Consider the following 57671-nt stretch of genomic DNA (forward strand, 5'->3'; position numbering starts at 1 on the left):
TATTTTTTAATTCCATCTCGATAGTATAAATACTGTTTTCCCCATGACCAAGTAAGACTACTTGGTTTGGTTTAAACTTGCTAACCTGACGACATATTTCAGAGCCAATAGATCCACCAGCACCTGTTACAAGAACAGTTTTTCCAGTGATAGTTTCTGCAATATTATCAGTATCTAACTGAACAGGCTCTCTGCCCAACAAATCCTCTACCTTTACATCTCTAAAATTACTAATTGAAACATTGCCAACCATAAGGTCTTCAATCATAGGGATAATTTGTGTTTTAGCTTTAGTTTTAGAACATTCTACATATATACGGTTTAACTCTTTTTTAGATAGGGAAGGGATAGCAATGACGATATTGTCAGCTTCCATTTCTCTTACATATTTTGTGATTTCATTTGTTGAACCTAATACTGGAACGCCCATTATTTCTAATTGATGCTTCTTAATATCATCATCTATGAATCCGACTGGATTAAGGTCAGAGTCAGCACTCTGCTTTAATTGGCGGACAACCATCATACCAGCTGAGCCAGCCCCAACTACTAACACACGTTTTTTCTTACTCTTTGGATTTATATAATTGTCACGTAAGATACGCCATGAAAAACGAGATCCCCCAATAAATAACATATGAAGCATCCAAGAGATAAATAGAGCTTTAAAGTATACGTCCTGCAGAAGAATAAATTGAACTATTGCAGCTGTAACTACAGAAAATGTAACAATTTTGAAAATAACAACCAATTCACCAATACTAGCATACTGCCAGACACGTTTATATAATTTGTAATAATAAGAAAAAAAATGATGACCAAGAAGTAAGACAATTGAACTTGCAACTAAGGGAAGTGAAGTAAGTAATATATTGTAATTCAACAAAAAGCTACTTAAGAAAATAGCGAAAGCGACTATCAGTGAATCTACCACAATTAAGTAAGACAATCGTTTGCGATACGTCATTCACTCACTCTCCGTTCTGTTATTAAAGTTTTCAATATAAATCTTATTTTGGAGCTAAATGAAGGAAATTCACTACTGCTGTGCATAGTAATAATAGTAACTACCTTCTTTGATCTTCTTTCGATTTAAAACGACTCCCAGTAATTTACTACTTGTACTTTCTAACCGTTCTTTAGCCTTAATTGCTGCTTCTTTCTCTGTTGTTTCACTACTAACTACCAAGACCGTTCCCTGAACCTTATTAGCTATAATTTGAGAATCTGCAACTGCGAGAATTGGCGGACAATCGAAAAGAATAATATCATAATAATTTTGGGCTTCTTCAATTAATTCATCCATAGCTTTGGATCCTAGTAACTCAGAAGGATTTGGAGGAATGGGTCCGCTCGTTAAAACATGAAGGTTCGGCACTTCAGTTTCATATGTAACTTCTTTTAATTTTGCCTGCCTCGTTAGTACATTTGTAATCCCTCTAGTATTCATTGTGCGAAACGTATAATGAACAGTTGGCTTTCTTAAATCTGCATCTACAATAAGGACACGTTTACCCTGTTGAGCCATAACTACTCCCAAATTGGCGATTGTAGTCGATTTACCTTCCATTGGCCCAGAGGATGATATCATTATTGTAACCATCTCTTTATCTAAAGAAGCGAATTGAATATTAGTTCGAATCGTTTTGAACTGCTCTGCAATTGGTGATTTAGGATTTTGATGAGTTAATAAACTTCTTTCTTTTGCAACAGTGATTGATTTTCTATTTTTACGACTCAACTGCTTCCCTCCTCATGGATTTTTTCATTTTTTTTGTTCGAGAGCCAACCTCTTTGTCACTAATGACTGCAATTGTGCCAAGGACTGGTAACCCAAGTACTTTCTCAATATCATCTTCATCTTTAATAGTGTTATCAAGGAATTCAAGTAAAAACGCTAGTCCTACACCCACCATTAATCCCACAACTAAGGCAATTGCCATATTTAAAATTGGATTTGGATTGACTGGAGAAGGTGTTCCTTCAAAATTCGCCTTTGAAAGTATACTAACGTTATCCACATTCATTATTGAAGTAATTTCCTTTTCAAAAACACTCGCTGTTGTATTAGCTATTTTGACAGCAAGTGCAGGGTCTGCATCATTAACTTCAACTGATACTACTTGTGAGTTCTGTGCATTGTTAACAGAAATCTTTTCATTTAATTCACTTGTAGACATATCTAAATTTAGGTCTTCCACTACCTGATCTAGAATGGTGGGACTCTTTATAATTACACTGTAAGTGTTAATCAGTTCAACATTAGTTCTAACCTGATTATAGTCAAAACCGTTTTCTGAATTGGCTTTTTGATTTACAAGAATTTGAGTGGATGTTTGGTAAATTGGGGTTAATAGGAAATAAGAGACGATTCCGCTAGTTGCTGTAGCAACTAACGTGATAAGTAGAATAAGGGAGAGTCGTTTTTTTAGTACTTCGAATATTTCCTTCAAGCTGATTGTTTCTTCCATTAGATGCCTCCAGCAAAATATAAAAATTTTAGTTTTAAGAGTAACATTTTCCAGTACAGATTCCACTATAACACAGAAAACCCTCGAATTTTAGGTGGATTTTCGATATCCACCCCCACGAAAATAGTATTAGTACGAATTACCCGTTCTTTTTTGTCGAATATTAGCGAAGAAAAGGCTTGCATTGCTGTTTTCTTAATTTTCGTGTCGAAAGTTTTTTTCTGTTACTTTTTCTGTCATATTTTCTTAAAATATTCCTAAGAATTTCTTACGCTTGATTTCTTGTGGTAGTTCTTTCGATACCATTTTTCCTTGGATCATCTCTTGCGCATTTTCTTGCAGCATATACCTTGTCGACATGTCGAATTCTCGTTCGACTGACTCCATTGCATTTCTTAAGTCAAAAGGCCTATTTGTGATGTTATGAGCGTCAGATGCAACAAAGTGCGCAAGGTTATGATGAATTAAATCCATAGAGAACTTTTGAATTTTCTTACCCATCTTTCCAGTAACGCTTGAGCCGGTCAGTTGACTCAGTGCTCCTTCTTTTATTAACTTAAACAGCCGGTCAGGATTCTCCATAATTTCACGATTTCGCTCAGGGTGGACAATAACCGGGATAATTCCATTTACTTGGAGATCAAACAGGAGCTTATTTGCATAGCGCGGAAGATGACTCGATGGAAATTCGATCAACATATACATTCCAGTATCATTCACTGTCAACAGGTCTTCACCATTAATATCCTCTATGAGTTCTCCATAGATCCGGTTTTCTTGACCTGGTAGAATCTCTATATCGATTCCCTCTTGCTGTAACTTTGTGTTTAACAAACCAACCTCATTTAATATAGTAGTTTTGTCATTTTCAAAAGAACCATTTCTGTGGTGTGGACTAGCTACGATTTTTGTAATCCCCTGCTCATAGGCTTGCCTAGCCATAGCCAAACTATCTTCTATCGTTTTCGCTCCATCATCTATTCCTGGTAGAATATGTGAGTGAATATCGATCATATGATGCTCCCCTTTCAAATTTTGCACTATCCTATTAGAGTAGCATATTCTGCTATCGTTTTTTGAAATTTCTCACCAAAACAACTGTTTAACTTTACCATATTTCCCGGTTTTGTCTATTCCTTTTTGTTTTTGGAAGGTATTTACTTTGCGTTTTACTTGGACGTATAATAAAGATTAGGACTTTGCACTTATTTGAATTTATTACGTTATAGAAAGCTGGAATGTATTTATGAGAAAGTTCTTACTAATTACCGGTATTATCATGGGAGTACTTTTGATTTCGGCTGGGGGATATGCTTTCTACCTATATTCTTCAGTGAAAGATACGGCTAGTACGATGCATGAGCCAATCGATCGTGAAACGTCAGCTAAACGAACTGAAAACGTAAATATGGCTGAAAAAGATCCGATTTCCATTCTTCTCGTAGGCGTCGATGAACGCTCGAACGATCAGGGGCGATCTGATACGATGATTATGATCACCCTTAACCCTAACGATGAGTCGATGTATATGTTTAACTTACCACGTGACACCAGAACAGAGATTGTAGGCCGCGGGACGATCGAAAAAATGAACCATGCCTATGCATATGGCGGCGTTGAAATGACGATGGATACGGTTGAAAACTTTTTGGATGTCCCAATCGACTATTATTTCAAAGTAAACATGGAAGCATTCAAGGATGTTGTGTCAGCACTCGGAGGCGTAACTGTCGACAATCCTCTCTCTTTTGACTATGAAGGATACACCTTTCCCAAGGGTGAAATTGAGTTAAATGCACAAGAAGCTCTTGCGTTTTCACGAATGCGATACGAAGATCCAAAAGGCGACCTTGGTCGAAATGATCGTCAGCGCGAAGTGATTAAAGCCATTATTAATGAAGGCGCAAGTGTTGGAAGTATCAATAAAGTAGGCACGCTACTTGACGCTGTTGGCAGCAACGTAAAGACGAACATGACGTTTGAAGAAATGAATAATATTTTCCAGAATTATAGAAGCGCACGTAAGAATATGAATACGTTTGAAATCAACGGTCATGGCGAAATGATCGATAACCTTTGGTACTACATCGTACCTGAGCAAGAGAAACAAATGATTACACAAAAATTAAAAGATCATCTAGGAATCAGCTAATTAAAAAGAAGGTGCTTTTGACATTCATCAAAAGCACCTTCTTTTTGTTGTTCAATCCGTATACAGTTTTGCTTCGTCAGCAGACATATACTTCGTAAGGATTTTTCTAATCTTTTCTATGTACGGTCCTGCAGATTCTGGCTGCTTTTGCTCTTTTTCTACTTCTTGAACAAACGCTTGAAGTTCCGTCCACATTAAATTCCCTTCCTCTTTTGTATCCATTAACACCTTACCTCCGTAATCTCGTAAACTATTTTTTTGATTATAGCACCGACTTCAAGTAATTTCCACTTAATTGAGAGAATTTACACTTGTTTACAATTGAAGGATTCGATAAATAGTTCTTTTTACCTGCTTTTTGTACGTTATAACGACCTTTTGGTAACTAGCGATTAGTGTTGACTAGGAGATATCTACCCGGAGCTTTTAAATTTCAAACTTTTATTATGGTACAACTTAAAAAATATGCTCTTTCATTTATTTCGTCGAATCGTAGCGATCTTTATGGATAGGTTGCTAATAGTTGAGTATAAGTTATTGAATCGTAGTAATAAGTTCCATAAGCATGAGAATGAAAATACAATATGAACGAAATCTTGGTCTGGGTACGTTTTGGGAGATTCTTTATGTATTGTAGTTTGGAAGTATTAGGAGGAATCAATTTATGTAAACCTAATAAAAGACCATCTGAGTATAATCAGATGGTCTTTTAACTAGCTAGCAAACTAATGACAGCGCCTACAAGTATTGAAAATAAAGGTATTAGAGCATAACCTATTTGCTTATTACGTTTCTTTTTCCATGCAATCTCTTCAGGAGTCATCCATGTTCCGTTCATTCAATCCCTCTTTTTCGATAATTTTTGTGATTATGAAGTGGGTTTTTTACAAGGTCGGCTTATTTACAAGTTATATTTTAGCATAATATGTCTAACGATGTAGGTATAATTAAGAAAAATTTACCTATAAGTCTAAAATATTCCTAAAACCGAGTTTGAATTCGATCTTACTAAATTCCTACTTATAAATTCACCTCTAACTAACTACATCATTATCTATCGGAAGAATTGACTAAATTTATACCCATACGATGAAAAATAGGTAAATATAATTATGCAAAGATAATGATATGTATTCCAAAATTTTCTTCGGTATTTTAAAGAATAATGATTAATCCTGCTCTTCAATCTCTAAAAAAGCTTTTCACAGCAAGGATAAAGTACTAAAATCGTTCTGGCTTTCGGAGATAGATAACAAATTGGAAGATCGTCACCTTCATTCACCTCCTACTATCAACCTATTATGATCAAGGTATAAAGATATACGTAATTCCCTTTTACTTCCTATAGAAACTCACTTCCTAGTCCTTCCTTCCTCTTTCACTCAATATTCCTCCAGTTATATTTTCAAACAAATACCGTAGAAAACGTAAGATAAGCTCCTTATCCCCGTTTATAGTAACCCTCTATCACCCACAACATCTCCTCTATCAATCTTTTACAATCATACCTAAGCAAGCCAAAACATTCTCGAAGGAGATTCAAGCGTGATTCTTTTACCGACGGTTTGGTTGACCCTATTAATTCTTTTTTATTTTTATCAAAAACAATATAAAGAAGAACTACAGTTACTGCCAGCGTTGGATGAGGTCAGCGTCGCTACTACGACTCATCCGATCGTTGGGAAGAGTGTTAAGCACCAGCTGATCGAGTCATTCTCTTCACCATATTCTATTATTCTGGTTGCAAGTGAACGTTGTAACTACTGTGAGCCGGAACTTGAGGAACTTTTGTTAGAAAATAGAACGGCTCAGCTGCCGGTCTTTGTTGCCGTTTTAGATGAAGAAGGAAAAAGCGATTCAAAATATACGAAGTACGATAACGAGGTCGCACTCTCAAAAGTTGAAGAAGACACGTTAAAGAAGTACTCGATTTATGAATTCCCAACACTGCTGTTAGTCGATGAGAAAGGAGTCGTACTGGAGGCATCGGGTTGGAATCGAGCGTTATTCGTACACTATGACATGTTATTGAAAGGAGGTGGAAGAGATGTTGAATAAGCTTTTAGGTGTGAAGCCGAATGCGTATCCTTGTGACTCAAAAATAAAGCGCAGTTACTGCGGTGCTACTTGTAACACAGTAGGAGACCGTTCTTGGCAGACGTCTTATTATGATAGCGTTACAGGGAAAACGTGTAAGACGATCTATCATTCTTGCTCTTGCTAATCTAGTCATTACATAGACCAGGGATTCGTTCCTGGTCTAAAAACTTATTTGGCGGTAATGCGATGGATATGACTTACTTAAAGAAAAGTTTCGCTTTCATTTGGAAAATCAGTCCCTTATGGTTTTTAGCTTCGATCCTCATTCGAGTAATCACAGGATTACTACCATTAGCTGCTTTATGGGTGACGAAGGAACTCGTCAATGCTGTTGCTGCGATCATCACATCAGCGGACCCTGATTACGAACATGCTTTTATCTTTCTAAGTCTTGAACTTCTCATCGTCGGTCTAGGATCCACCCTTCGGCATGTTTCCGAGATATTCGATGAGCAAATCGAAATCAAACTAGACTACAGAGTGGGGAAGCTTGTTTCAGATAAAGCAGCATCCGTACCACTCAGCTATTATGAAATACCTGAATTTTATAATCACCAGGAACGCATAAGCGGCAACTATGGAAACAAGCTTATGTCACCGGTGAAAAACGTGCTTGATCTTGGTCAGTACTCGATCAGCTTAATTTCTTATCTCTCTTTCTTATTGTCATTCCACTGGGGTCTCATGATATTAAGCTCCATCGCAGCAATTCCGATTTTACTCATGCAAACTCGTTTCGGGAACGAGAAGTTTTTCTTATTAAAGTTTCAAACTCGAAAAGCGCGAGAAGCCAATTTCTTAAATAACCTGCTGCATGATCGGCAATCGGCTAAGGAGATCCGACTCTTTAACCTCGGTCAGCGCTTTATTTCGAATTGGGGACGCTTGTTTTTAGAGAACAATCACGAGATCCTCGCGTTGTTAAAAAAGGAAAAAAAGGTGCAGATCATATTAGATTTCTTTACTGCCGTCTTGTACAGCCTCTCTGCTGCCGTTGTCATCTGGCTGTTAAGAAGTCGCTCGTTAGGAATCGGAGAGTTTGTGTCGATCGGGCAAGCGATCAAAGGCTCTCAATCTTCCTTAAACATGATTGCATCCAACCTTGCAAGAATATATGAAGAAAATTTATACATAGAAGATTTATTCGAGTTTCTCGATTTTCGCGATGAACGGTACACGTTGTCTCATCTCGACCGGTCCACTCCGTTTCCAGAGAAGCTTCAAAACGGTATCTCAATCAGAAATGTGAGCTTTTGGTACCCGGATAGTGACAAAATGGTGCTCGATAATGTTAGTTTTACGATTTCACCTGGAGAGAAGGTCGCGATCGTCGGGGATAACGGGTCTGGGAAGACAACCCTTGTGAAATGTTTATTGGGCATGTACCCAGTCAGCACCGGTGAGATCGTTGTTGATGGCATGAACATCAATGAATACGATCCTTCTACGCTGAAGAATAGTATGACAGGCATTTTTCAAGACTTTATGCAGCTGCCTTTCACTGTTCGAGAAAACATAACGCTAGGCGACATCGATCGTGATGATGATCTTTTGATGCGCAAAGTAGTCAAGCAGTCTGGTATTTTCGATACGATTCAGAAGTTTCCCGATCAGTTTGAGACGAGGTTAGGCAAGCTTCTCGGTGACGGAGAAGATTTATCAGGTGGACAATGGCAGAAGCTTGCGTTAGCACGTGCGTTATTCAGTAAGGCGAACATCATTATACTCGATGAACCGACAGCGTCACTTGATCCGTTAACCGAGCTGAAGATATTCGATCAGTTCAAACAGATCACAGAAGATAAAACGACGATCTATATTTCACATCGCATGGCAGCAGCACGGCTTGCCGACCGCATTCTCGTGATGAAAGCAGGCAAAGTAGTCGAGGTAGGAAGTCACGAAGAATTGATCGCTCGTGGCAATGACTATTACGACATGTTCACGAGCCAGGCTCAATGGTATGCATGATCGGAGGTGTCATGATGGAACTACTCGTTCTTTTCTTACGGATAGGGCTCGCCTCTATCCTCTTAACATCTGCCTATACAAAGATTAAAGAGATGGCAGGGCATATCGAAAGTATAAGAAACTATCGAATCCTGCCTTCAAAGCTCGTTAAAACCGCTGGATACGTGGATGTAACGGTAGAACTACTGCTCGGCACGTGTATTCTAGTCGGACTGCTTTTTAATGGCAGCGTTGCTATTTCTATTTTGTTGATCGGAACCTATACACTAGCCATCGTCATCAACCTTAAAAGAGGGAGAACTGACCTATCGTGTGGATGTGGCGGGATCGTTGGGGAAAACCTCCTTTCATGGAGGCTTGTTTTGCGGAACGTCGGCATCATGATTGGCGCTTCTCTTCTCTTCTTCAGTCAAGTTGATCTAGGTATGCTTGATGCGGTATTGAGCGGAAAGTCGATTCGCGACGTTTATCCTGAATCTTTCTTTATTGCGTTTTGCGGGGGATGGGTAACGCTGATCTGCATCATCATCGTGCGTGAAGTCACAACGCTAAGGAAGCATTTTAAAAGATTGCTAGCGTAAAGGAGGATACAAGAATGAACTGGCAGCTACTGTCTCATATTGGTTTATGGCTCTTTCTATTCTTTCAATTTGCTATATTACTATATTTTCTGAAGCAGGTTACCCACTTTCTTAATCGGTTTAGAAGCAGTGGTGGAACAGTTGAGGAGAAAGCGTTACGAATCGGTGATCCAGCACCGCTTTTTCGCTCGAAGGATCAAAACAATCGTCTTCTTTCTATGAGTGAGTTAAATGGAAAACACACGATCATGATCTTCAGGAGTGCAACATGCCCCACTTGCTCAACACTACTGAGCAATGTGCCACACCTTGCAGAACAATTCGAGGCGAACATGCTTATTGTTTCACAGGAAAAATTAGGGAAGGAATTTTGTCCTTCTATCGCTAATACTTCTTATATAGTCGCTCCAGAATTATTTGAAACGTATTATATTAAAAAAGTGCCGACCATCTTTATCATCGACCCGAGTGGTAACGTCGCAGCTACTGGCGATATGAATGAACTCGACAATCTATTACGCTTCGTTCCGTTGGCCGCCAATATCGCACAGTAGAGACAAGGGGGATCTACATGGTACGTTCTTTCTTCACAAGAACCGCTATCCAATTCTTACTCACATCGATAGGGATCTTTCTCATCGGCTCCCTTCCCTATCTTCTTTTCAATATGGAGTCGCAGCTTGAAGTCCTCAAGATGATCGAACGGAAAGAACTCAATAATACGCTCTTTCTATCAGATAACATCGTGATGAATGTAGGTGCTTATGTTACGAACATCATCGATACCATCGCGGTGATCTTCTCAGGAAATGCCGATCAGTACTATGCGCGTGGTGGCGTGTGGCCGCTGTTCCCTGAGTTTTGGGAGGCCTATCTTCAGTCGATGCAATATTTGATCGCATCTCTATTCATAGCGCTCGTGGCAGCAATTCTCCTGACGATCTTAACGATGTTATTACCCACTCACAGAAGGAGATTACCGAAAGCGTTCCTTTTTGTAATGGAATCATTGCCTGATATTTTTATTATTCTCATTACACAGATCACGATCATTTGGATTTATAAAAAGACGGAGATTCTGTTATTTAACATTACGAGTGGATTCGGAGAACAAGCGATTCTTCTCCCGATCCTCGTTCTCTCATTTCTCCCTGCCCTCTACATCTATAAATACTTGCTGCTATCGTTTGAAGATGAAGAGAAACTTCTCTACGTGGAGCTTGCGCGAGGCAAAGGATTGAATCGTAGTCGCATCTTACTCATACATATTTTTAGAAATTCGATTTTCACTCTCTTCAACCATTTCAAAGGCATCTTCCTTTTTGCATTAGCGAACCTTCTGATGCTTGAAGTGATCTTTGAAATAAAAGGATTTATGACCTTTATTTTTCAAAACGGGGTTCTCAATAACGAGATCGTTACGATGGGATTATTTATGGTGTTCCTTCCATCTTTTCTCTTTTTTACGGTTACACAATGGTTCTTAGAAAAATCCTTTAATGTGATGGGTGATCCTTAATGAAGAAGCTGATTAAACAACCGATGGTCACTGGAGGCACCTTGTTCATCGTCCTCCTTCTCGTTGGAAGTTTTTTGTATAGTGCGCTGGTTGAACCTCCGAAACCGGAGAAGATGCTATACGACAGTAACGGCGATATCATTGCGTTAGCCCCTTTCCCGCCGTCAGCACAGTTCCCTCTAGGTAGTGACATCGACGGAAATAACTTTATGCTGAAACTTCTGGAAGGAGCGAAGTTTACGATTGGCCTGTCGATTCTCGTGGCGTTAGGAAGGATCGTTCTTTCTGCGATCGGGGGCTATTTACTGTTCTTACTCCCCGGGTCTTTTCGTAAATTTCTCGCTGGTCTCGCAGATACGTTTCACTATGCTCCTGTTACGATCTTTACATATGTACTGATCGCACCTGTCGTGATGACGTTCAGCTGGAGCTACAGTACGCCGACGAAGATCATATTCCCTATGCTCGTTCTCGTGCTTATCAGTGTCCCAGTGTTGTCGCTATACGTACAGAAAGAACTCGACCTCATCGCGCAGAAAGAGTTCATCGATAGTGCCAAAGTGATGGGTGGAAGTCACTTTCATATTTTCAAAGCCCACATGGCGCCGTTCTTAAATCCGAAACTGTTGATCATTTTCATTCAGCAAGTCGGACAAGTACTGATTATCTTTGCCCACCTCGGGTTATTGAAAGTATTCATTGGGGGAACAGACGTGAGAGTCCTTGAATATGACTTCGAAACTGGAGATGCAACGACTGCTTCATTTTCTATGTCAAACGAATGGGCAGGCTTGATCGCGCAGAACTTTCAGTACGTGAATTCCTTCCCGTGGATGATCCTTGCACCAGTGACGGCATTTGCGCTGACGATTCTTGCAATAAACGGCATCGTGTATGGATTGAAAGCGAGTCCGACTTATAGAAGAAAGAAGAAGAAGGCTAAAGCATCTAGTCCGAGCTATACCGTTAGTGCGGAGAGCTTTGAGTTGCGGAATTGATGATGAAGGGGATCAGGCATGTGCCTGGTCCCCTCTTTTTAATTCAACTCTTACTTTTTATGTAATTAAATGAAATAATTAGATTATTAAACTAAGGATACGGATCGCTATGTAAGAACATCCAACCTATAGAGGGGGAGAGTTTTAAAGGTGTTAACGATTAAAAATGTTGAAAAGCAGATTAGCGATAAACTAGTTCTCCCAGCGTTTGATTTGGTTATCGAAAAAGGCGAGACCGTTGCACTTCATTCCAACATGAGTGTCATTAGCGAATTGCTTAAAGGTTTCACTGGTCGTGACCGAAGTTTTCAGAGATCTATTCAACTAGACGGCAAGAACATTTCAAAACACAATTCTGATATTGGCGTGTCCTTCTTAAAAGGTGGCGTTTATGAACGATTAAGCGTTCTCGATAACTTTAAATTTTATAGAGGATTATACAAGTCGAATTTACGTATTGAAGATGTTCTTCACCTTGTACAGCTTGAAGATAAGAAGAATGTAAAAGTTAAAAAACTTACCTATTCAGAAGAAAGAAGGATCCAATTCGCTCGCTCCCTCTTTCAGAATCCGCTGCTGTTTGTTTTTGAAGAGCCCGATCAGAATGTCGATATGGAAACGAAAAGGGTGTTTCTCAAACTTGTCACCTATTTAAAGCAACAGCAAAAATGTGTATTGATCCTCACAGGAAACATAGAAAGTGCGATTACACTTGCGGACATTCCATATCGTTTGAATGAAAATGGATTACACGGTTTAGAAAGTGAAGACGACACATCCTCTGAGGAGTCAGAGGACGAAGAAGCTGAGCCGAACGTTTCACCCTCTATTCACTTTAGGAAGATTCCTGCCAAAGTTGAAAAGAAGATTTTATTGTTTGATCCTACGGAAATCAATTATCTCGAGAGTTCTGGAGGGGACGTTACCATCCATGTGAACGGTGAGGAGTTCCAGGGGTTTTTCAGTTTAACGGAATACGAAGAAAAGTTAGCTTCATATGGTTACTTTCGCTGCCACCGCTCATATCTCGTAAACTTAGAAAAAGTAACCGAAGTCATCACTTGGACAAGGAATGCGTATGGCCTCATCCTTGAAGATTCATCAGAGCTTCCACTGTCTAAGAATAAAATGGCGACATTAAGAGAGATACTCGGCATTTAACATGCTCCATTCGGATAAAAATAGACACCATTCATCCCTGCCAATGCTCCATTTAACTTTTTCAGCCTCCGTTTGACGGGATTTTAATGCCTCCTTATCGGTCGTTCTGTAATCTTAGGTTACAAACAACGAGGAGGTATGATGTTGGAGAATATCATAGAGGTACGTTCATTGATGAAAGCATTTGGTAATCAGGTGGCATTAAATGAAGTGGATTTCTCAGTAAAGAAAAAAGAAATCTTTGCGTTTCTAGGACCAAGCGGTTCTGGAAAAACGACGACGATTAAAATTTTGACGGATCAACTTTCACCTACTGATGGTGAAGCTACTGTATTCGGTATAAGCTCCCATCGATTAACAAAGGAAGGTGCGCATCGCAGAATCGGCATTTTAACCGATAATAGCGGACTGTATAATCGACTATCAATCTACGATAACCTTAAGTTGTACTGCGAGCTTTATGGGGTTACACATGCTCGTATCACAGACGTGTTAGAAATCGTAAATTTACAAGATGAGCAGCAGAAGGTTGTTTCTCTGCTATCTAAAGGGATGCTGCAACGCGTTCTTCTTGCGAGAGCCCTTTTGCATAAACCAGACCTTCTTTTTTTAGATGAGCCGACCTCAGCCCTGGATCCTGCTAACTCGAGACATATTTACCGTGGCTTGCGTGAGCTGAATAACGAAGGAACAACGATCTTTTTGACGACGCACGACATGAGCGAAGCAGAGTTACTTTGCGATCGAGTTGCGTTTCTTCATGAAGGGAAGATTCAGTTACTCGATGAACCGAAGAAGATAAAAAGACAGTTCTCAGATTCAACGATTACGGTGGAGTTAAACGATGGAAGGAAAGTTGTTATGAAGAATGGACCAGAAGATGCTGAACGAATGCATCAGTATATGTCGAGCAGCCAGGTCGCCTCGATCTATTCAAACGAGCCGACGTTAGGAGACATCTTCATCAACGTGACAGGGAGGGAATTGGTATGACTTTTTCGATGAGGCGCGCGTATGCGATCTTCCAAAAAGATGTAAAAGATTTAACGAAAAATTTATTCGTCATCACGACTGCACTCTTACCGCTCATATTAGCCGTTTTCTACGGTACATCTGATCTTATATCGATCGAAACTCACTACACTGTTATCAACCTTACGTTCGCTGCAGTAGCCGTCTTTATTCAGAGTGCCTTGATAGCTGAAGAGAAGGAGAAAAATACGTTAAGAGGACTCATGCTTTCCCCTGCCACGCTATCAGAGATTCTCGGTGGCAAAAGCGCGCTAACGTTCCTTTTTACAATCGCGACGATCGTTGTTTGTTCCTTCATTACTGGGTATGAGCCTTCGAATCTAGTTGTAGTAGGATTTGCTATTCTTCTTTCCACGGTGTTTTATATCGCGCTGGGTACGCTTGTGGGATTGCTATCGAAGTCCGTCATGGAAGCCTCGGTCATGGTGCTGCCGGTGATGTTTATTTTCGGATTCGGGTCGGTCCTGCAATCCTTCGCGGACAAATATGCGATTCTAGCATTTATCGAATATATGCCGAACGTGCAGCTTATCGAGTTAGCGAACAAAGTGGAGAATAGTGTAGGTATGACTGAATTCTTGCTACCTTTATTCGTCATCGCAGGATGGGCGGTTGTTACCGGCATATGCGTAGTCATAATGTATAAGAAAAGAGCTTTGGATGATTAGAAATTATGAAGAGCGAGGGTCAAGCACTGACCCCCGCTCTTTTTCATTTATTCATAAACCATTCGATAAAAAGAATATATCCTGCAAAAACAGCAAGTGCAAACCATAGGAACCAATCTGGTACGTACTCCCATCCAAACATTGTTTACCTCCAAAAGAAAGCTTTTGTGGAAGATTGCCGTCATTTTAATCCTCATAAGAGGCTACATAGCCGCTACCACAGTTATTCTAACTCGTATGCGCTAGCTGAGAATAACTCCGTTCCGCTTTTAATAGGACAAGAGTCAATAGGACACCTATGAGCGCTAACCCTCCAAAGAATAAGTACACAACGAAAATATTAAAGAAATCATATAGGTATCCGCCAACAAACGTACAGAACCAGTTTCCGATACCATTTCCCACTGCAGCATATAACGTTACCGCCGTTGCATCCATATTGATTGGAGCGATTTCCTTAACATACTGAAGACCAGCTGGAATAAATAAGCCTAGGGAGAACCCTTGGATAACTGTCGTTGCATAGATAACCGTTAAGCTTGGTTCAAAGAAATAAAGCACCCACCTTAGCATGGAAGCTATACCGGCGAATAATACTACCATAAGTAACCCATACCGCTGAATCCATTTTCCTGAGATTCGCATGAATGGAATCTCTAATAGGACGGCAAGCATAAACGCAAGTCCAATCCCCGCATACGTTCCTCCGCTATCTTCTACAAACAATCCAAAGTACGTATTATTTGATAAGTTCGGTCCGAAGATCATGAACGTCACGATGAGAAACAGAAGAAACTTTCGGTAGACTAGTAGCTTTCTCATCCCATTCTTCAGGTCCACTTTCTTTGTCTGACGCTCACTCGGTGAACGCCACGCGAGGATAGAAGCTAGCGTAAGAGAAATCAAGAATGCGTAAAAGATAACCCCTGGTCCTAAGACTGACTCTGATAGTTTTCCCATAATGAAAACGGCTAGACCGAATCCTAACGAGCCAAACAGTCGTATATTTCCATAGTTATAGTTCACCTTACCTGTGTACTTTAAGGTAATACTGTCTGAAACGGGAATGATCGCACTCTGAAAGATTGCGACGACGATAGCGATCACGAGAAACCAGTAAAAGCCATCAAAAACAAGGTATCCCATTCCGGCGATACCCGTTAAGAGTGCTGTTAAGGTGAGGACTCGAGTCGGTGACTGCGTGGCGTCACACACCATCCCCCATATTGGTTGAAAGAAAATCATGATGATCGGTCCGAGCGACATGATCATACCGATCTGCGAACCGTTCAGATTTTCTACTTGTTTTAAATAGACGCTCAACAACGGAAATAAGCTTCCCACCCCGAAAAAGGCGAGTAAGTAGAATCCTTGTAGCGTAAGTATGTTTTTCTTTGCCTCCTGCATCGTGCACCTCCGTAATGAGCTACCTTATATTGTAAGCCCATCTTGGAAATAGTCAATAGCGGGGGCAGGAAGGTGCCTAGCTCCTCGTTAAAAAATATAAAAACCACACAGCATGGTTCTGTTCATCCGCCGCTGCTCGCTTAAAGACCTCCTTGATATAGGAATCCTGCGTTTGATCCGCGATGTCGAGGTAAAAGTCGACAGCTTTTTGCTCATCTTCAATCGAGTACTTAAGTCCAGAAATGTAAGAGGTGGGACACTCTTCGATTAATTGCGGTGAATGCTGTTGACCCGTTAACTGTGTATAGATAGTTGTGAACGCTTGATAATGATTGACTTCATCTTGTCGAATCTCTAGAATTTGATCCTTCGTCTTCTCATTCGGTGCCAGTTGAGCGAGTATGTCATAACACTGAATCGCGCTATACTCCCCATTGATGGCAGTCGCGATATCCTCAACAAGTGTGCGGTATACATGATGCATGCTGTTCTCTCCCTTATTTAGACCCAAGATAGAACAGTATATGTGGGAAGCCTATTAAATAGTGAAAAAAGCAGGCAGAGGAAAAACGTTTTCCCTGCCTTCCCCACTATTAAACAATTTACTCATCCACCGTCTTTAAGAAGACTTTGTTAGAAAAACCGCCTCGTTCTTTCTCTTTTTCCTCTCTTGCAACTTCTATATCCTCATACCCTTTTCCATGAACACCTGCTAAAGCACAAATCACTTCCACCACATCCCCAAGTTCTGAGATCGCCTCTTCATTTGAACTCACTTCAAGATATTCGTTCACTTCCTCAAGAAGCTTTCTTCTAAGCTCTATCTTGAATGCTTCGTCAGATAGCGTGATAGCTTCATAGGTTTTTCCATTCTCTGAAATGATTTCAGGAATTCGATCTCTGACTAGCTTATTGTATTCCGGCATGTTTCTTCTCCTGAACGACCTTATGAAACAGATCTGTTAATGTACCAGAACAAATCGTCACCCCGCTCGTATGGTAAAACGAACTTGAAGTGACAGGATCCGTTATCTCCTCTCCAGAGTAAAGATAGACAGGAATACCGAGGCCAAGCGCGATGCCAATCTCGATGTGCGTCCCTTTCCCACCAGGGAGAAGTGCGATAAGAAAATCGGACTCTTTCACTGCGTCGAGTTCTGAAGTGCCTATTCTCCCAAGTTCCTCAAACGTTGTCGCTCTCTCATTCTTCGTCCAATCATATGTATGTGTGTACCCTTCATTCTTTAATAAATCACGAAGCTCTTGTACCTGTGCTTTGTTTTGAAAACTTGATGCGATATAGAATTTCATTGTCCTTCTCCTCACCTTTCCTTCATATCTATCCTGATTTTACAGCAAACTGCTTGTTCATTTCCTTTTTTAGCTTCCTTTCCATCCTCTCTTCATACATCGGTGACTTCTTCATCTTCTTCACCCGCATCTTCCCAATTACATATCGAACAGACTCATTTTTCGTGATGAGCGGCTTCGCTTCAGGCATTTTTGTAAGGTCTACAAACCACGCGAATGCCATGAGTGCGATGATGTTTTCTTCAATCTTCTCTTCATCAGGCGCTTCTCCTCCGCCAAAACCAAATATTCCACCTAAATTTGCGAGAATCTCAAGGAATAGTTCCACGTGCCGTTTCCTCCCTCTCTTCTACTCTTATTTTTATATACGGACCATCTAGGTCATTTGTTTCATAAAGGGAGAAAGAGTGTTGAAGCTTTGTTTAAACAATTCATTTCCGAGGTATACTCATGTGAATTGTTTTCCTTTCCAACCATTTCTTTTATTGAGATGGTTGGCATTCTACAGCTTAAAAAGGAGTGACGTGATGAGTATTCAAAAGAGTGCAGAGAGTTCGAGTCTTGCAGAAGTGATCGACCGCATCCTTGATAAAGGCATTGTCATCGATGCATTCGCGCGTGTTTCGCTCGTTGGGATCGAGATTCTTACGGTTGAGGCAAGGGTAGTTATCGCAAGTGTCGATACGTGGTTACGTTACGCGGAAGCCGTCGGACTACTTCGAGATGACGTTCAGGAAGAAGGTCTTCTTCAGCAATCAAACGAGCGCGCACAGTTTAGCATGTAGTACGTTGGATTCATTTTTCGGAAAATTGAGTAATTCGTACCACGGAGGGGGTATCTCATGAGTAAACCCTTTGGGAAAGCGCTCGATAAAGTCACGGAAAAAGTTGTTGAACATACGCCTGAGCATATTAAAGAAAAGGTAAAGGACACGGTTCAAGATCATGCGCATGAAACGTTTAAGGAAAACGTACAGGAAGGTGTTCAATCAAAGGTAAATCAGGCGTCTGAACAGCTTCAAAACACAAAAGAAGAGAATGCTTCCAAGGTTCACAGCACGGCAGAGAAAGCGAAAGAAAAAGTGCAGGACGCTCTTCTATCTGTAAAAGAAAAGGTGTCGACGGCAAAGGAAGCTGGTGATGCATTTCAAGAGGAAGTCTCCTCTTCTCGCGAAAGTAAAACGATTAAAGGCGTGCATGACATCAAGAGTTCAACAAACATCAAAAGCTCTACGAATATCAAGAGTTACCAGAACATTAAAACATCCAAAGACATCAAAACGATCAGTTCGTAACTACTGAAAGGAGAGAACATCATGGCTATTCAAAAAAGCGCAGAAAGTTCAAGTCTTGCAGAGGTAATCGATCGCATCCTCGATAAAGGAATCGTAATCGATGCGTTCGCAAGAGTTTCAGTTGTAGGTATTGAAATTTTAACAGTTGAAGCACGTGTCGTCATCGCAAGTGTAGATACATGGTTACGTTACGCGGAGGCGGTTGGGTTACTTCGTGATGACGTACAAGAGAATGGACTAGCGAATCAGCAGAACGAACGCAGCCCTCAATTTAGTATTTAATTCAAACGGGGATTGGTGTCTTAAGAAGGCACCTTTCCCTTCCATTACGTTTGCAGGAGGCCACTATGGAAATTAAACAGATCATGGGTAATGTTGCCGAGTTTCTTAATGAAAACGTTGCTCCCGTTCATAAGATTACCTCAGTTGAGGCGAATGAAAACGAAGGCTGGAGAGTTACGGCTGAAGTCATTGAAGAAAAAGAATATATGAAGCGATATGCAAAGGATGAATTGGTCGGCTCATACGATGTCCTTTTAAATGAAAACAAAGAAGTCACGTCGTTTAAACGCCGAGACGTTCGTTATCGCAGTGCGATTGGCGAGGAAGCATAGCGAGATCAGGAGGTCGACACGATGTCAGTTTTAACCCAAAAGATGAAAAAAGATAAACATGCATTACTTGAAGACGACGCAACTAAGAAGCTTATCGACCGCTCGCTAACCTACATTGAAGCAGGGTACCCTGTTCATTTCACCGGTCCATCAGGGGTTGGGAAAACAACGGTTGCACTTGCACTAGCTAAAATGCGAAAGCGACCCGTCATGTTGATGCACGGTAATCATGAGTTAAACAATCGGGACTTGATAGGGAATTTTACGGGTTACTCAAGTAAGACCGTGATCGACCAGTACGTTCGCTCAGTCTACAAAAAGGATGAAAACGTTTCTGAACAGTGGCGGAACGGGCGGTTACTTGAAGCGGTGAAGAACGGGTATACGCTCGTATACGATGAGTTCACTCGGTCAAAGCCGTCGACGAACAATCTTTTTCTATCCATTTTGGAAGAAGGCGTGCTCCCTCTATACGGCACAAAAGCAACCGAACCGTTCGTTCGTGTTCACCCAAAGTTTGCGGTTATTTTCACGAGCAACCCTGCAGAATATGCAGGCGTTTATGAGACGCAGGATGCGCTGCGCGATCGCTTGATTACGATCAACATGACGTTAAATGATACTGACAAAGAGGCTCGCATTCTTGAGAATAAATTCGATCTTTCTTCAGATGAAGCGAAAGCGATCACGTCTCTTGTGCACCAAATCCGGAGCCACTACTCAAATGAGAACCACGGGCCAAGCATACGCGCCTCTCTCATGATCGCCCGTCTTACAGAGGAAGCAGACATTCCAATTCAAGGGAATCACCAAGACTTTCAGCGCTTATGCATCGACATTTTAGGCGATGGGTTGAGCCGGGAATTGGATTCTGAGAATCCGATCGCCGATGCGGAAGAACGCATCATAGAGGCATGCAGCAATATGAGACACCAGTCGTAAAGGAGCGGTTTAAGAATGAGCCAAGACACAGGCATTTATATTTTTTGTGCGATTCAAACAGAGAAGAAACAGCAATTCGGCGCAGTGACGATCGAAGGCGTCGATCATGAAACGTTTACGATTCACTATCAAGACGCTGCGATGGTTGCAGCGGAAGTACCGATGAAAATTTATCATCCGAAGAAAGATAATCTGATGATGCATCAGAGCACCGTTTCTCGTGTGATGGAAAAAAGTGATACGGTCCTTCCGATCAGCTTTGGGAACGTCTTTCATTCAGAGGAAGATGTAAAAGTTCTTCTCGAAAACCTTTACCCTCAATTCGAAAAGCTTTTTCCTGCCATCAAAGGGAAGATTGAAGTTGGGCTAAAAGTAATCGGCAAGAGCGAATGGCTCGAATCAAGAGTGAACGAAAATCCAGAGGTTGAAAAGATGGCTTCTAATGTAAAAGGAAAATCTGAAGCGGCTGGCTACTACGAACGAATTCAGCTCGGTGGAATGGCGCAGAAGCTTTTCGCTTCCCTTCAACAAGAAATCAAAGAAGACATTTTTAACCCATTAGATGAAACGGCTGAAGCTTCAAAAGCAAATGATCCGATTGGAGAAAAGATGTTATTGAACGCTTCGTTCCTCGTTGACCGGGAAAAAGAGGAAGCATTCGATGCAGTGGTCAATGAGGCGCATGATAAGTGGAAAGACAAAGTTGAGTTTCGTTATACCGGGCCTTGGCCTGCCTACAACTTCGTTAATATTCGCTTGAAGGTTGAAGAAGGTGCATGATCCATAAACTGGTGACCTCACCCATCAACCTTGTGATCAAAGTCGGTGAGAAAATAAAAGAAGAAGCAGACAAAGAACTATACGACCTGCCTACGATTCAGCAAAAGTTAATTCAGCTGCAGATGATGTACGAGCTAGGCGAAATTCCTGAAGAAGCGTATAAAGAAAAAGAAGAAGAGCTGCTCCTGCGTTACGAGACAGCGAAGCGTTTAGAAATGGAACAGTGGGAAGAATTAACGAAAAAGAAATGAGGGTAACCGATGAGTCTTCTCTATTTATATAGCTTTATTCCAACAAGTGAATCTAACCAGCCGCTCCCCTCTTTAAAAGGATTCGATGGTGATCGCGAACTATACATGATTTCGATCGGTGATGTGACCGCAATCGTGTGCGATGTCGCGGCGTCTGAAGAAACGATAAAAGAAAAGATGGATCAAGATGTAGAGTGGCTTCAGGAAAAAGCATTTCACCACCATGAAACGGTGCTGCAGCTTACCAAAATCTATACGTTAATTCCGTTAAAATTTTGTACTCTGTATAAATCAGAAGACAGTTTGCGAAACACCGTCGAAAGCAACCAGGAAAAGCTGCGGGAAACTTTCTCCCTATTAGAAGGCAATGAAGAATGGAACGTGAAGATCTACTGCGATGATGAAGCGCTGCGAAAGCAAATTAGCGAACAAAGTCCTTCTATACAAGCAAAACGGGAAGAAATCGAGGCGCTTTCGCCAGGGAAAAAGTTTTTCGAGCGTAAGAAAATGGATCAGTACATCGACCAGGAGCTTGAGAATGAAAAGACCTCATTCTGTGAAGGAATTCATGAAGCGTTAAAAACACATTCGATCTTAGGGAACATCAAGAAAAACTGGAACAAAGACGTGACGGGACGACAAGAAAAAATGGCTTGGAACAGTGTGTTTCTCCTTCCCCAAGATGAGGTGGAAGCCTTCATTAAAACGTTTAAGGGATATGAAGAGAAATTCACCGCCTCAGGGTGGCAATTCGAGGCCTCAGGTCCTTGGCCTGCCTATCATTTCTCTAGTTTCACTTCATAAAAAAGGGAGGATGCGCCATGCCTGTGAAAGAGTCCCTCGAAAACAAAGACATTGCACTGATCGATATTCTAGATGTGATTCTCGACAAGGGCGTTGCCATTAAGGGCGATTTACTTATATCCATTGCGGGCGTTGATCTCGTGTACTTAGATTTACGAGTGTTGATTTCATCTGTTGAAACGCTTGTCGAGCAGCAGGTGGGGGCACTTAGTTCGGAACAATTTGATGAAGAAAGGGAGGATTTGATTCATGCAACTGGCCAAGTCGACAGATGGAAGGATTAATATCGATCAAGAAAATGCTGAAAAAGGATTAGCGCAGCTTGTTCTCACGGTAATTGAATTACTAAGGCAAATCGTTGAACGAAATGCGATGAGGCGCGTCGAAGGCGGTTCCCTTACCGATGAGCAAGTTGAAAATCTTGGCGTTGCTCTTATGACGTTAGAAGAAAAAATGGAAGAGTTACGTGATGTATTCGGTCTTGAAGCGGAAGACCTGAACATCGATCTCGGTCCACTAGGAAGCTTGCTTTGATATTCATGGAGATGTGGAGGTGTCACGATGGGAGTTGAACACCCGGTACAATCGAATACGATTGTCGACGTATTAGAAAAAGTGTTGGACAAAGGCGTCGTTGTTGCTGGTGATATTCGCGTTGGAATTGCGGATGTCGAGCTTTTAACAATTAAAATTCGTTTGATCGTTTCCTCGGTTGATAAAGCGAAGGAAATCGGAATGGATTGGTGGGAAAACGATCCTTACTTAAGTTCGAAGGCAGCCGACCAGAACACAAAGGCGCTTGAGGAGGAAAATAAAAAGCTGCATGAAAGACTTGAACAGCTTGAAAGAAGACTTGAAACGAGCGAGGCGAAACCACGGTACTAACCGTTAATTTGAAGGGAGAATAACATTATGAGCGTTGAAACAGCTGCTATCACTGAAAAAGACAGTGTTCTTGAATTTTTCGTACAAGCATCGAACAAGCACGACTTCTCTTTAGACATCACGTTGAATCTAAAAGGCGCGATGGTGACAGGCACCCTCGTTTCTGCAGGTGAATACTTTTCAACACTAAGCGAATCGTTTGAAGATGAAGGTGACGTTTCTCAGAAACTAAGTGAAGAATTAACGAAGGCTGGGGAAGCTGTTGAAGGCAGTAGTGTTAAGGATGCACAGTTCATTCATTTGAAAAATGCGAGGGTGTATTGCGGAGATACGAAACCTACTCCATCGAAAGGAAGCATCCTATGGAGAGGCAAACTCACGGAAGTCGATGGCTTCTTTCTTGGAAGGATTTCAGAATCGAAGTCAAAGGATCAGCAGAATGGGTGAATTGTCAGCGGTGCCGGAATGGGAGCTAGCCCCACTCCGGCACCACTGCTTTACAATTTCCCTTTTTCATAATCTTCTTTCCACACCGCATCTGGTACTAACCTTCCACCAGTCGCCCACACAACATGTGTCCCTTTCCCGCTACCTTGTTTCGCTACATGGACAGGACCTATCATTCCTGCTAGTGCGGATGGCTCGAGCTTGATTCCTTCTGCGTTATAGAGCATATGCAGGAGGCGGTACAGCCTCTCATCCTCAATCGTATACACACCATCAATATATGTCTTCACCCGCTGACCTACATACTTCGATGGGCGACCCACTGCAAGGCCGTCTGCAGCTGTCAGGTTGTCGATGCCAAAGTCTTGCACACATACCTTGTCGTGCTGGTTCGTCATTAACCCGATCAGCATTGACGGTGAATGCGTAGGCTCTGAGAAATAACAATGTACGTGATCACCGAAGACTTGATTGAGTCCAAAGGCGATGCCGCCCGGTCCTCCACCTACACCGCATGGGAGATAAACCGTTAAAGGGTTATTTTCATTAACCTGTATGTTCCGTTCATCTAACTGCTTCTTCAAGCGTAATGCAGCTACTGCATACCCCATGAAGAGATCTTTCGAATTTTCATCATCGACATAGTAACAGGTGAGCTTTTCTTCACACTGCGCCCTACCTGCATCGACCGCTACACTAAAATCTCCTTCATGCTCGATTACGGTTGCACCCTTTTCTCGCAGTAAATCTTTCTTCCACTGCTTGGCGTCACTCGACATATGTACCGTAACGTTGAATCCAAGTTTTGCAGGTAAAATTCCAATACTAAGGCCAAGGTTTCCCGTCGAACCTACCATAATCGAAAATGCTGAAAAGAACTCTTCAAACTTTTTGTCAGCTAGCACACTATAGTCATCGTCTTTCGATAAGATGTTATGACCGAGTGCGAGCTTCTCTGCATGTTTGATCACTTCATGAAAGCCGCCTCTCGCTTTAATGCTTCCTGCGACCGGAAGACGGTCATCTTGTTTGAGTAGGAGCTTCCCTTTTATTGTTGTGCTGTACTCCTTTTCAAGTGCCGTTTTCATTTCGTCGATCTCGGTTAAAGGCGATTCGATCACGCCATCCGTTTCAGGGAATACCTTTTTAAAATAAGGTTCGAATCGTTCGAAGCGCGCCTCTGCTTCCTTAATGTCTTCGAGTGTTAAATCAAGTCCTGAGGGTGAGAAACCCTTGCTTGGATTTTGCCAAAATACTTCTTTGTATTGAATGAGGTTGTCTAGTAGAGGATATTTGATTTTCCAATCTTGAAGGGATTTTCCTGCTATTAACATATGTAGAATTGCCTCCTTTTCAAAAATTGTTTTAAGGTGAGATAGGCTCGTGCCTGACCCCACCTCTTACCTATTCAAACAATTTCATTATATCTTCTTCTACACTTTTCTCTACAGCTCCTGTTCCACCTAATATTGTGAAGTTGTATTTATGATTCTTTACAATGTACGCCTCTATTGTTGGATCAAGCTCTGCCTTTGGTGTTAAAAGCATCGGCTCACTGAACTTGGCTGAGAGAACTGAGCCTGTGAGAGCGTCAGCGTAGGATGATCCTGTTGCGAGGGTAAGAGATTGCGAGTCTCGTCCGAAGTAGTCTGCAATCGCAACTGACGTTTCATAGCGGTCGCTTCCTGCTAACCGCTCAGGGTCTGGTAGACTACCAAATACGCCTTTTCCAATCACTCCCGTTCCTCCTACTGCAAATGTACTTTTATAATCAGAAAGTACATCACTTGTTGCCGCTGGAATGGTATCAGTTTCAGTCAGCAGGATCGGCATCCCTAGCTGCGCAGCCACTGGCGCAATGGAGAGTGCATCAGGAAAGTCCTTACCGTATGCTACGATAGCCTCATTTGAAGTCGGAAGCTTTTCTGCTATCGCCGCTGCCGTTTCATAGCGATCGCTCCCTGAAATACGATTTACAGCAATACCTAAATCAGTTTCAATATACCTCGCGACATCTTCTGATATCGCACCTTTTCCTCCAACGATCGTTACCTTCTCAGTCTTCAGCAGTTCCAACGCTTTCTCTGTTACTTTCGTAAGCGTATCTCTCTCCGTTAATAGAATCGGAGCATCGAGGTGATGTGCAAGTGGTGCTCCTGCAAGAGCATCAGGAAAATTGTCTCCAGTTGCGAGAACGACATTCTCAGCTTTTCCTTCAATCCGTTCATGCATAGCGATTTTCACCGCAGTATCATAGCGATCCTCTCCTGCAATTCGATCGATATAAGGTTCAACTTGTTCATATTCTAGGACATTTAGTTCATATTCTTTGCCATTAGCCAGATTGGCACGATCCATCGTTTCTATGTAATAAGTTCCTGGAGCTAGAGCGTAGACTGCACTGAAACTAATCTCGGTCGACTCATGATGCGGCTTGATTTCATTCTTATTAATATCGTACAGATTGACATGGAGGTCCATGTCAGAAATTTGTCCATCCGTCTGGTAAATTGAAAGTTCAACGTCTTTGAATTCACTAACCTTCAATTTGAAGACGTCTTTATCACCCTCTGAAAAAGTTCCACGCATATTTTCAGAGGGTGTAATGGTTTGATTCACTTCATCAATGGAATCATTTGGCTCATTTTCATTGAGAATCTTGTATTCAACGGCTCCCTGATTTGTAACAGATGACGTTTGTTTCTCATCTCCTGAACCGTTCGTTGCTAAAGTAGAGGTACCTATCACGAGACTTCCAGCTAAAAATACCGCGGATACACCAATCATTTTCTTCAAATCGTTCATTCCTCTCGAGTAATAATGTATGCCTTCTACTAATACCCTTACATTCCATTAATTAACATAAAAAAAGAGAGAACCAGACAATAGTCTGATTCTCTCTAGCACGATTAGTAGAATTTAGTTCTCTACATCATAGTCTTGCTTGAAATTCAAAGCTTGCTTCTCAAAATAAGGATCACCGGTGATCTGATGTAGATACTCCAGTTGTTCGATATGAATCATATGATAGCGAACACTCTGGACATGATGATCGCGGCAGTAATAACTAACTTCACCTTCGACTCGATAGACAGGAAGATAGTGTTTTACTGTCGTAATCGCACCCTGCAGATAACGTTCTGTCTCCTCATCTTGCTGCAGCAAATAATAATCATACACACCAAAAATCGCGAATAAGAAACCATTAAGGGCATACGTTGGTTCTTCTCGTGGAAACTCTTCTAGCCATAGGTAACCCTCATCATCGATCATCGAAACCCATACATCATTCTCACTTCTAAGATTCTTTAGGCTTTGAAACGTCTTATGCGCTGCATCAAGATATTTTTCCTCACCAGTGACCTGATATAATCTTGTGAATGATGAAAGGATTTGGCCCTGCGCCATTGCTGAATACCACGTTCCTTCCATAATATCCTCACCAAACCCATGCAGATCAAAATCATTTTCGTAAGGAAAATAGAGCCCACCGTTATATTCATCAGCTACTTCTAGTAGTTTATCTCCATGCAAGATTGCTTTTTCTAAAAATGCTTCATCATTCGTTTGTTCATAGCTAATGAGAAAGGATTTTGCATAGCGTCCAATTTTTAAAGGATGGTAATACAATTCACCATTTTGATTGTACTGTACGATCCCATTCTCATCTGTCGGCTCATCGGGATTTAATGGCACAACTCCTCCTATATATGGAACTTCATCTGATGGCACTTCTATGATTTCAGTCGACCCGATACGGAAGCCATAGTCTTCGTTTATTTCGCTAGTATGTTTGATTTGATCTGATGCAAGTTCTTCATATAAACCTTCAGATAATACTCCCTTGCCGCCAAGAAGTGTGTACTTGTGCATTCTATTATTCTGGTAATAGTCTTTCGTGGCTGCATGAAGCTCATCTTTTGGCGTTAGCAGCAATGGTGCTGATTGTTTTGCTGAATAAACTGAACCTGCGAGAGCATCTGCAAAACTTGCTCCTGTTGCTAGGTTAGATGAAGGTGTTGGCCAATCAAAATATTCAGCGATCGCAACTGACGTACTGTAACGATCTTTTCCTGAAATTCGTTCGGCATCAGGTAACTCTTTAAACACTTTCTCGCTGATCACACCTGTTCCTCCAACAGCAAGTGTTCCTTCATACGCTTTTAAAGCCGTGGCTGTAGCTTCAGGAATACGTTTTGTGTCAGTTAAGAGAATAGGCATGTTACTTTTTGCAGCGTATGGAGCGATCGATAGTGCATCCGGAAAGTTGCTTCCGTAGGCTACGACAGCTTTGTTCGTGTTTGGAAGCTTTGATGCGATAGCAGCTGCGGTTGCGTAGCGGTCTTTTCCTGAAATACGATCAACTTCGATACCTAGTTTCGTTTCAAGGGTATCCTCAACATCTTCTGACACCGCACCCGTTCCACCAACGATCGTGACCTTTTTCGTTTCAAACGATTTTAATGCTGATTCCGTTGCTTCTGGCAGCTTGTCTTTCTGAGTTAATAAAAGCTCAGCATCGAGGTGATATGCGAGAGGTGATCCTGCTAGGGCATCCGGAAAATTCTCGCCTGATGCAAGAACAATGTGTTCAGCTCTGCCATATGCACGTGAGTTTATCGCAATCTTTGCAGCAGTCTCATACCGATCCGTTCCTGAGATTCGATAGATCGCCCCTTCATTTTCCTTTGGTACATATGCATTCAGCTCATATTTCTTACCATTGTTCATATTGGCAAGATCTGACGCTTCGATGTAATACGTCCCTTCTTGAACCAAATACCAGGATCTAAACGTCGGATCAACATGAAAAGGATGAATTTCCTGTTTATCACTGTTATATACGTTTGCATGCATCTTCATATCCTTTTTTCTTCCATCTTCTTGCGAAAGAAGTATCGCTAAATCGTGATAGCCTTCACCCGTTACCTGTACTTTATAAAAGTCTTTATCATCCTTAGAGAAAGTACCATGTACGTAGTCTTTGTTTGTCAGTGTTTGATTTGCACTGCTAAACGTATCGTTTATTTCTACTTCATCTATGTAGTTATGCTGATTTGATTTTGATTCGCCATTTGCAAGGACCGTGGGCCCTGAAAGTAAGCTTGTGGCCATCAAAACTGAAGATAAGATTCCAATCGATTTTTTCACTAGATTCGTTCTCCCTTTACCTGTTTAATAGTGGAATCAAGCACGTTCTTGGAACGTGCCTGACCCCTTCTCATTTACGATGATAGTTCAAAGTCAGCTCTAAACTTTGAAGCTTGCTCTTCAAAGTAAGAACCTCCTGTAATTCGATTTAAATACTCAAGTTGAGCGATATGAATCATGTGGTAACGGTCGCTCTGCACATGATGATCGCGACAATAGTAGCTGATTTCCCCTTCCACTCGATATACAGGAAGATAGTGTTTAACAGTAGTGATCGCACCCTTTAGATAACTTTCTGTCTCCTCATCTTGCTGCAATAAATAGTAATCATACACCCCAAAAATCGCGAATAGGAAGCCATTCAGTGCGTAGGTTGGCTCTTCACGAGGAAACTCTTCTAGCCATAAGTAACTCTCATCGTCTACTAATGAAACCCACACATCATTCTCGCTCTTAAGATTTTTCAAGCTTTGAAACACCTTATGTGCAGCATCTAAATATTTCTCATCACCTGTATAGTTATATAACCTTGTAAATGTCGAGAGGTTTTGACCTTGCGTCATTGCCGAATACCAAGGTCCTTCCATTATATCTTCTCCAAATCCATGCAGGTCAAAATTATTGGTATAAGGAAAATAAAGTCCGCCATTATGTTCTTCAGCCATTTCTAATAGCTTATCTCCATGTAGAATGGCTTTTTCTAAAAATGCATCTTCTTTTTTCTTTTCATAGCTAACTAGAAAGGATTTTGCATATTTTCCTATTTTCAAAGGATGGTAATGCAGCTCACCTTCTTGATTATACATTACAATCCCATTCTCATCTGTTGGCTCATCAGGCTCTAGTGGCACGACAGCACCGACGTACGGGACTTTATCTAATGGAACGTCTACAATGTCAGTTGAACCGATTCGAAAACCATATTCTGCGTTTATTTCCGCTACGTGCTCTAATTGAGCTGCAAGATCAGCTGGTTCTTCTTTCTGAGTAGCTGTCCCAGTCGTTTCTTCTGATCGTGTCATGAATACACTTCCAAAGATGATAATGAGTGCAACTAATGATGATAAAACTAGTATTCGTTTATTTGATTTTTTCACTGCTTTTATCCCCCATGTTACTGTCGATATAAAATAGATTCCAAATAAGAGAGAACCAGACGGTGGTCTGGTTCTCACTATTTATTTACCTTGCTGAATTTCAACCAACTCATCTATGACGCTCTTTGAAATTGCTCCTTCTCCTCCAAACAACCTGTAGTAATTCGCTTCATTCTCTTTAAGATACTGCTTTGTTGATGGAGCGAGCTTGTCCTTAGGTGTAAGCACCATTGGAGCGCCAAGTTTTGCCGACTGAATCGACCCAGCGAGTGCGTCTGCATATCCTTCACCTGTAGCAAAGTTAACCGTAGGGATTGTCCAATCGAAATATTCTGCTACAGCGACCGATGTACTATAACGATCTTTTCCTGAGATTCGTTCAGCGTCAGGCAGGTTATTAAATACGTTTTCACTTATAACACCCGTACCGCCTACAGCAATTGATTTGCCGTAATTCTTAAGTGCTTCTTCTGTGGCTTCAGGAGTCTCATTCTTTCCAGTTAAAAGAATAGGTATGCTGTTTTTGGCTGCATAAGGAGCGATGGAGAGCGCATCAGGATAGTCACTGCCATAAGCAACCACTGCTTTCTCTGAATCTGGAAGCTCTGCAGCAACAGCAGCAGCAGTCGCATAGCGATCTTTTCCTGAAATTCGATCAACGTTCATGTTCAGTTCATTCTTTAGATAGTTCTCAACTTCTTTTGAAACAGCACCTGTTCCACCTATAATCGTTACATTCTTAGTTTTGAATGTTTCCAACGCTTTTTCAGTTGCTAATGGCAGCTTGTCTTTCTGTGTCAATAGCAATTCAGCGTCAAGATGGTAAGCGAGCGGTGACCCAGCTAGAGCATCTGGGAAATCTTCACCCGATGCTAGTACGATATTTTCTGCGTACCCATAAGCTCTTGATTCGATCGCTATATGCGCAGCCGTCCAATATCGATCTTTTCCAGCAGTCCAGCGTACAACATCTTCTGATTCCCCTGTCACATACGTTACAAATTCGTATTTCTTCCCATTATTAATGTTCGCTAAGTCTTGAGCTTCAAGATAGTAAGTACCAGGCTTTACAAAATATGTTCCAGAAAACATATTAAACGCAGAATGCGGATGAACTTCTTCTTTATCACTGTTATAAACGTTTACGTGCATTTTCATATCCGTTTCATTAACCCCGTCTGGATATAAAGCTAAAAGCAATTGTTGATACCCTTCTCCACCGACTTCCACTTTATAATAATCCACATCGCTTTCAGAAAAAGTCCCGTGAACAGCCGTTTTGTTTGAAAGAGTTTGGTTTGCACTACTAAACGTATCATTGAGCTCAACTTCATTAATATATGTATACTCTTCCATGTCATTTGGCAGATTACCCTTCGCATGTGCGACTGGACCTGCTAGTAAGCTCGTCGCCATCACAACTGAGGAAAGTATTCCGATCGATTTTTTCACTTTCATGCTCCCTCCGTTTAATAGTTTAATTGTTTATTGGGTCAGGTACGTACCTGACCCTTTTTCATTCGTTATTTTATTAATTCCCAGATATCGATCTCTACCTCTTTACTAACTGCACCTTCACCACCAAGAATGGTGTAATAACGTGTGTCATGCTCTTTAAAGTAACTTGCTACAGACGAATCCAGCTTTTCTTTCGGTGTTAAAAGAAGTGGTTGTGAAAAATTAGCTGCTAGCAAAGACCCTGTTAAAGCATCTGCGAAGCCTTCTCCAGTTGCAACGACTGCAAAGTTTTTATCGTTTTTAAATTCATTGGCAATCGCAATAGAAGTGGCATAGCGATCTTTTCCTGACAGACGCGTTGGTTCAGGCAATTCATTGTTGAAGACATCCTCACTGATTACGCCTTTTCCACCTACTACATAGCTTTTTTCATAGTTTTCTAGTGCTTTCTTTGTAGCTTCTGGAACGTTATTTGTGTCTGTTAACAAGATTGGCATCCCATTTCGAGCTGCCTCAGAAGCAACGGATAATGCATCAGGAAAGTTCTTTCCATAAGCCACAACCGCAGTATCTGTCTCTGGAAGCTCTGCAGCTACTGCAGCTGCCGTTTCATATCGGTCTTTTCCTGAGATACGATCAACTTGAAGACCAAGCTTTTCTTTCAAATAGTTCTCTACATCCATTGAAACGACGCCTGTCCCTCCAACAATCGTAACCTTCTTAGCCTCTAGGAAGTCTAATTCTCCCTTCGTAGCGTCTGGAAGCTCATTCTTCATCGTTAACAGGATTGGGGCTTCAAGGTGGTATGCAAGTGGCGCACCTGCAAGCGCGTCAGCATAATTAGCACCTGTTGTAAGTACTACGTTATCCGGTTTTCCCCCACCTTCTAATGTTTGCAGATAAGCGATGTAGGCCGCTGTCTCATAACGGTCCTTACCTTTTGCGCGGTCAACATATGGCATTTCATGAACAACAATGTCATGAGAAAGAATGTATGCTTCGCCATTATCCACATTCGCTAAATCCGATGCCTCTATGTAATAAACACCCGGGGTTAGTTTATATACTCCATAAAAATGAGTGTATTCCGTTTCTGATTTGTAAGGTTCGACTACCTTCTCGCTAGAATCATAGAGTACGATGTTAAGATCCATTTCCTTCACTGAATAATCTTCTTTATTTAGACCTAGTGAATAATCAACTGGCTCGTCACCAGTAATCGTTACTTTGTAGTAATCTTTATCATCCTTTGTAAATGTTCCTTTATAGGATTCTTCTAACGCGATCTTATTCGCATTTTCAAACGAATCATTTGGTTCTTGCTCCTGTGAAACTACATTAGAACCTTGCTTACCATCTTTCGTTTTCACATCTACATGGCTACCTGTCGCAGCGCTCGCAGCTGGACTTGCTAGTATACTAGCTACCAAAAGTAACGAGAATAAGATACCGATCGTTTTTTTCACTAGATTCATTCCTTCCAAGGTTATTTAATTCCATTTATTAACTCCTAATCCACTATATCACACTCGTTTTGTAATGCAAATGTAACAATCGTAATTTTTGTAACACTTTTCACCCGTTTTCCCAATTTATTGGACAAAACCATTAGGATTCTCTCTATTACTCGTTTTTACTAGGAAAATATAACTTGAGGAATTCTTTTTGAAATAAAAAAAGAGTACCCCTATGGTTACTGGGTACTCGTTCCTATGAATTTAACGTCTACAGAAAATTATTCAAAGATACTCCAAATATCAGCTTCTACGCCTTCACCTACAGCACCTGTTCCACCAAATATTCTAAAGTAGTGCGTATCCTGATCGATGAAGAACTGTTTCACATCTGGATCCAGGTTATGTTTAGGAGTTAGCAAAAGCGGTTCGTTCAAGTTTGCTGCAAACACTGATCCTGTGAGCGCATCTGCGAAACTTGCTCCTGTTGCAATGTTAACGAACTGATTATCAAGATCAAAACGTTTTGCAATGGCTAAGGACGTTGCATAGCGATCCTTCCCTTTAATTCGTTCTGGGTCTGGGAGTCGATCATATACCTTTGAACTGATAACGCCAGTTCCACCTACGACAAAGCTGCTCTTATAGTTTTTAAGAGCCGAGCTTGTTGCTGCAGGAATGCTATCTTTTTCTGTTAAAAGAATTGGCATCCAGTTTTGCGCAGCAACAGGTGCCATCGCTAATGCATCCGGGAAGTTCTTTCCGTATGCAACCACTGCTGTATCTGAAGGTGGAAGTTCTTTAGCGATCGCTGCAGCAGTTTCGTAGCGATCTTTTCCAGAAATTCGGTTTACTTCAATCCCTAATTCATCTGTTAAGTAATCCTCAATTGATTGAGAGATAACACCTTTCCCGCCGATGATCGTAACATTCGTGGTTTCTAGCAGTTCCAACGTTGTCTCCGTAATGGCTGGTAACGTTGTTTTTCCCGTTAGTAGAATCGGTGCATCCATCATGTAAGCGAGTGGTGCACCTGCTAGTGCATCAGGGAAATCTGATCCTGTCGCAAGGACCACGTTCTCAGTTGTGTAGCCTCCATGTGATCTGATCGCAATCGCTGCGGCTGTATGATAACGGTCCTTCCCTTTTACGCGATCGATCTCAGGCTCCATTTCGAATACATAAGCATTCAACATATATTCCTCACCATTATTAAGGTTGGCAAGGTCTGATGCTTCTAAATAATATACCCCTGGTTGAACGGTTACAATCGAAAGATAACCATACTGGTCTACTTCTTCATATTCACCTTCAAGCTTTTGCTTCGCTTCATCATAAAGGTTCACGTTCAAATTCATCTTAGTGCCATCCTCTTCAGTTGAAAAAAGAGAAATAATGAAATCAACTTCTTGATCCCCAGTAATTTCGACTTTATAGAAATCTTTATCTTGATCATTGAATGTTCCGATGGCATAATCATCGAGTTTAATCGCGTTTGCTTGATTAAAACTATCGTTTGGCTCTTCTTCTAAATAGTAGCCCCACTCGTCGTACCCCTGTAACTCAACGCGTTCTTCAAGCATTTTCTCCTTTGAAACCTTCTTTATGCTATCTACATCTGTTTGACCATTTGCAGAAGCAGCAGGACTCGCTAGTAAACTAGCACCTAACACGACAGACGACAAAATCGTTAACGCTTTCTTCACTTCATTCATTCCCCCGAATCAAACTATTTTTTGCAACTAAAACAACGCCAAATCCCCGGCAGCTTCACCTTCCGTTTCCTATTGCTAAGAGGATTATATACGACAATGACAAGCATTACCATCTCTTTTTTTTGCTAAATTTCGCCAAAAAAGAGCACCGAGTTAGGTGCTCTTTATACTGCTTCTTCACGTATGCTCTGTAACCTTTCGAGAAGGTTATTTTCTAAAATTTCATCTGACATTTCGATGTGCTTTTTGATCTGCTCGTATCCCTCACGACACTTTTCAACGTCTACTACTTTTCCACTTTCTGTTCTCGTACACGTCCCCTTTGTAAACTCTCCTGTTGGGGACATATCGAATGAATAAGTTTCCCCAAAGAAAGTGTACGTTGGAAATCCATGTCGAAATCCGACGAAACCTTTTTCTTTTGTAGTAAGGTCTTGTCCAACGTGGTAGATCGCGTTCTCTAGGCCTAGTAAGCTTGTAATCGTCGGCTTAACATCGACCATGCCACCGATCACGTCATTCACTTCGCCTTCTTCTTGACCTGGATAGTGGATCACGAGTGGAACGTTATACATTTCTTTCCGATCGAACGTCACTCCGAGGAGTTCATCTAATTCTTGTTTCTTTTCAGGTAGAAGACCATAGTGATCGCCGTAGAAAACGAATAACGTATCTTCCCAGAGACCTCTTTCCTTCAAGTCCTCGATAAATACACCTAGTGTTTCATCTGCATACTTTGAGCTTTGAAGATAGTCTCCAACCGCTGTATCGTTGAACCGCTCTGGTAAGTCGAGGTACTTCTTCTCATCAGGTAATTTAAAAGGTCGATGCTGCGAAAGGGTGATGAAGAAATTATAAAATGGACCGCGCTCCGCTTTTTGTTCATAAATGTCAGCTAACTGAGCGTACATACTTTCATCCGAAACACCCATCCCTAACTGGTCACTAGCGTCGATACTCTCTGAGATCGCACTATAAAATTCATCGAACCCTTGCGCAGGATATGCTGCCTTCCGATTCCAAAATTCAGGATCATTTCCGTGAGCTACGCTCGTTTGATAGCCCTCTTCACCAAGGATGATTGGCAATGAGCGAAAAACGCCCTCTTCATAACCAATGTATCCACTCTCACGCTCCGAAGGAAACAGGGAGTTATTCACGATGAACTCCGCATCTGACGTATTTCCTCTCCCAATCTGGGTGTAGAATTGATTGTAATAAAAGCTTTTTTCAATAAGATCATTTATATTCGGGGTGATTTCCACTCCGTCCACTTCTAAGCCAATGACGAATTCATTCAGAGATTCACCTTGAACAACAACGAGGTTTTTACCTTCTGCGACACCAAAGTAAGGGGATTCTTTTCCTTTATGCTTAGTAAAGTACTCGTTGATCTCTTCAAGCTCTTCCGTTGAATAGCCTTGTCCCATCGCAGGTGCGACCTTATTTTCATTAAAATAGATCGTGCTTGCGTGTAAGTGCGCTGGCAAGATTCCTGCCTTCGCCACTTTATATTGATCGCTGTACTGCGCATCGATCGAGAAAATGGACAACAGCGTTAATGTGATGATTCCAACCGCTAGAAAACTTGTTCCGATAAATCGACTCTGCACCGCACTTCTTTTGAGCGTCATCATAATCAACAAAGGAATCAATACGATGATGTCTACTATGTAAAGAAGGTCGCTTCGTTCGATCAGGGTAACGATCGAATCGCCCACTTCTGCAGTCTGACCCGCTTGATTCAGTAGTTCTAGCGACAATAGACTAGAATAGTACCGTTCGTAAAGCACGTCTCCGTATAGTAAGAACGAGACGAGCAGATAAAGAGAGAATGCTAGAATTGCGTACCGCACCTTGCCAGACATCACTTGGAAGCTTATTAATACAAACGTTAGGCCGAGTGCTCCGAGAAAAATAAGGCCAAGGTGTGCTTCACCTATAATTTGATGGGAGAAGTAGGTGTTTTTAAACGTCCATCCTCCGAGAAGAATAAGTGACCAAAGAATGATAGGTATGTATTTTGTCATGAGAAAATTCCTTTTTTTACATAGTTTTACCTCACATTGTAACATAAAATTTACAATCTATTAACAAACCTGGCCTACTCAAAATAAAAAAGACCGATCTACGAATAGATCGGTCTACCTATCAATGAGCTCTCTTAGCACCGAGGTACCTCGGTGACCAATAGCTAGAATCCATGCTGCTTATCGTAACACCACTTGAAGAGCCGGCGTGAATGAATTTGTTGTTTCCGATGTAGATGCCACCGTGGGAAGCACCTGGCTTATAAGTTTCAAAAAACACGATGTCCCCAACGGATGGGCTGCTGACTGGCGTCGTCACATTCCACATCTGTGCCATTGTACGCGGCAAGGAAACTCCCTGCTTTTTGAAAACATAAACGAGAAAGCCACTGCAGTCAAAACCAGATTGCGGCGTGTTGCCGCCCCACGTATAAGGTACACCAATGAATTCAGAAGCATCCGCGATCAAGTCCATGACGCTGAATGAACCGGTGTTGGAATCTCCCGTTCCGCCGCCGTCGTAGGATGTTCCCTGCTTGAGCTTCTCCCAAGTCGATGAATCTACTATTCCATTCGCCGTTAGCTTATTTCGCGATTGGAACGTCTTCACGGCACTCTCCGTAAGCGGTCCGAACGCGCCGTCTACACCGCCTTTATAGTATCCCAGTGCTTTCAGCTTCGATTGAAGTTCAACAACAAGCTCACCTTTTGAACCTACTTTTAAGACATCGTCATTTGAAGTGTCTTGAACAGGAGGATGAACCGCTGGACCGTTATTACTCAGTGCATCGAGGGTTTCCTTCGTTGCTGTACCTGTCACAGTTAAGCCTTTTGCTCTTTGGAAATCTTTTACGGCTTTTTCAGTAATCGGTCCAAAGTAACCAGTTACGCCAACATGAAACGTTCCTGCCGTTTTGAGGTCCTGCTGAAGCTTCGAAACATTGTCACCTCTTGAACCTACTTTCATCACTGGTTCAGTTGTCTTTGTTCCGCCGCGAGACTTTAACGCATCAAGGGTCGCATCATCTGCAACGCCCGTTACCTTAAGGCCTACTACGCTTTGGAACTCTTTCACTGCTTTTTCAGTGATCGAACCAAAGATACCGTCGACATTGTAATTATAATAGCCGCGATCCTTAAGTCCTTGCTGCAGTGCAGTGACTGCACTGCCCCTTGCACCGATCGTAAGGCCTGTAGCTTTTTCCTCTTTCTTCTCTTGTACCGCTGCACCTGAAAGCTTTTCCTTTGTCTTACCATCCACGACGCCCGTGCTCGATAAGCCATTCGCACTTTGGAACTGCTTCACAGCTTTCTCAGTAATTGGGCCGAAGATACCGTCAACGGCATAGTTGTAGTATCCTTTGTTCTTCAACTGCTGCTGAACGGTTGATACTTCAGCACCTCTAGCACCTACTTTTAGCGTTTGTTCTGCTTCCTGTGTGGGCTTATTCGTTGTCGTTGAAGCGTTCAATGCATTCTCGGTCGCCTGATCGACGATACCAGTAACGGATAGACCTTTTGCAGATTGAAATTGCTTCACAGCTTTCTCCGTAATCGGACCAAAGATACCATCGACATTGTAGTTATAATAGCCTTTACTCTTCAACTTAGATTGAACATCGCTTACAGCCTGACCACGTTCTCCAACTGTGAGAGTATTTGAAGAAGTAGAAGTTGCTTTCGCACTTCCCTTTAACGCATTTAGCGTTTCCGCATTTGCTGTCCCTGTTACGGATAAACCTTTTGCTTTTTGAAAGTCGCTAACGGCTTTCTCGGTGATCGGGCCAAAGTATCCTGTTGACGTATGATATGTAAAGTAACCCTTTTCTTTCAAAACGTCCTGCAGTTCTTTTACATCAGAATTGTTCATTCCGAGCTTTAATTCCTGACTACCAAGGGCTGCTTCTACTTCCCCGGCTTGAACATAAAAAAAACCAGACAAAAGCGCTGATCCAACTACCGTTTTCTTAAGCGTAGAACCTTGCATGTACATCCCCCTTAATGGTTTCACTGCAATGACTAACCGACATATGCTTTTAACAATATCGGCTATTATTCGCTAAGTTTGAATAGTAATCCTTTAAATATGTTAAATTTTTCTTTAAAAAAGGGGGTTTTCTTCGAATAGTAGCGAATTTTGGTAGATAGTAGTAGGTACAATGACATAAAAAAAGCCACTGTTCTTAAATCGAACAGTGGCTTTTGGTTATTCAGAAAGAAGTTTTTCTACATCCTCATCGATTGCACCGCTGCCTCCTAAGATTACGTAGGATTTGGCTTTTCTTTCATTTATAAGCGTCATTATTTCTGCAGGGATTTTATCTTTCATCACAAGGAATTTAGGAGCTGCATTCTGCGCTGCTGCAACTGAACCTGTAAGTGCATCCGGGAAGTTCATTCCACTCGCATAATAAACAGTGTCGTAGTTTGAATACAATTTTGATACGATCGCTGCGTTTGTTGCGAATCGGTTTTTACCAGCATATCTCGTTGGGCTAGGTAGACTTTTTGAAACATTCTCAGAAATGACGCCAGTACCTCCGATCACATACGTTTTTGTGACGCCTTTAATAGCATTTTTCGTAACATCTGGCAGTTCCTTTGTCTTCGTTAATAAAATTGGGTAGCCATTTTGTGCAGCAAATGGCGCAATTGCCAGCGCGTCAGGGAAGTTCATTCCGTAAGCAATAACAGCTCTGTCGTAAAGTCCCATTTTTTCTGCTATTTTAGCTGCAGTTTCAAAGCGATCCTTACCACTGATTCGTTCAACTGAAAGACCTAGCTTCTCAAGCTGCGTTCTCACTGAATCAGAAACCGCTCCTGTACCTCCAAGAATAACGGCTTTCGATGCTTTTAATCGTTTGATTTCGTTAATCGTATCCTCAGATAAGCTCGTTTTACCTGCTAAGAGGATCGGGGCTTGCAGCTTCTTTGCTAGCGGACCTCCCGCTAAGGCATCAGGAAAATCATAGCCTGTTGCAATGACAACTGTAACCGCAGATTTATATGTGTTTTGACTTATTTGATTGGCAGTCCCAAATCGATCTTGTCCTTTAATTCTTACTACACTCTCCAGTGGTGTTTTCACAGTAACGAAAGGACCATTCATCGAGCTGTTTCCTTTTGGATCTACAGCTTCCACCTTAAATGTATAGGATTTGTTCGGTGTTAGGTTAGAGACCTGTGCAGTGGTTACGTCACCACTTACCGTCTTCATTATTTGATTTCCTACATAGATATGATAGCTAGCTATCCCAGACTCATCCGTTGCTGGTGACCAAGATAGCTCCACTGAGTCAGAATTGATCTTCGTAGCTGATACACTAGCGTTTGCTGGCCATTCTGGTTTCTTTTTGTCTGGCTCTTCTAGCGTTTTTGCAGTGACAGATGGGCCGTTCGTCGTTGTATTCGTTTCTGGGTCTGCTGCTTGAACCGTGAATGTATAAGAAGTGTTTGCATTAAGATTTGTTACGGTTGTATTTGTTACATCGCCATTTAACGTTTTAATCAACTTAGCTCCCTGGAAAATGTAATAATGAGCAATTCCGGATTCATCGGTCGCTGGTGTCCAAGTAAGTTTTAAGGTATTCGTTTCGACCTCCGATGCTTTTAAACTTGCATTGGCAGGCCATTCTGGTTTCTTTGTATCTGACTCTGTACCAGTTTTTACTGTTAGTGATGGTCCATTTAGTGATTTATTTCCTTGAGCATCAGCCGCTTCAACCCTAAACGTATAGGACGTGTTTGGTGTAAGAGCATCTATTACTGTGCTTCTCACATCTCCATTCACCGTCTTGACTAGTGTATTTCCTTCATAAATATGATAGTTTGAGACCCCTTTGTTATCTGAAGCTGCTGACCAGGATAGTTTTACAGAGTCCGTTCCAACTTCTGTAGCGTTAAGAGTTGAACCTGCTGGCCACACTGGCTCATCTATATCGATTCCATCTCCAAGATCAATCGATACGCCCATTACGTCCTGGCTGTAATCATTAACCTGAATGGCTACCTTTGTAGACGTTCCATTGTATAGCTTGCTATTAGGGGTTGTTATTGTGTTAAATAGCGCTTCGTTCCCTTTACGATAGTAATGGTTGAAGTCGACATACCACCTATACGTATCTAGATCACTACCATACTTCTCATTTGCTTCTTCAAGATCTACTAGCTTGTGAAACTCATTATCGTTTTGCTCCCACGACCGATCCTCATCGATGTGCCAGATCGCGACTCCACCCGACACCGTTACGTTCTCAAGACCTCTATCGTACCCTGTATACTGACGATTTTCGATTAAAAAATACTCAGAAGGATCTATCGTATTTATTCTAATAACGTTATAGCTGCCATCTTTATTAGAATTCATTTTCGTTTTTGTAGAGGCGGAAATCACATTAGGCACAACATAGCCAAGCTGTTGCTTTGACCATGCATCCATATGAGTCGGCGTTTGACCAGGGTACTCACCATTCTGATATGCCCAAGACCCTGAAGCCATGAGGCTATGGACTCCGATTCCAAGAGATGAACCGTCACGGTCATAGAGATCCGGCAAACCTAAGTCGTGTCCAAGCTCATGCGCAATAATTCCAATCGTCGCCATATGGTCATCGTGCTTTTCTCCAAACTGTGTGTAACCTCCACCGTTGTAGATGGAACCAACTGTTACACCGTCCAGCATAGGAGCTTCAGAAAACAGTCCCCACTTGTGACCCCATACACGAGGAGACGGGTCACCATAACTTCCTTCCCCACCTGCCACAATTGTCACGACATGCAGCTCGTCCACACTGATGTAACCATCATTATTTTTGTCATATTGACTATAATTCACGCTACTATCTGAAGCTTTTAGAGCATCAGCAACAATCTTTCTGTAGAGATCTCCTTCATTCCATCTATCTACAGGATCGGGGTGGTTATAGTTTAATGAAACAGATGCCACACCATTGTTCGATCCGCTAGTTTCTTGAGCTGGAATGAATTGAAACTTCCCATCAGATATTTCATTGTAGTATGTGTTTAACGAATTAACTGTTTTACTAAAGATTTGGGTGTTCCACTGTGACTCAGAGTATTGTGCCTTTGTATCCGTAAAATTGATGAGAAGGACTAATAGGTTATGTGAGGAAGAGCTTTCAACTGATTGGAGCGTTATGTTATTCGATTCCGGACTTTTGGATGGAGATTCAAACTTGTTTTTAGATGGGAGATCAACCATATCCTTCTTGTCTGATGCGTTTGAAGGAACCGAATCGATGCCCACTTTTGAGGAGGTAATGGTAACGTTAGCGTCCTTAATTGTTGAGTAATACCAATACTTATCTTTGCCCTGTACAATGACATAGCCGTTCTTTGTTTCCATCCAGTGCTTGAACTCATCACCAACTGCCTTAGCTAGAAATGTTGTTCCATCAGGTTGTTTCATCGTTCTAAACATATCGTTAGCAGGAGCAGCAAGGGCATTACCGTTCAACATAAAGAACATGAAAGCAGAAAAAAGTAGGATAGCCATCACTTTAGCAGGTTTCAATTCATTTCCTCCTCAACTATGTATCTCCTATAATATCTATGATAATAGCATGATAGTAAGAGTTAAGATATCTTTTTCGTTTTACAAAAAATGAGAGATGCCAGTAAAATCCGACATCTCTCGTTCGTTTTGAAGAACTACTTGTTTATGATGATTTTTGTTAAATCACGTTCAACATCAATCACATCGTTACCGCCTAGGAGTCCAAAGCGATCGTAAGAAGAGTTCTCAAGGAGAGACTTTGTCACATCCTGTAGAGTGTTTGGTGTGGAAAGAATCAACGGAGCGTTGTTTTTCGCTGCGAGCACTGCTCCTGTTAGAGCATCAGGGAAACTTTTACCTGTTGCTACATACGCTTGCTCATTTCCAAGCGGAAGGTTTTTCAGAATATCAACGTTCGTTTTATAGCGATCCTTACCTGCATAGCGGTCGTAATTTGAAATACCCGCCAATGCTTTTTCGCTTATAACCCCGTTACTTCCTACTACGATCACGTTGTCATAGTTTTTGATTGCTTTTGCAGTAGCTTCTGGTAGTTTATCCTTTAGAGCTAGGTAGATCGGATAGCCGTTTTTTGCTGCATATGGAGCGATGGAGAGAGCATCCGGGAAGTTTAGACCGTATGCGAGAATCGCCGTGTTACTACTCGGTAGGTTCTCTGAAATGATCGCTGCTGTTTCAAAACGATCAGATCCACCGTAACGGTCTACTTTGATCCCCATACTTTCGATTGCCGTCTTCACATCGTTCGTGATTGCACCTGCACTACCAAGTAGGATGACATTGTTAGGATTTAAACGCTCTAACTCTGCTTTCGTTGATGCTGTTAGCTTATTATCTTGTGTTAGCAGCATCGGTGCATTTAGTTGGTGTGCAAGAGGCGTTCCTGCAAGGGCATCTGGATAATCCCCACCTCTAGCAATAACTACTGTATCCGCGCCGTTCGGCCACCCATCTTGCGCAATCGCTGCTGCTGTTTTGTATCGATCAGGACCCGATAAGCGTTGTCCAAGTTGAAGAAGATCACCTGAAGCAATGTATGCTTCATTACCATTTTCAAGTTCAACTTTATACCAAACGTAGTGTTTGAATACCATGCTCGCATCGCTTACACCGTATTTAGGCGATTGGTCATAAACACGATTGCTTGAAAGCGTCACTGGCTCTCGTTCTGTAGTGGATGCAAGGCTCTTGGCTTTTGAAGACGGCGCGTCTCTGAAGTTAGCGCCCTTTGCTGTGATGACAATATCTTGATTTTTGTAGTTCTGAGCTGTTTTATGAAGAACTTCCTCTGGCAGTTCATAATGGAACGTTTCAAAGTAAAGCTGATTTTTTTCTCCATAGCTAAAATCATCGAGTTCAAACGTAAATGGAATCGGTTGGACGTTCCCAGCTATGCTAAATTGTTCAATAGATTGATAGACTTTTTCTTGATAAGCATCAAGGTTACGATCGCCAGAACCATCACTTTTGATAATCGGGCTATTTTTTTGAACGACACTATTATACGCGAGAACAGCGAAATACCAGCTTTCAAGTACATCACGATCGTTATCGTTCACGGTAGGAAGCTTCCCGCTCTTCCCTTCAAACTTGTCGTTCAGAATTTTCAAGCCCTCTTGAATGTTATAACGGGTGTTGCTCTTAAGCTTCTCCTTTTCTGCATCTGATGCATTTGGCTTATACACCTGCATAACGCCAAGCGCTCCTACACTCGAAACCTTTTCCTGGTTCCAGCCGCTTTCTTCATATGCGATCGCCTTCGCTACTTCAGGTGGAATATCCATTTTAATCGCTTCTTCAGTAAGAATTTGTCCAATTTCTTCGTATGTAAGATCTTCAGCTGCTTGAACGTCCTTGCCCCCTAGCTGCAAACTACCAAAACTACTAACTACAAGTAACGCAATAACCATAGAAATAAAAAACTTTTTCAACACATTCTCCCCTTCCCCTTTTACCAACTTTTTCTAGTGTAACATGAAAAAGGGTCAGATGGGGGACGATCCCCTACCTGACCCTCTTATACCATTAGTTAATCGATTCGAGCAGAGATTCAACGTTGCTGTTAACTGCTCCTTCACCGCCTAGAATAGTAAAGTGCCTGATGCCTAGTTCACTAGCTGCTGCTGAAATGGAATCATCTACACTCGTCGGTAGTGCGAGTAAGAATGTGCTGTCCGTTTTCGCAGCGAGGACAGAGCCTGTTAGAGCGTCTGCAAAGTCTGCTCCTGTCGCAATAAACGCTTTGTCAGCAGGGTTGAGCATCGTCGCGATCTTTGCAGAAGTAGCGTAGCGGTTTTCTCCACCGTAGCGATCTGCTCCAGGAAGGTGTGCCAAAACGCTATCAGAAATAACGCCAATCCCTCCTACTGCAATGGATGATTCAAATTCATCTAGCGCTTTTTTCGTTGCATCTGGTAATGTGTCTTTCATTGTTAAAAGGATTGGATAGCCGTTCTCTGCCGCATAAGATGCGATGGAAAGCGCGTCTGGGAAATTCATTCCGTTCGCTACGACGGCTTTCGCTGGATCACCGTCGAGAACAGCTGCGATGTTTGTAGCCGTTTCAAAACGATCAGAACCACCGATGCGGTCGACATCGAGACCTAATCCTTTGAGCTCATTATAGACATATGTTGAGACAGCACCTGTTCCTCCAAGGACATATGCCTTCTTCGCATTTAATCTAGCAATCTCATCTTTTACCGTTTGAGGTAGCGTTTTACCAGTTAACAAGATCGGTGCATCCATCTTAAATGCAAGTGGAGCTCCAGCGAGCGCATCCGGGAAGTCGTCTCCCCTTGCGATGATGACGGTCTCAGCAGACTCCCACCCTTGTTCAGAAATGGAAACAGCCGTTTCATATCGGTCTTTGCCAGAGATTCGATCGACTTTCACTGGTACGACTACCTTAATATGCTTCCAAAACTCTTCCGCTATCACTTCATATCCTGCTTGACCAGGGTGAACATTTTGAGGGTTCGGTAAATATTTCGTATAGTTCGCTGCAATGACATCATACGTAGGAACAAATCCACTGCCTGATTTTAAAGCAATGGCTTCAATCATTTGATTTAAAGAAGTCATCAGTTGAGTGAACACCGCTTGCTGTTCAGCTGGATAAGCGTAGAACGGGTTGTAGTAGCCCTGGATGAATACGTTGGCATCAGGGTTTAATGTACGAATGATGCCCATGATTTGAACATAGTTCGTTTGAACTTTCGTAAATAATGCCTTCACTACCTCTTCATTCTCAAGATCTTCTGGACTGGTTTTTAAAAGGTTAAGAAAATCATTCGCTCCGATCGTGAGCGTAATGAGGTCAGCACTCGCTACAGCTTGTTGTGCTTCAACGTTCATCGTTAACTGTTCCAGAAGGTCATCAGTCGTAAAACCTGGAACGGCAAATTTCTTTGTGAAAGATTCTAATCGATCGATATTCTCTAAATCATCTGCTATGTAATCAGCATAGCTATCGCCAAGTGTTCCATCTGACTGAACTCCTGCAGCCAATGAGTCCCCAAGGGCAACATATTTCCATTCATCATGAACATTGTTTGACTGGGCAGCATATGCAATGGACGGAGCAAATAACATCAGTACAAGGGACAGGATAAACAGTAATCGCGTTTTTCGAACACTTTGCTTCAATCGTTTCCCTCCTTTGATTGGTGTTCTTTATCGTATGCATTATAAAGAACGTCGTTTATACTATTTGCTACCTCATCCAAAAGTCCTGCATGAAATAAAAATAAAGGAAGCGCCGCAGCACTCCCTTTAGTATTTCTTTATTTTGAAAGCTTATTAAATACGTCGTCACTTACAGCACCAGTTCCACCAGTTACTGTGAAGTCGTAAGCTTCTAGATCAGCAATTGCTTTTTCAGTCGCTTCAGGAAGCTTGTTCGGTTGTACGAGTAGGATCGATGCATTTTGCTTCGCTGCAAGTACAGAGCCTGATAGCGCATCTGCAAAGTCCATGCCAGTTGCTACGAATACGCGAGCTGATGGATTTAGATCAGTCGCGATCGTTGCAGCTGTGCTGAAACGGTCTTTCCCAGCATAGCGAGTTGCTTTTGGAAGCATCCCTTCTACTTCTTCACTGATCACACCAGTTCCACCAGCAACGATCGACATATCAACGTTCGTAAGAGCACGCTTCGTTACGTTAGGAAGCTTATCGTCTTCAGAAAGTAAGATCGGATAGCCGTTACGAGCCGCGTAAGATGCGATCGAAAGTGCATCTGGGAAGTTCATACCATTCGCTACGATTGCTTGTTCAGGTGAGCCTCCAAGACGTGCAGCGATGTTTGCAGCCGTATCGAAACGGTCTTTTCCGCTGATTCGCTCAACGTCGATTCCAAGACCTTCAACTTGATATTCTACATATTCACTCACTGCGCCAGTTCCTCCTAGAATCACAACATCCTTCGCACCAAGACGCTTGATTTCTTCTTTAACCTTTTTATTAAGAGAATCCTTACCAGTAAGCAAGATTGGAGCATCTAGCTCATATGCAAGTGGAGCACCAGCAAGTGCGTCAGGGAATGCATCGCCACGAGCTAGAACGACAGTGTCTGCACTTACCCAGCCAGCTTTAGAAACTTCTATCGCCGTGTCATAACGGTCTTCACCAGAAAGACGTGTTGCTTCTTCTTCAACGATTCTTGCTTCTTGACCCATTTCGATCGTTTTACCGTCGATGTATTCAACAAAGAGTTCGTAGTCAACGAAGAAGAGCTCTTCCATACGGCCTTCTTCAGCTGCTTCACCCATTACGGTGTAGCCATCTCCACCAGTCGCCATGAAGGAGTTTGTTGCAACTGTGTACGTTGCATTAGGGTCGATGTCTTCGTAGCCTTTTTCAGTTTTCACATTTACATCTAGGATACGTTTACCTACTTCTGCTTCTTCATCGTACGAGTACATGATGCCAGAAACTTGAGGGAAACGTCCTTGGCCGTCTTCAATACCACTAACACCGTGCTCAAGAGAATCGATGATTTCTTGACCCGTTAGATCAAGCGTTACAAGGTTGTTACCGAATGGCATCGTAGTCAGTACTTCACCCATCGTGATCGGTCCTTCATCGATGGAAGCACGGATCCCGCCACCGTTTTGAATTGCGATCGTCGCATCCGTAAATTCTTGTGCTTTTGAAAGCATTGCGTCTGTGATCAAGTTTCCAAGGTTCGTTTCACCAGAACGTACTGTGTCGCGCTCACCATCAAGAAATACTTCTGTGTGACCAACGACTTCTTTTTCAATTTCTTCTAGTGGCTTCTTCAGCTCTTCGTAAAGCTTCTGAGCTTCAGGATCTGGTTCCATCGTTCCTTTGTAATCAACGCGTACGAGGTTTTCGTCCCAGTTAGTAAGGACACCGTTCGCATCGAAGCTTACTTTAAGGTCACCAAGGTATTTGCTGTATTCAAATGCTTGTACAACAACGGTTGGCTCAGTGTCTTCGTTTACAACGATCGCCTCATCAAGCTGTGTATGGCTATGGCCGCCAACGATAACGTCGATGCCTTCAACTGCTTCTGCAAGATCTACTTCCGCGTTCTTACCAAGGTGAGTAAGAGCGACGATCTTGTTGATTCCTTTCTCTTCAAACATCTTCACCATTTCTGCAGCGTGCTCCTGATGATCTTCAAACGTTAGCGTATCTCCAGGGCCAGAAAGTTCAGGTGTCGCTTCTGTTGTTAGACCGAACACACCGACCTTTTCACCATTCACATCGAGGATAACAGCTGGGTAAATCGTACCGCCGTCTCCAGGTGTACCAACTTCATTTTTGTAGAGAGGATTAAGGTCTTCATTCTGACTGTAATCGATGTTTGAGCTTACGATTGGAAACTGAGTCTTTTTCACGAACTCAGAGAACGTTTTAGGTCCTTCATCGAATTCATGGTTTCCAGGAACCATTGCATCGTACTCCATCATGTTCATGAACTGAACGTCAGCAAGTCCTTTGTATTTATTGAAGAAAAGCGTACCAGAAAATACATCTCCACCATCTACTAGGATCGAGTTCTCGCGCTCTGCACGAATGTCTTTGATCGCAGTCAAACGTTTTGGAGCGTTTTCGAGGTGAGCGTGCGTGTCGTTCGTGTGCATGATCGTTAAGTCAAAATTCCCTGTAGCCGCTTCAGAAGGTGTTGCTGGTGCTGCAGCTGCGATTCCCATCGCAAGGGCAGCAGATGATAGTACTGCGATAAATGGCTTCTTCATGTTCATATGGTAAGACACTTCCTTTTCCTTTTATTAAGTATAATAGATTGCTAGTTGGGCGGGGCACTGCTCTCAGCACGTACCCCCGCTCCAATTACTTATTCAGTTGATTCATGACGTCTTCACTTACAGCACCAGTTCCACCAAGAATGCGGAAGTTCATAATGTCGAGTTCATCGATCGCAGTCTGTGTCGCTTTTGGCACTTTATTTTGTTGAACGAGAAGCATAACTGCATCTTCTTTTGCAGCGAGTACAGATCCAGTTAGTGCATCCGCAAATTCGCTTCCAGTTGTGATGAATGCTTTGTTCGTTGGTCCGACAAGATCAGTCGCAATCGTTGCTGCAGTCGCGTAGCGGTCGCTTCCGCTATAGCGCTTTGGTTTAGGAAGCTCGTTAAATACGTCTTCACCGATTGCGCCTGTTCCGCCGACAACGATCGTTTCATCGATGTAACGTAGAGCTGTTTTCGTAGCTTTAGGCAATTCGTTTTTACCAGATAGTAAAATCGGATAGCCTTGCTTCGCTGCGTATGAAGCGACAGCAAGCGCATCTGGATAGTTGTAGCCATCAGCGATGACAGCTTTTGCTGGGTTACCGTCAAGACGTGCTGCAATGTTAGCAGCTGTTTCAAAACGATCTTTCCCTGAGATACGTTCTGCTTTCATACCAAGACCTTCAATCTGGTATTCTACGTAATTTGAAATCGCGCCTGTTCCGCCAAGAATAATAACTTTTTCAGGCGATAGACGATCAAGCTCAGCACGTACATCTGCATTCAGTTTGTTCTCAGGATTTAAGAGGATTGGAGCATCGTACTTGTAAGCAAGTGGTGCACCTGCAAGAGCATCCGGATACGTGTCACCGCGAGCGATCACAACTGTATCTGCCTGCTCCCAACCTTCTTTTGAAACTTCGATCGCTGTTTTGTAGCGATCTTCCCCACTCGTACGCTCAACTTTTTTACCAAATTGGATCTGAGCTAAAACTGGATCGTGATCACTCGCGCGCCCATCAGCTTCACTAAAGTCTGAGTTGATGTTAATGCTGTCGATCGCCGTATGTTTTGCTAGATTGTTTGTTACGAGAATATGGTCGAGAACTTGAGAGTTTCCTTGATAGATGTACGTGTAACGCTGTTCAGGAGAAAGTTTCTCCATCATATTCGTTAGTACATCGCCTTCAAGCGTGTTGATCGGATCAGAGAACTCAAAGTCGTTCAAGTCGCCTAATACGATTACATTCGCATCTTCCATCGTTTCGACTGCACTGTTAACGAAGTCATTGATAACAGTTGCTTGTTTCATACGCTGAACTTCACTTCCAAGAACGACAGGGTGTTCGCTACCGAATAGTCCGCCGTCTCCACCTTTAGAATTAAAGTGATTAGCGATGACGATTACCTTTTCACCGTTGAATGTAAATTCTCCAGCGAGTGCTTTACGAGAATCGTCGAACGCTTCGTTCGTTGGATCGATACGCCCAGGGTTATGCGTAAGGCCATCTTTGTCGACACCGACAGCAGTCGTTGCATCTCCAGCAGGCTTGTCTGAGAAATCAACCCGATCAGGATTGTAGATGAATCCTACGCGGATGTTTCCTCCTGGCTGCCCACCATCTGTTTTATCGAGTGGTGCGATATCTGCGAATTCATACGTCGGGCCGCCAGCTGTTTCAATCGCTTTGATCAGCGCTTTGTAAGATTCACTTGCATCTGTCGTGCCATCGTCAGTCGGACCGTTGTTATCTTGTACTTCAACAAGGCCGATGATGTCCGGTGTTTTCATGTTTGAAACGATCGACTCTGCAATTTTTTCTGCTTTATCTGTTTGAGGAGCACGGAAGTTTTCGATGTTGTATGTTGCTACCGTAAGCTTCTCATCTGAAACTTCGATTTCAGTCGTTTCTCTTTCAACTCCACCGTCGATCACGGATGGGAATGTACCCGTCGGACGAATTTTGAAGTTGCTATAGTCATAGCTAACGTTACCTAGAATAGAACCATCGAACATATCTCCCGTTTTTACAGTAACGTCGATTCCATCAACATCGATCAGCATGCGTTCAGGGTTGTAATCTTCTGGTGAGATTAAAAGCCCGTCAGCGCGCGTACGCAGTTGATCGTCGCTTGTATTTACGAAAACAGGAACTTCATCATATTTCTTTGGTCCAGAAATCGTTGCATCAGGAATCTCGATCAGCATTCCTTCTAGACTTTCATAAAAATCTAATCCGTCTGTTTCGGGATCAAATGTTGTCATACCGTCATCTTCAATGTTTTCCGTTGGAGGCGTGCGGTCTGTTCCAATTACGATCGGAGCAGGTACCTCTTGATCAGATGAAACAACAGTGACGTTAGATGCTGAGATTTGAGTTGTTAATAGATCTTTTGCATCATCATATCCATCTTCTCTCCACTCGGAGACTTTACCGTCAACGGATACTATGTCGCCAACTTTTACAGAATTACCTTTGCTATAAACAAAGATTCCTTCTGATGTTGCAATGCTTTCGTCAGGCGTTTCACTCTGCATGTAGAAGCCGTTCGCACCAGCTTTCGCTGTTACGATTCCTTGTACCTGTGATACTGGCTTGTCCTTATAAGGAGATTCGTGTCCAGCACCTTGGATATCATGAATGTTCAGTTTGTCTGCTGGCTTCAGTACTGTGTAGCTGAACGTTCCGACTTCGCTTGTTCTGCCATCTTTTGAAGCGATCGCTTTAATCGTTGTATCTTTTGTAAGTGTGATCGGTGCTGTATATTCAGTGCTTTGGTCTGTTGGAGTTGACCCATCCATTGTGTAATGGATTTTTGCTCCTTCAGTTGCCGTTTCAAGCGTCACTTTCGTTCCTTCTGTTACTGAACCAGCACCAGGGCTAGCCACAACTGAGAAAGCGTTTTCAATGATGTCTGATGAGCTACGGAAAACGAGCTTGTATTCACCAAAGTCATAGTTGATGACGCCACGAAGAATCTCGTAGGTTTTCCCTATCTCAAGGTTTTCTGCATTAGGGTTATCGATTTTGAATTCGCCAACAGAATCAGTTGCATTAAACTCGCCATATCCTGCGTCTGATTTGATCGTAACGTTTTTAAGTTCTACGAATTCTCCTTCAACGGCTTCACCGTTTTCGGCTGTTAGATTACTAGATTGGATCGATTGTGGTTGTGGAATACCTGCATTTTGCGTCGTAATTGCGATATTTGAAGAAGTTGTGCTGATCTGTGCCATACCTTTAAAATCACTCAGACTGCCCTCTACAGTGACTTCATCACCAGGGTTTGCTTTGATTCCTTCAGCACGCACGATGATTCCAGCTGTGTTGTCTTGGATGTATAGGTTTGTACTGCCTCCAGCGAGAAAGGAAGCTGTTGCAATCCCTTTTACTTTCACTGCTGAACCGACTGCTTTTGAACGTGCATCAGCAATCGTAGAAAGTTCTACTGGTTTTGGATCAGTTCCACCATCTGATAGGTGAGAACCGAGGTAAGTCGTTGTGTCTTTTGCGTAGGTTGTCCATTCTGCTGAAGCATCGAATGCGTCGTTCGGGTTCGTATCGCCTGACTTAATGGAGTCGTTACGAACGAGGGTAACGTCTTTTGCGAAATCTGCATTATTGCCGATTTGCCCCAAAGAATCAACGATCGTGTCATTCTTTTTCAGTACTAACGTATCGTTCCCGTTAAAATTCGTAACGGATTGATTCGTAGTATCGGCCTGATCGAGAATCACTTGGTCAGCGTTATCGTGGGAAAGTACATAGACTTCTCCATCTGCTAACGTACCATTTAAGGTTTCAGAATACTTAGCAGGTGCTTCCCCATTCGTATAGAGTTCTAGCTTGTAGTCAGTTAAATCTATTGAACTCCCTGTACCGTTGTAAAGCTCTACTGCTTTGTTAAAACCTCCGCCCTCTATGTATTCAGAAATGATAACATTCTGAAACGTCTCTTCAGCAGCCGATGCATACTGAGAAACAGGAGCAGCGAAAAAGCTCAAAATCATCGAAAAGATCAGCAAGAAGCTAATCGTGTGACTCGAAGACTTCCTTTTCAACTTATATCCCCCCGGAATTAGTCAGATTATGGCGAAAATTATCCGCCTCTTGCAGTATACAATAAAATCCAAGAAAAATCTGTAATTTCCATGTAAATTGTTTGTTGAGGGAGGCGAGAAGGGACTTGACCTTAAACAAAAAGAAACCACTAGATCGATGGCTCGATCTAGTGGTCTAGGGGAAGGTTTATCTTCTTCTCTTTCTCATCAACCCTGATGGCTACTAGCCACCATGCTCTTGTAGGGAGATGGGCTTGAAGATCCTAGAGGGATCACTGCGGAGGTACTGAAGGGTAATCGGTTTATAGAGGTTGGGTATAAGCAATTAATCGTAGTGATGCTAGAGTTCGTTCAACACCGCTTCAAAGGCTGAAACTCCTGGATAAGGTTCATACCCATCCTCTATCGAACAGCCTGGTATCTGTTCAGATAGCGCATCACTACGCGGAAGCATGAAAATTTTTCGATTGTGCTTTCGTGCAAAGCGGGCGGTGGACAGTGCACCACTTTTCACGCCAGCTTCAATGACAACTACGTGACTCGACCACGCACTGATCAGCGCATTTCGCTGTATAAATTGCTTTGGGGTTGGACGTGTTCCAGGTGCGTACTGGGAAATCACGGCTCCTTTTTTAATAATCGCTTCGTAGAGCGAGCGGTGCTCTTTCGGATAGCAATGATCGACCCCACTTGCAAGGAAAGCGATCGGTACACCACGATTTACGAGGCAGCCAACGTGTGCAGCTCGATCGATTCCTTTCGCTAGTCCGCTGATCACAGGAATCTTTCTATTAGAAAGTGTGTACGAAAGTTCTTCGGCAGCCCGTCTTCCTTCCTCTGTACAATTTCTAGAACCTACGATTGCTACAGAAGGAGTGAATGAACGTATAAGGCCTTTATAATACAATAGTGCTGGTGACTCCGGTAAATCTTTAGCATACGACGGATAAAGGGGGTCATCCCGGGGCAAAAGCCAGATTTCTTCTTTTTGAGCACGTTCAAGAATACGCTTACAATCTTCGAGTGACCGAGCCTCTAAAACAGCTTCCCGGACACGCTGAGAAATTCCCTTCACTTCTTGCAGCTCTAAAGAAGAAGCTTCATAGATTTGCTCAGGACTTCCAAATGCGGTCAGTAGTTTCTTTTGAGAAACAGGACCTACATTTCGGATTGAACAAAGCCAAATCCAATGCTCCATTCTTGTCTTCTCTTTCTTTATGGATTTTTAACTACATCTTTTGAGAATGTGTTTTAGGGACTGCTATTTTCTTCATAGCTGATAGGATATATGATCCCTGGCCTCTAACTATGGTTTTTGCTACCTTTCTAGGAGAATATGTATGCGGGATCTACGAGCAAATCCTTTATGTATGAAAGATGAGCACCATAACGACTCCAGACATTGTTGGATGGAAAACCATCTCATTGACTAGATACAGGTATAATGATTAACTTAGGTGGTTTCCATACAAAAGGGAGTCAAGCAGCTCAGATGTGTAGCGGGTTTGAAGTACGTGTCTTTAGTCATATTTCTTATTGGAATTGCTGGCGTTGATGATTTCATGATTTCACCTGGTGGGTAATCGCAGGTTTCGATGGAGAGTTGCACATGGTTCGTCATGAGGCAGTATACGTGTAACGGAAAGCGGTAAAAACTTAGAAACTTTGTAAATCCTTCCACTTGTTAGACTGATACTTTTCGATTCCTTCGGCAATCGATATGATCCTTCGCCTCCTGGAAATCGAGTCATTCGAAATGCGGTTTTAAGAGAGGAAGATGGGGATTTTATACTATTGCGTGGTCGATAGTTGTAGTATATCACTTTCTATAATTTGGGAATAGTAAAATTTTAAAATATTTGGAAATATTTTAAAAAAGAATGGAAAGGGAGTCAGATACGCATCTGACCCCCCTCGAAAACTTATTTACTGTTCTATCATTTCCCTCACGACTTCTTCGCTTACTGCGCCTGTTCCCCCTAGTATTGTAAACTCATTTGCTTCCAAATCTTTAATCGCTTGCCCGGTAGATTGTGGTAGTTTGTTAGGTTGAACCAGGAGCATCGCTGCATCTTGTTTTGCTGCAAGTACTGATCCAGCTAGTGCATCTGCAAAATCCATTCCTGTTGCGATAAACACATGCTGTGATGGATTCAGTTCAGTTGCTACTGCAGCTGCTGTACCAAAACGATCTTTACCAGATACACGTTTAGGTTCAGGTAGTTTAGAAAGAACGCTCTCGCCGACTACCCCAGAACCTCCAACTACAATCGAAGTGTTCATAGAATCGAGCGCTTTTTGTGTAGCGGATGGTACTTTGTCTTTTAATGTGAACAGGATTGGGTTCCCGTGTTCTGCTGCATACGACGCTGCAGACAATGCATCTGGGAAATCTAGACCATTCACAACAACAGCTTGATCAGCTGCTCCCATACGGGCTGAAATATTTGCTGCAGTTTCAAAACGATCCTTTCCGCTGATGCGGTCTACTTTCACATTAAGACCTCGAAGTTCGTATGCAACGTAATCGGATACTGCACCTTTCCCACCAAGAATGATGACTTTCTTAGCTTTCAGGCGTTTGATTTCTTCTTTTACAACGTTTGTTAAGCGATCCTTTCCAGTTAATAAGATCGGGGCATCTAGTTTGTAAGCATACGGACCACCTGCAAGCGCATCTGCGAAGTCGGTTCCGTTAGCTAAAACAACTGTATCTGCTTGATCCCAGCCTTTCTTTGAGATCTCAACAGCTGTTGAGTAGCGGTCTTTTCCGAACAAACGGTCTGGCTCTGCCAGCTCCCCTCCGCCCGATGTAACCGTCCACGTGTATTCTTTCGTGTTCTTCGCGATCGCGCCACCATCATTGTTAAAGATCTCAGACTTGTTCTCTTCCGATGGTTCAATCGTGATTGGGATGTTGTTTTCACCATTTTCAAGTTTCACTTCATGGCTGAACGACATATCGTCATTCACTGTTACATTTTCACCATTAATCGTTAGAACGCCTTCTTTGATCGCATTTCCTTTGAACGTGACGGTGTCACCATCTACTTTTGCACCGTTTTCTGGTGCATCGACAACGACCGGCATGTCGATCCATCGAAGAATTTCATCTTCAACGACCATCTTGTTGCCACCTTGATTAGTGACAGTGATGCTTAAATCCGTCCCGATCGCACCATAACCATAGTAACTAACGTCGTCGTCCGTCTTATCAGAACGTGTATGATCCGCTAGACCTTCTTGATCCCACGATTCACCTTTCGCGTACTTGTACGTTAAGATCGTGCCTTCAGGGAATGTTTTGGTAAGTTCCCAATCAGCTGTAACCGCTCCGTTACGTGACATTTCCCACGCACTCGTGCTCCATCCGTTCTCACTGCCTGGCATCGTAACCTTCGCGCTTAGCGGCGTGTAATCCGGAGCATGAACTTTGAACGTCACATCGACCATTACGATATCTGGTGTAATCGTTACGGCATTCGAAACCGTTTTGTTTCCTGAGCGGTCGTATGCCACTACTTTATACTCATACGTTTTACCATTCTCAACTGCAAAATCTGTGTAGCTTACTTTTTCTGCATCATTCAGTCTCTCGATGATGTTACCATCTCTTTCGATGGCAAAAAGATAAGGGTCGTCTGCGCCATTGAGGCTCCAGTTCAACGTGACCTGTCCAGACTCTTTTAGCGGTTCTTCAAGCGTAACTGACTCAGCAGGCGCTTTTGTATCATCCTGGTTTTGCGACAACGTCACTTCTTCTACGTTCGTCGATTTCCACGTTTCACCACGATCTGTTGAAAATACAAGGCGGTATTGGTATGTTCCAGTTTCAATCGGGCGGAAGTCAGCCGTGAATAGGTTATATGCGTTTCCGTCCCCACTTTGTCCTTTATAGGTCGCTTTTGAATCAGTCCAGTCGCCGTCTTGCTTGACCTGTAACATCGCCGTCAAGCCTTGAGCTAAACCTGATTCAGTCGCGCCGTCAATTTTCACTCCTGCTTCGATCTTAAATGTGTTGGAAAGATCGAGCACACCGTCTTCGATTTTATTAACATCTGTCAGATCATAGCTTCCATCTTTCCACTCATAGTGCGGAACTGCTGCTTTCGTTGTTTCAGTTAAAGGTGATTCATTTCCTTCACCATCTACTGCCGTCACAGCAAAGTAGTACGACTGACCATTTGTTAATCCATCGATGACGATCGATGTTTTATCTGTCGTCCCCACTTCTTCGAACATCGCACCTTGTAAAGTAGATCGATAGACTTTGTACTGCGCTGCGTCCCCCGTCCAGCTAAGCTCTACACTTCCTTCTAAAGCTTTCGCATTAAGGTCACTTACTGTTTTTGGAAGCTCAAAGTTCTGGCCGCCATCAGCGATCAGCATGCGTCCTGTCATCGCAGGTACAGTCACGCTCATCTTGCCGCTTTTTACAGCTGTACTGTAGTCCTTCGCAAGTCCGTCGGTGAACGAAATGTTGTTCTTTACGATACCTTCTACGTCTAACTCAACTGTTTTGTTATCGTTTCCGCGATTCACCGCGACCACTGCTGCACCGTCTTCATTCGTACGGGCATAAACATATACATCGCCATCAGCATGTAACGTTTTTAGATCTCCATATGCGAGTAGATCGGCATTCTCTGACCTTACCTCACCAGCACTTTGATAGTGCTTCACTAACGCTTCGTTTTCTTCACCCCATGGATACGTGCGGCGATCGTCAGGGTCTTTAGATCCTGTTACTCCCGCTTCATCACCATAGTAGATCGTCGGCGCGCCTGGGTACCCCATCTGAAGCACTGCCGCTAGCTTGAGTCGCTTTACCCCAAGCTCATGATTATAGTTCGGATCGAATTCAGCACGCTCATACGTGTCTGTCCCACCACCGAGGATATACACAGCACGAGGCGTGTCATGAGATCCCATCAAGTTCATGAGAGCACGGAACGCTTCATCAGGATAGTCCTCCTGCACAGCCTTCAGCTTCTCATCTGCACTCGCAGCGTTACCATTTTTCAAGAAGTCTAAAATCGCTCCTTCAAAACGATAGTTCATAACCGAATCATACTGATCTCCAAGAAAATACTTAGACGCATCATCCCAGATTTCTCCGAGAATCAATGGTTCTTCTCCTTCTTTAAGCGTTGCACCCGCGCCTGCAATGCTGTCTGATTTCAGCTCATCGCGGAATTCACGCCAGAACTCCATGTCCACTTCGTTCGCTACATCGAGTCTCCACCCGGATGCACCGTTTGTGATCCAGCTTTTCGCTGCTGAATCGTCGTCATACATGATGTAATCCGAGAATTTCTGGTTGTTAAGTTCACTCGCATAATCGACGGCATCGCCCTCGATGCTTTTAATTTCAGGAAGCGAGTCATAGCCCCACCACGCCTGATAATCGTAGCGTTCGTTTCCGTTCTCATCCGTCACGATTTCATTTTTAATATTAAACCAGTTGTGAAAACCATATTCATCATTGAATGTCTGGCCATTTTCTTCAAGCTGTTTACGTGCTTCTTTTTTCGCATCTTCTTCAGACAGTCCCTTA

General features: G+C 42.4%; 50 protein-coding genes (2 of these 50 only partly in view). 23 read left to right on the top strand and 27 right to left on the bottom strand.

What is annotated here, in order from left to right; translation table 11 throughout:
- The 4 genes from PFZ69_RS07030 to PFZ69_RS07045 all read right to left on the bottom strand — a co-directional run.
- Positions 1-967 carry the 5' portion of a polysaccharide biosynthesis protein gene (locus PFZ69_RS07030; RefSeq protein ID WP_270180296.1) on the bottom strand. Its footprint begins 857 nt before the window's first position, so only the first 967 of its 1824 coding nucleotides appear in the window; its start codon is at positions 965-967; the stop codon falls past the left edge of the window.
- 72 nt (positions 968-1039) lie between these two features.
- Positions 1040-1741 (bottom strand): CpsD/CapB family tyrosine-protein kinase, encoded by a 702-nt coding sequence (locus tag PFZ69_RS07035; protein WP_270180297.1) that lies wholly within the window; start codon positions 1739-1741, stop codon positions 1040-1042.
- On the bottom strand, positions 1731-2471 hold the full coding sequence (locus PFZ69_RS07040; protein ID WP_270180298.1) for a YveK family protein: 741 nt from the start codon (positions 2469-2471) through the stop codon (positions 1731-1733). Before PFZ69_RS07040 ends, PFZ69_RS07035 begins: the two co-directional genes overlap by 11 nt.
- Positions 2472-2717: 246 nt before the next feature.
- Positions 2718-3485, bottom strand: a complete 768-nt coding sequence (locus PFZ69_RS07045) for a tyrosine-protein phosphatase (protein ID WP_270180299.1) — start codon at positions 3483-3485, stop codon at positions 2718-2720.
- A gap of 232 nt (positions 3486-3717) precedes the next feature.
- On the opposite strand from PFZ69_RS07045, the gene PFZ69_RS07050 reads away from it, so the two are divergent.
- Positions 3718-4623, top strand: a complete 906-nt coding sequence (locus tag PFZ69_RS07050) for an LCP family glycopolymer transferase (RefSeq protein ID WP_270180300.1) — start codon at positions 3718-3720, stop codon at positions 4621-4623.
- Between the two features lie 51 nt (positions 4624-4674).
- Here PFZ69_RS07050 and PFZ69_RS07055 read toward each other — a convergent pair whose 3' ends face one another.
- Positions 4675-4845, bottom strand: a complete 171-nt coding sequence (locus PFZ69_RS07055) for a hypothetical protein (RefSeq protein WP_270180301.1) — start codon at positions 4843-4845, stop codon at positions 4675-4677.
- Between the two features lie 487 nt (positions 4846-5332).
- The gene (locus tag PFZ69_RS07060; protein ID WP_270180302.1) at positions 5333-5461 is read right to left on the bottom strand and encodes a hypothetical protein; all 129 of its coding nucleotides are present in this window, start codon (positions 5459-5461) and stop codon (positions 5333-5335) included.
- A 707-nt stretch (positions 5462-6168) separates the two neighbouring features.
- Between PFZ69_RS07060 and PFZ69_RS07065 the strand changes: the two genes are divergently transcribed.
- The 10 genes from PFZ69_RS07065 (at position 6169) to PFZ69_RS07110 (ending at position 14653) form a co-directional block, all read left to right on the top strand.
- Positions 6169-6681, top strand: coding sequence for a hypothetical protein (locus PFZ69_RS07065; RefSeq protein ID WP_270180303.1), 513 nt, complete (start codon positions 6169-6171; stop codon positions 6679-6681).
- Positions 6671-6847, top strand: a complete 177-nt coding sequence (locus PFZ69_RS07070; protein ID WP_270180304.1) for a hypothetical protein — start codon at positions 6671-6673, stop codon at positions 6845-6847. Before PFZ69_RS07065 ends, PFZ69_RS07070 begins: the two co-directional genes overlap by 11 nt.
- 1151 nt (positions 6848-7998) lie before the next feature.
- Positions 7999-8694, top strand: coding sequence for an ABC transporter ATP-binding protein (locus tag PFZ69_RS21010; RefSeq protein ID WP_442865131.1), 696 nt, complete (start codon positions 7999-8001; stop codon positions 8692-8694).
- Positions 8695-8705: 11 nt separating this feature from the next.
- Complete coding sequence (locus PFZ69_RS07080) at positions 8706-9275, top strand: MauE/DoxX family redox-associated membrane protein (RefSeq protein WP_270180306.1); 570 nt, start codon at positions 8706-8708, stop codon at positions 9273-9275.
- A gap of 14 nt (positions 9276-9289) precedes the next feature.
- A complete protein-coding gene (locus tag PFZ69_RS07085; protein WP_270180307.1) occupies positions 9290-9829 on the top strand; it encodes a peroxiredoxin family protein in 540 nt (179 codons plus the stop codon).
- Between the two features lie 17 nt (positions 9830-9846).
- The gene (locus PFZ69_RS07090) at positions 9847-10794 is read left to right on the top strand and encodes an ABC transporter permease subunit (RefSeq protein WP_270180308.1); all 948 of its coding nucleotides are present in this window, start codon (positions 9847-9849) and stop codon (positions 10792-10794) included.
- Entirely contained in the window at positions 10794-11792 is a 999-nt protein-coding gene (locus PFZ69_RS07095; RefSeq protein ID WP_270180309.1) for a hypothetical protein, read from the top strand. Before PFZ69_RS07090 ends, PFZ69_RS07095 begins: the two co-directional genes overlap by 1 nt.
- Positions 11793-11942: 150 nt before the next feature.
- Positions 11943-12953: a LytTR family transcriptional regulator DNA-binding domain-containing protein gene (locus PFZ69_RS07100; RefSeq protein WP_270180310.1), complete on the top strand. Its 1011-nt coding sequence runs from the start codon at positions 11943-11945 to the stop codon at positions 12951-12953.
- A 144-nt stretch (positions 12954-13097) separates the two neighbouring features.
- The gene (locus PFZ69_RS07105) at positions 13098-13946 is read left to right on the top strand and encodes an ABC transporter ATP-binding protein (protein WP_270180635.1); all 849 of its coding nucleotides are present in this window, start codon (positions 13098-13100) and stop codon (positions 13944-13946) included.
- Complete coding sequence (locus PFZ69_RS07110) at positions 13943-14653, top strand: ABC transporter permease (RefSeq protein ID WP_270180311.1); 711 nt, start codon at positions 13943-13945, stop codon at positions 14651-14653. The genes PFZ69_RS07105 and PFZ69_RS07110 overlap by 4 nt, the downstream gene beginning before the upstream one ends.
- A gap of 228 nt (positions 14654-14881) precedes the next feature.
- Here PFZ69_RS07110 and PFZ69_RS07115 read toward each other — a convergent pair whose 3' ends face one another.
- The 5 genes from PFZ69_RS07115 to PFZ69_RS07135 all read right to left on the bottom strand — a co-directional run bounded on the left by PFZ69_RS07115 (position 14882) and on the right by PFZ69_RS07135 (position 17699).
- Positions 14882-16060: an MFS transporter gene (locus tag PFZ69_RS07115; RefSeq protein ID WP_270180312.1), complete on the bottom strand. Its 1179-nt coding sequence runs from the start codon at positions 16058-16060 to the stop codon at positions 14882-14884.
- A gap of 76 nt (positions 16061-16136) precedes the next feature.
- Complete coding sequence (locus tag PFZ69_RS07120; protein ID WP_270180313.1) at positions 16137-16544, bottom strand: ferritin-like domain-containing protein; 408 nt, start codon at positions 16542-16544, stop codon at positions 16137-16139.
- Between the two features lie 118 nt (positions 16545-16662).
- Positions 16663-16986 (bottom strand): nucleoside triphosphate pyrophosphohydrolase, encoded by a 324-nt coding sequence (locus PFZ69_RS07125; protein WP_270180314.1) that lies wholly within the window; start codon positions 16984-16986, stop codon positions 16663-16665.
- Complete coding sequence (locus PFZ69_RS07130) at positions 16970-17371, bottom strand: nucleoside 2-deoxyribosyltransferase (protein ID WP_270180315.1); 402 nt, start codon at positions 17369-17371, stop codon at positions 16970-16972. The genes PFZ69_RS07125 and PFZ69_RS07130 overlap by 17 nt, the downstream gene beginning before the upstream one ends.
- 28 nt (positions 17372-17399) lie before the next feature.
- Positions 17400-17699, bottom strand: a complete 300-nt coding sequence (locus PFZ69_RS07135) for a hypothetical protein (protein ID WP_270180316.1) — start codon at positions 17697-17699, stop codon at positions 17400-17402.
- Between the two features lie 199 nt (positions 17700-17898).
- Here PFZ69_RS07135 and gvpJ (PFZ69_RS07140) point away from each other — a divergent pair, with 199 nt between their 5' ends.
- The 12 genes from gvpJ (PFZ69_RS07140) (at position 17899) to gvpU (ending at position 23389) form a co-directional block, all read left to right on the top strand.
- Complete coding sequence (gvpJ, locus tag PFZ69_RS07140) at positions 17899-18156, top strand: gas vesicle protein GvpJ (protein ID WP_270180317.1); 258 nt, start codon at positions 17899-17901, stop codon at positions 18154-18156.
- A 57-nt stretch (positions 18157-18213) separates the two neighbouring features.
- On the top strand, positions 18214-18666 hold the full coding sequence (gvpQ, locus tag PFZ69_RS07145; protein WP_270180318.1) for a gas vesicle protein GvpQ: 453 nt from the start codon (positions 18214-18216) through the stop codon (positions 18664-18666).
- Positions 18667-18687: 21 nt separating this feature from the next.
- The gene (gene gvpJ / locus PFZ69_RS07150) at positions 18688-18948 is read left to right on the top strand and encodes a gas vesicle protein GvpJ (protein WP_270180319.1); all 261 of its coding nucleotides are present in this window, start codon (positions 18688-18690) and stop codon (positions 18946-18948) included.
- Positions 18949-19013: 65 nt separating this feature from the next.
- Positions 19014-19280, top strand: coding sequence for a gas vesicle protein GvpO (gene gvpO, locus PFZ69_RS07155; RefSeq protein WP_270180320.1), 267 nt, complete (start codon positions 19014-19016; stop codon positions 19278-19280).
- Between the two features lie 21 nt (positions 19281-19301).
- Positions 19302-20222 carry a gas vesicle protein GvpN gene (gene gvpN / locus PFZ69_RS07160; RefSeq protein WP_270180321.1) on the top strand — a complete coding sequence of 307 codons (921 nt, stop codon included), beginning with the start codon at positions 19302-19304 and terminating at the stop codon, positions 20220-20222.
- Positions 20223-20237: 15 nt separating this feature from the next.
- Positions 20238-21002, top strand: a complete 765-nt coding sequence (locus PFZ69_RS07165) for a GvpL/GvpF family gas vesicle protein (RefSeq protein WP_270180322.1) — start codon at positions 20238-20240, stop codon at positions 21000-21002.
- A complete protein-coding gene (locus tag PFZ69_RS07170; RefSeq protein WP_270180323.1) occupies positions 20999-21253 on the top strand; it encodes a gas vesicle protein GvpG in 255 nt (84 codons plus the stop codon). The genes PFZ69_RS07165 and PFZ69_RS07170 overlap by 4 nt, the downstream gene beginning before the upstream one ends.
- Before the next feature lie 9 nt (positions 21254-21262).
- Positions 21263-22057: a GvpL/GvpF family gas vesicle protein gene (locus PFZ69_RS07175; protein ID WP_270180324.1), complete on the top strand. Its 795-nt coding sequence runs from the start codon at positions 21263-21265 to the stop codon at positions 22055-22057.
- A 17-nt stretch (positions 22058-22074) separates the two neighbouring features.
- A complete protein-coding gene (locus PFZ69_RS07180; RefSeq protein ID WP_270180325.1) occupies positions 22075-22341 on the top strand; it encodes a gas vesicle protein in 267 nt (88 codons plus the stop codon).
- The gene (locus tag PFZ69_RS07185; RefSeq protein WP_270180326.1) at positions 22307-22591 is read left to right on the top strand and encodes a gas vesicle protein K; all 285 of its coding nucleotides are present in this window, start codon (positions 22307-22309) and stop codon (positions 22589-22591) included. Before PFZ69_RS07180 ends, PFZ69_RS07185 begins: the two co-directional genes overlap by 35 nt.
- A gap of 27 nt (positions 22592-22618) precedes the next feature.
- Positions 22619-22942 carry a gas vesicle protein gene (gene gvpJ, locus PFZ69_RS07190; protein WP_270180327.1) on the top strand — a complete coding sequence of 108 codons (324 nt, stop codon included), beginning with the start codon at positions 22619-22621 and terminating at the stop codon, positions 22940-22942.
- A gap of 27 nt (positions 22943-22969) precedes the next feature.
- On the top strand, positions 22970-23389 hold the full coding sequence (gene gvpU, locus PFZ69_RS07195; protein ID WP_270180328.1) for a gas vesicle accessory protein GvpU: 420 nt from the start codon (positions 22970-22972) through the stop codon (positions 23387-23389).
- 50 nt (positions 23390-23439) lie between these two features.
- Here the strand turns inward: gvpU and PFZ69_RS07200 are convergent, their stop codons facing one another.
- The 16 genes from PFZ69_RS07200 to PFZ69_RS07275 all read right to left on the bottom strand — a co-directional run.
- Complete coding sequence (locus PFZ69_RS07200; RefSeq protein WP_270180329.1) at positions 23440-24723, bottom strand: D-serine ammonia-lyase; 1284 nt, start codon at positions 24721-24723, stop codon at positions 23440-23442.
- 70 nt (positions 24724-24793) lie between these two features.
- Positions 24794-26176 carry a cell wall-binding repeat-containing protein gene (locus PFZ69_RS07205; protein ID WP_270180636.1) on the bottom strand — a complete coding sequence of 461 codons (1383 nt, stop codon included), beginning with the start codon at positions 26174-26176 and terminating at the stop codon, positions 24794-24796.
- A 132-nt stretch (positions 26177-26308) separates the two neighbouring features.
- On the bottom strand, positions 26309-28540 hold the full coding sequence (locus PFZ69_RS07210) for a cell wall-binding repeat-containing protein (RefSeq protein ID WP_270180330.1): 2232 nt from the start codon (positions 28538-28540) through the stop codon (positions 26309-26311).
- A gap of 74 nt (positions 28541-28614) precedes the next feature.
- The gene (locus PFZ69_RS07215; RefSeq protein ID WP_270180331.1) at positions 28615-29637 is read right to left on the bottom strand and encodes a D-glucuronyl C5-epimerase family protein; all 1023 of its coding nucleotides are present in this window, start codon (positions 29635-29637) and stop codon (positions 28615-28617) included.
- An 81-nt stretch (positions 29638-29718) separates the two neighbouring features.
- Entirely contained in the window at positions 29719-31095 is a 1377-nt protein-coding gene (locus PFZ69_RS07220) for a cell wall-binding repeat-containing protein (RefSeq protein ID WP_270180332.1), read from the bottom strand.
- Between the two features lie 65 nt (positions 31096-31160).
- Positions 31161-32561 carry a cell wall-binding repeat-containing protein gene (locus tag PFZ69_RS07225; protein WP_270180333.1) on the bottom strand — a complete coding sequence of 467 codons (1401 nt, stop codon included), beginning with the start codon at positions 32559-32561 and terminating at the stop codon, positions 31161-31163.
- A gap of 269 nt (positions 32562-32830) precedes the next feature.
- Positions 32831-34264, bottom strand: coding sequence for a cell wall-binding repeat-containing protein (locus PFZ69_RS07230; RefSeq protein WP_270180334.1), 1434 nt, complete (start codon positions 34262-34264; stop codon positions 32831-32833).
- 164 nt (positions 34265-34428) lie between these two features.
- On the bottom strand, positions 34429-36294 hold the full coding sequence (locus PFZ69_RS07235) for an LTA synthase family protein (protein ID WP_270180335.1): 1866 nt from the start codon (positions 36292-36294) through the stop codon (positions 34429-34431).
- Positions 36295-36415: 121 nt separating this feature from the next.
- Complete coding sequence (locus PFZ69_RS07240; RefSeq protein ID WP_270180336.1) at positions 36416-38281, bottom strand: C40 family peptidase; 1866 nt, start codon at positions 38279-38281, stop codon at positions 36416-36418.
- Between the two features lie 219 nt (positions 38282-38500).
- Entirely contained in the window at positions 38501-41827 is a 3327-nt protein-coding gene (locus tag PFZ69_RS07245; protein WP_270180337.1) for a cell wall-binding repeat-containing protein, read from the bottom strand.
- Positions 41828-41964: 137 nt separating this feature from the next.
- A complete protein-coding gene (locus tag PFZ69_RS07250) occupies positions 41965-43761 on the bottom strand; it encodes a cell wall-binding repeat-containing protein (protein WP_270180338.1) in 1797 nt (598 codons plus the stop codon).
- 94 nt (positions 43762-43855) lie between these two features.
- A complete protein-coding gene (locus tag PFZ69_RS07255) occupies positions 43856-45478 on the bottom strand; it encodes a cell wall-binding repeat-containing protein (RefSeq protein WP_270180339.1) in 1623 nt (540 codons plus the stop codon).
- A 137-nt stretch (positions 45479-45615) separates the two neighbouring features.
- Positions 45616-48063, bottom strand: coding sequence for a cell wall-binding repeat-containing protein (locus tag PFZ69_RS07260; protein ID WP_270180340.1), 2448 nt, complete (start codon positions 48061-48063; stop codon positions 45616-45618).
- Positions 48064-48151: 88 nt separating this feature from the next.
- A complete protein-coding gene (locus tag PFZ69_RS07265) occupies positions 48152-52114 on the bottom strand; it encodes a cell wall-binding repeat-containing protein (RefSeq protein WP_270180341.1) in 3963 nt (1320 codons plus the stop codon).
- 340 nt (positions 52115-52454) lie between these two features.
- Positions 52455-53312, bottom strand: coding sequence for a DNA-processing protein DprA (locus PFZ69_RS07270; protein WP_270180342.1), 858 nt, complete (start codon positions 53310-53312; stop codon positions 52455-52457).
- Between the two features lie 728 nt (positions 53313-54040).
- Positions 54041-57671 carry the 3' portion of an alpha amylase N-terminal ig-like domain-containing protein gene (locus PFZ69_RS07275; protein ID WP_270180343.1) on the bottom strand. It continues 1895 nt past the right edge of the window, so 3631 of the gene's 5526 nt are visible here — the last part of the coding sequence; its start codon lies off the right edge, out of view; its stop codon occupies positions 54041-54043.

Source organism: Alkalihalobacillus sp. CinArs1 (assembly GCF_947387515.1).
Classification (GTDB): Bacteria; Bacillota; Bacilli; order Bacillales; family Guptibacillaceae; genus Guptibacillus.

Excerpts from the sequence above, each read along its gene's own strand:
- PFZ69_RS07040 (WP_270180298.1), bottom strand. The coding sequence starts at position 2,471 with ATGGAAGAAACAATCAGCTTGAAGGAAATATTCGAAGTACTAAAAAAA.
- PFZ69_RS07045 (WP_270180299.1), bottom strand. The coding sequence starts at position 3,485 with ATGATCGATATTCACTCACATATTCTACCAGGAATAGATGATGGAGCG.
- PFZ69_RS07050 (WP_270180300.1), top strand. The coding sequence starts at position 3,718 with ATGAGAAAGTTCTTACTAATTACCGGTATTATCATGGGAGTACTTTTG.
- PFZ69_RS07055 (WP_270180301.1), bottom strand. The coding sequence starts at position 4,845 with ATGGATACAAAAGAGGAAGGGAATTTAATGTGGACGGAACTTCAAGCG.
- PFZ69_RS07060 (WP_270180302.1), bottom strand. The coding sequence starts at position 5,461 with ATGAACGGAACATGGATGACTCCTGAAGAGATTGCATGGAAAAAGAAA.
- PFZ69_RS07070 (WP_270180304.1), top strand. The coding sequence starts at position 6,671 with ATGTTGAATAAGCTTTTAGGTGTGAAGCCGAATGCGTATCCTTGTGAC.
- PFZ69_RS21010 (WP_442865131.1), top strand. The coding sequence starts at position 7,999 with ATGGTGCTCGATAATGTTAGTTTTACGATTTCACCTGGAGAGAAGGTC.
- PFZ69_RS07080 (WP_270180306.1), top strand. The coding sequence starts at position 8,706 with ATGATGGAACTACTCGTTCTTTTCTTACGGATAGGGCTCGCCTCTATC.
- PFZ69_RS07085 (WP_270180307.1), top strand. The coding sequence starts at position 9,290 with ATGAACTGGCAGCTACTGTCTCATATTGGTTTATGGCTCTTTCTATTC.
- PFZ69_RS07090 (WP_270180308.1), top strand. The coding sequence starts at position 9,847 with ATGGTACGTTCTTTCTTCACAAGAACCGCTATCCAATTCTTACTCACA.
- PFZ69_RS07095 (WP_270180309.1), top strand. The coding sequence starts at position 10,794 with ATGAAGAAGCTGATTAAACAACCGATGGTCACTGGAGGCACCTTGTTC.
- PFZ69_RS07110 (WP_270180311.1), top strand. The coding sequence starts at position 13,943 with ATGACTTTTTCGATGAGGCGCGCGTATGCGATCTTCCAAAAAGATGTA.
- PFZ69_RS07115 (WP_270180312.1), bottom strand. The coding sequence starts at position 16,060 with ATGCAGGAGGCAAAGAAAAACATACTTACGCTACAAGGATTCTACTTA.
- PFZ69_RS07120 (WP_270180313.1), bottom strand. The coding sequence starts at position 16,544 with ATGCATCATGTATACCGCACACTTGTTGAGGATATCGCGACTGCCATC.
- PFZ69_RS07125 (WP_270180314.1), bottom strand. The coding sequence starts at position 16,986 with ATGCCGGAATACAATAAGCTAGTCAGAGATCGAATTCCTGAAATCATT.
- PFZ69_RS07130 (WP_270180315.1), bottom strand. The coding sequence starts at position 17,371 with ATGAAATTCTATATCGCATCAAGTTTTCAAAACAAAGCACAGGTACAA.
- gvpJ (WP_270180317.1), top strand. The coding sequence starts at position 17,899 with ATGAGTATTCAAAAGAGTGCAGAGAGTTCGAGTCTTGCAGAAGTGATC.
- gvpQ (WP_270180318.1), top strand. The coding sequence starts at position 18,214 with ATGAGTAAACCCTTTGGGAAAGCGCTCGATAAAGTCACGGAAAAAGTT.
- gvpJ (WP_270180319.1), top strand. The coding sequence starts at position 18,688 with ATGGCTATTCAAAAAAGCGCAGAAAGTTCAAGTCTTGCAGAGGTAATC.
- gvpO (WP_270180320.1), top strand. The coding sequence starts at position 19,014 with ATGGAAATTAAACAGATCATGGGTAATGTTGCCGAGTTTCTTAATGAA.
- gvpN (WP_270180321.1), top strand. The coding sequence starts at position 19,302 with ATGTCAGTTTTAACCCAAAAGATGAAAAAAGATAAACATGCATTACTT.
- PFZ69_RS07165 (WP_270180322.1), top strand. The coding sequence starts at position 20,238 with ATGAGCCAAGACACAGGCATTTATATTTTTTGTGCGATTCAAACAGAG.
- PFZ69_RS07170 (WP_270180323.1), top strand. The coding sequence starts at position 20,999 with ATGATCCATAAACTGGTGACCTCACCCATCAACCTTGTGATCAAAGTC.
- PFZ69_RS07175 (WP_270180324.1), top strand. The coding sequence starts at position 21,263 with ATGAGTCTTCTCTATTTATATAGCTTTATTCCAACAAGTGAATCTAAC.
- PFZ69_RS07180 (WP_270180325.1), top strand. The coding sequence starts at position 22,075 with ATGCCTGTGAAAGAGTCCCTCGAAAACAAAGACATTGCACTGATCGAT.
- PFZ69_RS07185 (WP_270180326.1), top strand. The coding sequence starts at position 22,307 with ATGCAACTGGCCAAGTCGACAGATGGAAGGATTAATATCGATCAAGAA.
- gvpJ (WP_270180327.1), top strand. The coding sequence starts at position 22,619 with ATGGGAGTTGAACACCCGGTACAATCGAATACGATTGTCGACGTATTA.
- gvpU (WP_270180328.1), top strand. The coding sequence starts at position 22,970 with ATGAGCGTTGAAACAGCTGCTATCACTGAAAAAGACAGTGTTCTTGAA.
- PFZ69_RS07200 (WP_270180329.1), bottom strand. The coding sequence starts at position 24,723 with ATGTTAATAGCAGGAAAATCCCTTCAAGATTGGAAAATCAAATATCCT.
- PFZ69_RS07205 (WP_270180636.1), bottom strand. The coding sequence starts at position 26,176 with ATGATTGGTGTATCCGCGGTATTTTTAGCTGGAAGTCTCGTGATAGGT.
- PFZ69_RS07220 (WP_270180332.1), bottom strand. The coding sequence starts at position 31,095 with ATGAAAGTGAAAAAATCGATCGGAATACTTTCCTCAGTTGTGATGGCG.
- PFZ69_RS07230 (WP_270180334.1), bottom strand. The coding sequence starts at position 34,264 with ATGAATGAAGTGAAGAAAGCGTTAACGATTTTGTCGTCTGTCGTGTTA.
- PFZ69_RS07235 (WP_270180335.1), bottom strand. The coding sequence starts at position 36,294 with ATGACAAAATACATACCTATCATTCTTTGGTCACTTATTCTTCTCGGA.
- PFZ69_RS07240 (WP_270180336.1), bottom strand. The coding sequence starts at position 38,281 with ATGCAAGGTTCTACGCTTAAGAAAACGGTAGTTGGATCAGCGCTTTTG.
- PFZ69_RS07260 (WP_270180340.1), bottom strand. The coding sequence starts at position 48,063 with ATGAACATGAAGAAGCCATTTATCGCAGTACTATCATCTGCTGCCCTT.
- PFZ69_RS07270 (WP_270180342.1), bottom strand. The coding sequence starts at position 53,312 with ATGGAGCATTGGATTTGGCTTTGTTCAATCCGAAATGTAGGTCCTGTT.